Here is a 50,982-nt window from a genome sequence, read left to right as displayed (position 1 = left end):
GCAGGAGCCCTTACAACGGAGCAGTTCGATTATTGGAGGTCTCAGGGAAACAAACAATTCTCCGATTTCATGCAAATGATTTATGATTCTGCTGAAAATATTCATTTATTAGGCTCAGCTTCACATTTGCTTTACATCGGAATTAGAAAATAGCAATAAAAAATTACCAAAATTAGTGTTGTGCACAAAGTTATCCACAAAGAGGCTTCGTTTTGTGGATAAAAGAGTGAAATGCCCGAAAACACTGGATTTACGAAAGATCAATATTGTGAACGGAAAGGGGATATTATTTGCGGTGTATAACTGTGGATAATGTGCATAACGTGGATAAAATAAATAAATGTAAGAAATTGTACCTATAAAACGACGGATTCCGCTAAAATGCTACTCTTATACGTAGGTACTATCGACAGAATTAACTAACAATTTATACAGAACTGTTGATATCTCTGTGGATAATGGTGATTGGTTGTTTATAGCAGCTTTTGGAATCATTAGTAAGCTTCCTATTGTTTTGCGCTAGCATTGCGGTCACGCAAAAAAATTGCGTGAATTACTAGACAGGTTTTCGGTGAAAAAGTTAACGGTATGCGTTATCTTGAAACTATGACGCATACCAAAACATAAATCTCACCTTATAGCTTTTAGTGATAGACAATGCTTAAGTGTGAATGGAGGTTAACCAAGGAATGGATAAGCAAACGATCATTCAGGTAAGCTCGGTCAGCAAGTACTATGGTGCGAATAAGGCAGTGGATCAGGTTTCCTTCAAAGTAAACGAAGGTGAAATATTCGGTATTATCGGTACGCACGGCGCGGGAAAAACGACGTTGCTAGAGATGATAATGGGGATTCGTATGCCCGACCAAGGCAGTATACGGATCTATGGACATGATGTGGTGCTGGATGCAGAAAAATTGAAGGAAGACATCGGAATTCATCTGCAAAGCACAACCTTAGTAGATAAAATGAATGTTCGAGAGGCAATGGAGCTTTTCCAAGGTTTTTATAAACGGAAAAATAATTTGGATCACATTATTGAACAGTTTGGGCTTAGTCCATATTCGGATAAACTAGTTAAACGTTTATCAGGCGGTTGGAGACAACGTACGGCACTAGCTATCGCATTGGTGAACGATCCAAAAATCATATTTTTGGATGAACCCACAACAGGACTGGATCCGCAAGCCAAACGTGATTATTGGTCACTGCTGCAGATTCTTAGACAACAAGGGAAAACAATTATTGTCGCTTCTCATGATATGGAGGAAATTCAGCGCAATTGCGATCGCGTATGCGTGATGCGCAAGGGAGAATTCATTACTTGCGATAACCCGTCTACACTTATTGCACAGCTGCCTGGTGGCGGCATGACAATGGAAGCCGTTTATATGCATCACGCAGTTGAGATGAATGGGAGTGTCAGCATATAAGAAAAACAAAAACTAAAAGTATGTTTATTGCACATGTATTCCTCAAGGAGGGCTTTTTAGTAAATGGATCATCGAGATCGCATCGAAAGTCCGTCAGTCGAGCGCAGAAAACTATTGGAGAAGAGAATGGAGATGATTACAAACTTAATCAATCAAATGAATGAGGGGGAGAGTCAGAAGCAAGAAGATCAAAAGCAAAAAAAACAAAAGCGCAGAGGCGACTGCAACGGCATAAGGACACTACATCGGTTAGGACGATTTGTAACTGTATTTCAGCGTATGTTTATGTAACGATTTAGTAGTATAATATAATGATCTTGATTTGGCGGAGGATCGATTGTGAACGATTGTATTCCACTCATTGGTCAACACATGCGTTTATTGGTTCAGCGTTTCTTTACAGCTGAGCCTCTTGCACGTTATGCAGAGCAGTTTATTGCGGACAAGCTTGAAGAGACGATTCGATTTGGTCAATTGACGGTTATTCATTACCGCATGTTTGGCGGAAAAGGCGAAGACCCCATAAAAGCAGCTGCTGCAGTCGAACTATTTATTTTGGCGTCGGATATATTGGATGATTTGCAGGATCAGGATGTTCCAAGCAAGCCTTGGATGAAAGTCCCAATGCCTATAGCCATTCATGTAGCCTCCTCTCTACTAACCTTGTCGCAGCAAGCAATCTTATGCAGCACTTCTAATCATGAAATACGATTGGCACTCACAGAAATGATGAATGCGCAGCTTCTGAAGGCCGCAAATGGTCAAATGCTTGATATTGTGAATGAAATGAACGACGAGGAATCCTATTTGGATGTCGTAAAACAAAAGTCTGCTACGCTTCTTCAACTAGCGTGTATGGCCGGCGTAATGTTGGCAGGTCGCCCTTGGAATGAAACCGTTGCGGAATATGCGCTAGAAATAGGTATTTCAGCTCAAATTCAGAATGACCTCCGAGATTTGCTGCGATGGGATGAAAAAAGTGATTTTCTTCAACGTAAATGCACTTTGCTTACTCTGTATTTAATAGAAGGAGAAGCAGAAGAGGATCGCTGGATTAAAGAGTATTTTGAGGGTCGGTTAACTTCCGAAGAAATTGCGATGAAAAGAGAGCTTTTTCTTGAAACCTGTGAAAGAACAGGGACTATATTATATGGCTCTGTCATGAGTCGGATGCACTATAATCGCTTTGAGGAATTAGTAGACTCCATACAGGAAATAAGTCCTTGGAAAGTGGAATTTTTGCACATAATAAACTCTAAAAATGCATAACAACAAACCACGCAAAACCTCTTTCGGTAAATACGAATCACTTTTGCGTTTCCTGTCGTATCTATTCCTGTTATAGTAGAGAAGAAGAAAAGATTACTAATATAGTAGTAGAGAAGCGGAGGAGTTAATATGTTAAAAGAAGCTATTCGTCAGTTGGTAAGCAACACTGAAAAAATGTCTATGGCTATGGGTGGACAAATGCAAGTAGCAGGTGTTTCAGTTGCTGAACAACGCGCTCTTCTTGGCGAACTAAAGAACAAAAACGAAAAAAATAGCGGCTACGCATACATGTGGAATTAGCATACTGATTTGTAGGGAAGGAAGAGGAGTGCATGAGACCTAACTTATTTAACCGAATTGTTGCAATCCTCTTCCTGTTTGTCTTGTTAGGTTCTGTTTTATATTTAACCTCGGTAATCGTAAGAATTCCTTCAATCGGTGCTGTACTAGTGGAGGAGCCAGGTAATCGTTATTTTGTTAAGTCGATAGAACCAGCGGGACAAGCGGATGTAAAAGGTATTGAAATAGGCGATCAGATTTTAGAAATAAATGGTAATTCAGTACAGGAGTTTGAGTATGTAAAGAAATATAATTCAATTGAATCCGCAGATTACGTTCTTGTTTTACATAAGGATAAAGTTACACAGAAAATTGAGTTTCCCAAGGGGTGGACAGGCGACCATTCGTTATGGGAGCTGCTGATTCAGTTGTATATCCCTGGTGTTTCACTCATTATTTTTTGTGCATTTTCAGGATTTTTGTATGCAAAACGAAGGAACGATAAGGCTGTAATCATTCTTATTTTGTTTTTTATTTCGATTGGCTTAAGTTACTATAGTTCTGCAGCATCAAGTCGAAGCGATTCTGTAGGGCTTACTATTATTTATTTGGTTCTACCCAACATACCATTGCTGTTTATGAGCTTCATGAACATTTATTTAAAGCGATTCGATGTTCATTTTATTAGTAAATCAATATTGAACACTTTATATGGGATTGTGGGTTTTGTAGGGATCATAAGCTTGATTTATATCTGGACAAATTTGGCGTCAAACAATATCTATACCTATATTCAAATAGCCTATAGCAGTTCTGTGCTGATAGGTAATTTTGTATGCGTTTATATGCTTGTGCGAAAGTTTATAAAGCATCGGCGTACAAAGCTGCATTCTCTGTTCACAATCACGTTGATCTCGCATCTAGTTGCTTTTACTCCGTTTGCATTAATGAACCTGCTTCCTCAAATTATTGGTAAGGACCAAGTTTTTCCAGCCGCTTTTACTGCGCTATTCCTATTCTTATTACCTATCGTTTATTTCTATCTGTCTACCTCAAATCAATTATTTGATATTGACTTTATTCTAACTAGATTTAAATATTATACGGCGCTAGCCTTTATTCCAGCTGTCATTGTGGCGGCACTTGTAGCGTTTGTATTACTAGGAGAGAACAATCCGTCATGGTCCGCGTGGTTTGGCGTATTTTTTGTCATTTACATCGGAATGACGTTGTTTTTATATGGGAAGGAACAAATTGATCAAAGGTTCAGACCTAAGCTCTTTAAGGCGATGTATAGTTATCAGGATAGTCTGGATCGTTTCTCGCGAAAAATCGCTAGAGTAATGAAGCAAAGCGATTTGGAAGCTGTGCTTAAACAAGAGATTAGTGATCTGCTGCCAGTTAGTCGGATTACTTTTTTACTTATTGAGCAATCGGAGAATACCGTATACCCGATGGGCGATCATCCTGAKGAACTTATCACTGCTGAGTTTTTGCTCGGTACTGTAAATTCCTTACAGGTAGGCGAATTAATCGAGCTGCCTTATGGACTCGGTCTCGTAATAGGCAGACAAAGGTCAAGGTACCATATTTTGTGGATCGGCATGAAAACCAATCATACGCGGTTTAATTCGGACGAGCTTCGTTGGCTTAAGACGATGTCCAATTATTCCAGCATCGTATTTGAGAATCTATATTTAATTGAAGGCTTAATCGAGGATTTAGAGTCGGAGGTTCGCAAAGAGCATTCAACTTCACCATGGGTGCTGCGCCTTCTATTCTGTTTGTCTGAGAACGAGAGAAGAAAACTTGCTGCTGACTTGCATGACTCAGCGCTGCAAGATCAGCTGCTTTGGTACCGGAAGCTTGAAGCCATTATGATGGACTATCCGATTTCGAATAGTTTGGGACGCGAGCTGGAGGATATTAAAGAAGGATTGCTCGATGTTATCCATCAAATTCGTGAAACTTGTAATGAACTGCGTCCCCCGCTTTTGAAGGAGATGGGAGTAGTTGAGGCTGTTGAATCGATTATCGAGCATACTCAAATGCGTGTTAACTTTGCAGTGGATTTTCGTGCAAAATCATTTAATCGTCCGCTTAACGAGGAACAAATTACGGCGATTTACCGGATCGTACAGGAATTGCTGCGTAATGCGGACAAACATTCTCAAGCTAAATTAGTTGTTCTTGAGCTTGAGCTGCGCAAAGGAACGATATATTTCCGATATCAAGATGATGGTGTCGGTATGGATGTAAATCAAATGAGTGTTTCTTTTGAACATATGGGCTTGTCAGGCATTAAAGAGCGGGTGACTGGTCTGGAAGGTGACATATCATTTTATTCGGAAAGCGGTAACGGCTTAGAGGTTGTCATCTTGCTGCCAGAGATCATGACAGCCGGTAGATCGGAGAGGGGTATATCGCGTGATTCGTATCTTATTAGTTGATGACCATCCTTCTGTCGGAGAAGGAACCAAAACAATGATTGAACAAGACAGCGAGATGTCGGTATCGGTCGTTTTGTCCGCCATTGAGGCGCTCGATATTGTACAAATCCAGCAATTTGATCTCATTTTATGTGATTTGAATATGCCAGGCATTAGTGGATTGGAATTAACGAAACGTCTTATTCAACAGGATCCGGAGCGCAAGGTTATTATTTACTCGGGCTATGAGATTGGCTCGCATTTTAACTTGCTGATCGAATCAGGCGTCTCTGGTTTTATTTCCAAGACAGTATCAAGAGAGCAGCTGCATAATGCGATTCGATGTGCTATGAGAGGGGACACGGTTATACCGATTACCCTGTTGAAGCAGCTTAGAAGGCATGAAGTAACGATTGGACGGACAGAAGTAGCTGTTGAAGATGTGTCTATTAATGAGAAGGAACAGACCATATTACATGAAGTAGCTACTGGAATTAGCAATAAAGAATTGGCAGCTATGCTTCATGTTAGCCAGCGAAATGTCGAATATCAGCTGTCGCGTATATTTGATAAACTCAACGTGCGGTCCCGCTCGGAAGCAATTAAGGAAGCACAGCGTTTAGGCTTGATCAGCTTAGAACAATACTAGTATTAGGTTAGATAACTCTAGGTTGTTTAGGTGGTTAAGTAGGATAGGAATGAATAAAACCGGCAGCTAAAGGATTATCCTTAAGCTGCCGGTTTTAATTGATTTACGAATTGATTTACGAAACTTACATGTATTGCTCCCATTCCTCATATGCGGTTGATAGTGAGGTTTTAACAGCTTCAATGGCAGCTTGAATTTCTTGAATACGGATGTAATCATTAAAAATCGCAGGATCAGTGAGCTGTAATTCCAAATCGGTTATTTGCTGCTCCAGCGTAGCGATTTCCAGTTCTAATTGTTCAACTTTACGCTGCCGTGTACGTTCTTCACGTTTTGCTTGCTTGTCCGCCTCGTAAGAGTTGGCAGGTGAAATGTCGGATACGGCTGTTGTTTTTGAGTTTGAAGCCTGTTTTGACAGTGCTTCGAGCCGTGCTTCTTCGATTTCACTTTTTTTCTCTATCATTTCGTCATAATTTCCTAGGAAATGATCAGTACCTGACGACTTTAGTTCGACAATTCGTTCAGCCATCTTGTTTAGGAAGTAACGATCATGCGAAATGAAGAGCAAGGTTCCTTCATAGTCAAGCAATGCAGCTTCAAGAACTTCTTTGCTAAATAGATCGAGATGGTTGGTAGGCTCATCCAAAATAAGGACATTGGCCTCTGCAAGCATAAGCTTCGCTAGAGATACACGTGCTTTCTCACCGCCGCTAAGGGAAGAAATTCGCTTGAGTACGTCTTCGCCGCTAAATAAGAAGTTGCCGAGCACCGTACGAATACGTGCCTCCTCCATATGGGAGTAACTGCCCCAAACCTCTTCAAGAACAGTATTTTGACCGTTCAGCCGCGTTTGTTCTTGGTCATAATAGCCGAGTTTGACGTGAGTTCCAAACTTAATTGTACCTGTAGTTGGTTCATTTTGACCGACAATAACCTTTAGCAGTGTGGATTTCCCAATCCCGTTCGGACCAATTAATGCAACGGTTTCACCACGAGTAAGCTGGAAGGATACATTTTTAAAGATAGGTGTGTCCTTACCTGGGAAAACAACGGAAACCTCATTAACAGCAAGTACGTCTTTGCCTGTCGAACGCTCGATTTCAAATGTGAAATGTGCTTTTTTCAAATCACCCTGCGGCTTGTCCAGGCGATCCATTTTGTCCAAAGCTTTCCGTCTGCTTTGTGCACGTTTGGTCGTTGAAGCTCGAACAATATTTCGTTGAACAAATTGCTCCATACGCGAAATTTCGTCCTGCTGTTTTTCGAATTGACGCATATTGATTTCGTACTCGGCAGCTTTCAGCTCCATATAGCGGCTGTAATTTCCAGTATACCGCTTGGAGGTATGACGCTCGATTTCGATAATTGTTTGAGCAAGAGCATCTAGGAAATAACGATCATGGGATACGACCAAGATGGCACCCGAATATCCGCGCAGATAGGACTCTAGCCATGTTAAAGTCTCAATGTCGAGATAGTTGGTAGGCTCATCAAGCATGAGCAGATCTGGTGCCTGAAGCAATATGCGAGCGAGTGCGAGCCGTGTTTTCTGGCCGCCGCTTAATGTTGATATTAAAGTGTCAGCTGGAAATGTTCCGAAACCCATACCGTGAAGAACACTGTTAATACGCGTGTTGACCTCGAAACCGCCTTGCTCGCGGTACCAATCTGAACGCTTGGCATAGCGATCGAGTATGGCTGTATAACGTTTCTCATCCTGATGAAGTTCGGGATCTGCAATTTTGACTTCGAGATCACGAAGCTCTTGTTCTGCTTCAATTAGATGCGAGAAAACGGCAAGCATTTCTTCACCAATCGTTCGATTGGATTGCAATCCGCTATTCTGAGCGAGATAACCAATTTTAGTTTCTTTGGCTTTATGAATAGCGCCAGAATCTGCGGACATTTCGCCTGCAATGATTTTGAGCAGTGTAGACTTGCCTGCACCGTTCACACCTACGAGACCAATACGTTCTCGTTCCAGCACTTGCATCGAAATATTGGATAATACGACATTTACGCCGTAGCTTTTTGTTACGTTAGAAACCTGCAGCAGCATTTTGAAACCTCCAACAAATAAATGGTAAAGAACGAATGCTCATACTACATATTAGTGTACCATAAACGAGCGCTAGCATTGGCGAAAGTTGCACAACAATGTTAAACTACAATTAATGAAAGAAAATGATGGGAACTAGAATAGGTGAATGCTTTTGGTTGAACCAAATCAACGGGGCGATAAGGCTTACATACGAAGTCAGATAACAATAAAACGAAATAAATTACCAGTCGAGCAGCGGCGATTATGGTCAGAAGCAGCTTGCACGAAAGCGATGGCTTTTATCGAAAGCCATTCGGTCGGCGCGTTTATGGTGTACGTGTCTTTTCGGAGCGAGCTTGATTTGTCGGGTCTCATTGAATGGGGCTGGCGAACAGGGCGAGAAGTCATTGCGCCAAGATGCATCGCAGCAGATCGTTCCATGGAGCTCTATACCTTGCGTAGCTGGGATGATCTGATACCTGGTGCATATGGGATTTTGGAGCCGAATCCGAATACAGCGCAGCCTTTTAAGGACAATTGTGAGCTGGGTGTTGTGTTTGTGCCGGGACTAGCCTTTGACCTTCAAGGGGGCCGGCTTGGTTATGGAGGCGGTTATTATGACCGCTTTGCTGAATCATTTCAAAACAATGCTTCTAAGCCGTACTGGCTTGGAATAGCGTTCGAGGCGCAGCTCATTGATGAGGTGCCACTCGAGGGGCATGATTTGAAAATGGATGGCTTGATTACTGAAAAAAACATGTATTTAGTTTAGAGGAAATGCAGCTGAATGATTGCCAAGCGAGCTATGAACGTTAAAGGCGAACCCGTTCATTAGCGCTAGAAGGAGCGTTTGAGGTGGAGTTGACACATTTTAACGAGCAGGGCCGGGCGCGAATGGTAGACATCTCTGACAAGGAAGTCACTTCCCGTACGGCAGTCGCTCAAACCAGGATAACGATGAACCGAGATACATTAGAACAAATTAAGGCTGGCAAGATTGGGAAGGGCGATGTACTGGCTGTGGCTCAGGTTGCTGCAGTTATGGCTGCCAAAAAAACGTCAGATTGGATTCCAATGTGCCATCCGCTACCGCTCACAGGCATCAATGTGGTTTTCAGCGATAACGGAACGGATGAGCTTTACATAGAAGGTACAGTAAAGACAACAGGAAAAACCGGCGTGGAAATGGAAGCACTGACAGCCGTGTCTGCCGCAGCTCTAACGGTCTACGACATGTGCAAAGCGCTGCAAAAGGATATGGTTATCGGTCCTACGCAGCTGGTTTCAAAAACGGGCGGAAAAAGCGGCGATTATCGAATTTCGTCAAACCCATGAGCGAAATAGGAATGGGAGGAATGGTAAATGCGGTGGAAAGTAGCAATTTTGACAGCAAGCGATAAAGGATCACGTGGAGAACGCGAGGATACGAGTGCCCAGGTTATCCGTGAATTAGTTGAGGAAGAGTTGGGTGGAGAAATTATTGATTATCGGATTGTACCGGATGAGCAGGATGAAATAATGGCAGCCATCATAGAAATGACAGAGTACTTCCATGCGGATCTTGTGCTTACGACGGGCGGCACAGGTCTTGCAGAGCGCGATGTTACGCCCGAGGCAACGCTCAAGGTTATTGACCGTGCAGTTCCGGGTATTGCGGAAGCGATGCGTATGGGCGCTCTCCAAAAAACAAGAAGAGCAATGCTCTCAAGAGGCGTCTGCGGCATAAGAGGCAGCTCACTAATCGTTAACTTGCCTGGGAGCCCAAAGGGCGTACATGAGAGCTTAATGGCGATCATGGATCAATTGCCGCATGCTCTGGGCATTTTATCCGGAGAACTGGGGGAACATAGCGTATGAGTCAGCAGCAGCATCATGCAGAGAACGGAACGGAGCAGCATGGATCGACTACGCTAAGAGAAGTTTCCGTATATGATGCGATCGGGCTGCGACTGGCTCATGATTTAACGCGAATTATCCCAGGCCAGTTTAAGGGTCGATTGTTCAAAAGAGGCCATGTCGTGGTAGAAGCGGACATACCTAATCTTCTCGATATTGGCAAGGAGCATATCTATATTATGGAGCTTGGAGAAAACGAGCTTCATGAGGATGATGCAGCCATTCGAATGGCTGAAGCGTTGTATGACGAGAAACTCGTTCTTTCAGAGCCGCATGAGGGCAAGGTGAGCATTAAAGCAAACCAGCTAGGCCTTGCGGAGATTGATAAGGCGTTAGTTGATGCGATTAATGAGCTGGGTGAAATTGCATTAGCAACGATTAAGGCAAAAACAGTCGTTAAGCCGGGACAAGCGCTGGCTGCAACAAGAGCCATTCCGCTTGTCGTACCCAAATCGAAGGTGGAGACGGTGGAGAGGCTTGCAGCCGAATACCGTGAAGCGAATGGCGGAGCTTCACCGCTGCGCGTTCGCCCTTTCCGTAAATTTCGCGTCGGTTTGTTGACGACGGGCGGCGAAGTTTTTAACGGAAGAATTGAAGATAAATTTGGTCCGGCAGTAAGAAGCAAGCTTGAGGAGCTTGGATCAGAAGTGGCAGAGCAGCGATTTGCACCCGATGATCGACAAACAATTGTCAAGGAAATACACTATTTGCTTGCACAACGTTATGATATGATACTAGTGACTGGCGGAATGTCGGTAGATCCCGACGATCGCACTCCTGGAGCCATAAAGGAAACAGGCGCGAATATCGTGAGTTATGGAACTCCGATGCTGCCAGGCTCAATGCTGCTTATTGGTTATTTAAACGGAGTGCCGATATTGGGGCTTCCAGGCTGCGTCATGCATGATCCATATACATCATTCGATGTGCTGCTGCCGCGGATTCTAGCGGGAGATACGATTGTTCGTGAAGATATTGTCAGCATGGGATATGGCGGCTTAAACAGCTGTTAAGTATGAGCTGCTTAATAATGATGCTGCTACATAAAATTACGAGGAGGTTGGCAAATGTCAGGAATTGGTGCAACAGGTGTTATACTGCTTGTGTTGGTTGCTTTGCTACTATTTGGACCAAACAAGCTACCAGAACTTGGACGTGCATTCGGGCGGACATTGCGTGAGTTTAAATCCGGAGCAAGAGAGATCATGGATGATGATGATCGTGACCGTGACCGCAAGGACAAAGATTCGAGCCGTGTTGAAGTGAGTCGCTCGGAAAATAGTGATAAAGACAATAAGCGGCTGCCGGATTAATCGGGCCCGCTTTTTTCTTGAAAAAAAGTTTACCGCTAGGCGAAGGAGGTATCGTGCAGGTGGGATCGGAAGGAAACAGCAAATCGGAGCATAAATCACGTAAAGCGCTTCTTCGAGAAGAAGGGCTGATGCCGCTTTTGGAGCATCTTGGCGAGCTGCGCAAGCGGATCATTTACGTGCTTATTATTTTAACGTTAGGCTTAGTCGTCGGACTTATATTTGCACAGCCTACCTATAACTTTCTAATGAGCCAGAAGCCTGCTAATACAATTTCGTTACATACGTTTTCCCTTTGGGATGGCATTGGCATGTATATGAAATTTGCATTTGTCATCGCTTTAATTATTTCTTTGCCTGTTATTGCATATCAGCTTTGGGCATTCGTAAAGCCGGCTTTGCGCAAGAACGAGCAGCGTTCTACGCTTAAATATGTTCCGTTTGCACTAATCATGTTTTTAATTGGATTGGCGTTTTCTTATTTTGTCGTCTTTCCACTCGCTTTTAATTTTACAAGAACAGTATCACAGCATTTAAATCTTGAAGAGACATATGGCATCGCGCAGTATTTTACGTTTATGTTTAATCTGCTCATTCCGATATCGCTGTTATTCGAACTGCCGCTTGTCATCATGTTTTTGACAGCTATTCGTTTAGTGAATCCACAGCGGCTGCGCAAAATGCGCCGTCTAGCGTATTTCATCATGGTGCTTATCGGAGTTATGATTACACCGCCGGATTTCATATCGGACATATTAGTGGCAATCCCATTACTCGTTCTATATGAGATTAGTGTGTTCTTATCAGGCTCGGTACACAAAAAGCAGCTTGCCGCTGATGCAAAATGGGAAGCGGAGTATGGCGAGTCAATGTCTGAAGCATAGGAAGAAGAAGGGGAATGTCCTCTTCTTCTTTTTTTATATAAGAAGCTTATAAAGGGCTTATAGTTCTCCGTCAAAGCTGCTTTAGCATCCAGAGGACGCCGAAGGCGTTTTTGAGTGGTTGACAAAAACGTCATTTCCGCATAATATTTAAACAGTTGTTTAAAACAATTGTTTAAATAGAGAAAACGGGAGTGGATCATATTGAAAAATGCACTAATTGCTTTTATGAAACGTCCAACGACTATCGTTGGTATATTTACGGCAATCATGTTCCAGGTTATTTTTTCGGTCATTTGGATGACAGGTTATAACGGTGTTACGGACCGCGTACAAAATTTGCGTATTGCTATTGTGAATGAAGATGCACAGATGGGACAGAAGATTGCTGGCAGCCTTGTTCAGAACTTGCCTTTTAACATGAGTGAAATCAGCAGCATTGATGAGGCGAAGCAGCAGTTGAATGAGCGTGAACTGCAGATGGTCGTATGGATACCGGCGGATTTCTCTCAGAAGGCTTCAGCAGCCGACGGTACAGCCTCCATTCAATATGTAATAAACGAATCAAATCCAGCACTGATTAAAAGTATTATGAGTGGTGCAGCCGGGCAAATAACAGCAGAAGTAAATAAACAGGCCGTAACGGGCGGCATTCAAACGGTACTTGGCAACATGCAGCTGCCAGCAGAGCAAGCTGGAGCAGCGGCACAAGGATTGTCAGAGCGTGTTAAATCTGAAATTCAGTCAACGAACGTAATACAAGGAATGAACAATCAAATGGTTCCGATGATGCTGGTGCTTGCTTCTTATGTCGGCGCGATGATCATGGGTATGAATTTTGAGCAATCGTCCCTTTCACTAGGAGCAACAACAAGCAGATGGAAACGTTTCGGCGCAAGAAGCGTAATTAATGTAGGAGCAGGTGTCATTGTTTCGTTAGTAGGTTCTTCCTTGCTTGCTGCATTTGGCGGTCAGATGGAACAAGGATTTCTTCATATTTGGTTGTTCCAGCTGATGTTCGTATTAACATTTATATTCGTTTCGCAAATGTTTATTTACTTGTTTGGTTTAAGCGGCATGCTGTTCAATATTATTTTATTGTCGGCACAGCTTGTTACTTCTGGTGCGATCGTACCGCGTGAATTGTTATCCGACTTTTACGTCAAGCTTGGTGATATTCTTCCAGCGACGTATGCAGTTGAAGGTACGATGAATATTTTGTTCGGCGGCCCAGCGGCTACAGCTGACTCTTTGTCACTTAGCGTTATTGCTGTCGTTGCCTTTGCGGTTAGCGTAGCTGCGGTTGCGCTGAAGCGCCAAGCCGCTCCTGTAGTACAGCCTACAGCAGTTATTGCAGGGCAAAAACGATAATTCAAATGCAGTTTGCTGTTGGCTTAGAAGTGGTTCAAAATAAAAGATATTGTTTTTATGGGGGCCCGTCATGACAACAGGAGATGCGGATATTAAAATTAGAATATTGTCAGCTGCCAAAAAGCTGTTTGCGGAAAATGGCTTCGATAAAACGACCGTTAGGCAAATATGCGAAGAGGCTGGAGCTAACGTTGCGCTTGTCTCGTATCATTTTGGCGGGAAAGAAAATATGTTCTATGCTTTATTTGATTATTATTTTCCAAACAATCAAATTGCCGAGCTAGACCCCATGCAACTAGATCCGGTAGAGGGAGTTAGACTTATTGTTCGCGAGGTAACTAATTTCCGCTACAGCGACTATCAATTAATTAACATTATTCAGCAAGAAGTTATCATGAACACGGATCGAATTGAAAAGATACGCAAGCATGTGATGCCGATGTGGGGAAAGCTCCGCTACTGGCTCAAAGAGGGCAGGGAGCAAGGTTTATTTCAATTCAACTCCTTAGATAACACCTTGTTTTCCATTATCGGTACGTTGCTCTTTCATCGGAATAGCCAATATTGGGCTATCTTGCACGAAGAAGAACGTTCATCAAAGGAAGCGATCGTCGAGGATTTAACCTTATTTATTTTGGGTGGATTGTACTATAGAGGCGAATAGCTGAAAACCATAAAATACCGTGCGCGAGAAATCGCCGTACGGTATTTTTTTTTGTTACAGCCTTCTGCTATTCATAAACTACTGGTACAATTTAGGTGCAACGATTATGAAAGTATGGAGTTTCGCATAATGCCCGTTTAGTATAAAGCCAGCAGCTGCGCAGGCAGAATAGGAGCGAGATTATACAAATGAAACGTGAACGGATACAGGAGATTTTGGAGCAGCATAGGAAAAAAGGGCTGACGCTTCTTGCCTCAGGCGGCGAAACGCAGAAGCCAAGTTCGCAACTGTGGAATCCGTCCATTAATGAACAGCTCCTTGAAGAGATTAAAAGGGAAGCCGATCGCTTCATGCTTACCCCTAATCCCGAGCTCACCTACTCTCTCTTTCGTGTTTATGGAGATACGGGAGAGCGCTTAGCTTATGAACGTGTATATTTTGAAAGGCGAAAAAGACTGAATTCGTATGTCATTATGGCGCTGCAGGAGCCGGGAAATGCAGACTACGAAGTTGCCGCTCTTAATATGATCTGGTCGGTTTGCAATGAATTTACTTGGTGTCTGCCTGCTCATTTTAATGAAGGATCAGACAGGCTGGACATCGATTTATTTTCGGCGGAGACCGGGTTTGCACTAAGTGAGATTAAGTTGTTATTAGGCGACCGCTTGCCGGACTTGCTGCGAAGGCGTATAGAGGCAGAGGTAGAGAATCGCCTATTCCGTCCTTTTTTGGAGCAAGGTCCATACGGTTGGGAGACAGCGGATCACAATTGGGCGGCTGTATGCGCGGGTTCGGTTGGGGCAGCGGCGCTTTATCTCATTGAGGATTCGCATAGGCTGTCGCAAGTGCTGGAACGTGTGCTTCATTCGCTTGATTGTTATTTGAGTGGATTTGGCAATGACGGCGCGTGCGCGGAAGGTTATTTATATTGGCAGTATGGTTTCGGATATTATGTATATTTTGCTCAGATGTTAAAGAGGGCAACAGCTGGGGAAATCAACTTATTTGCAACGAACAAGGTGAAGGAGATTGCACTTTTTCAGCAGAAATGTTTTACGGGAAGCAGCACGGTCGTTAACTTTAGTGATTCGCGTCCTGAAAGCGGTATATTTATGGGGCTCAGCTGTTGTCTGCATCAGGAGTTTGCAGAGGTCATTGTACCGGATGCGAGCCTTAGAGCGGAGTATGCTGCTGATCATTGCGGACGCTGGGCGCCGGCGATTCGTAATTTGATGTGGGTAAAAGAAGAATGGATGGCGGCGACTGAAAGTAAAACGATCTGGCCTGCCGTGTCCTATTACTTATCTAATGTGCAGTGGCTTCTGTCCAGACATGCAAGCGAGAACGGCGGCAACTACAGCTTTGCGGCAAAAGGGGGCCATAATGAGGAGCCTCATAACCACAATGACGTGGGCCATTTCATCTTACATGCGGATGGACAAGCTTATTTAGCGGATTTGGGCAGCGGAAAATATACGGCGAAATATTTTGGCCCGGAACGGTATTCAATTTGGAGCAATGGCTCTCAGGGCCATTCGGTTCCTATTATAGACGGCTCTCATCAGCAAAATGGGGCTGCGTTTCGAGCAGCAGTTATGGAAGCGTCAACAAATGCGAGTACGGATAAGTTTGCGCTGGAAATCAGCTCTGCATATGGCCATTCCATTACAGAACGGTTCATTACGTTTCTAGTTCCCGAGCTGGCGGAGGAAGGCCGAGTGATTTTAACAGGACAACGCCAATTGTTCATTAATTATGATCATCAGGATTGGAAGCCGGTCGTTACCGCAAGGAGCGATATCGATCATTATGGCGTTGAGCGATTCTGGTATACGCTTGATTTTGAATGGAAAGCAGCAGTTGAAGTGCCGTTGATTGCAAATTTTATTTTTCAATTTGAATCATAACTACAATATTCGATGCGAGGAGCGAGTAAGGATATGGAGCAGATCAATTGGGTAAATGAAGCTTGGGCAAATGTACATGAGAAGGTTACGAGAACGAGCAATCGGATTGGTGCAAGATTTCCGCATGCAAGCGTCGATGGAACGTATGTGCTTGAGGCGCCTCAGTGGTGGACAGCTGGTTTCTGGCCGGGCTTGTTATGGCTGCTGTATCGTGATTCAGAGTCGAAGGATGATCGATATAAAGATATTGCCGAGGCATGCGAGCAGCAATTGGATGAAGTATTGTTCGGATATGATCGCTTGGATCACGACATCGGCTTCATGTGGTCGCTAACGAGTGTAGCCCGCTATAAGCTGCTTGGTGAAGAGCAATCCCGTAGACGAGCGTTGTTAGCGGCTAGTGTACTCAGCGGAAGATTTAATGTAAAAGGAAATTATATTAGAGCTTGGAATCCTTGGGGCGAAGGAGACCGCAACGAGGGCTGGGCGATTATTGACTGCATGATGAACCTGCCTTTACTCTACTGGGCAAGCGAGACAACGGGAGATCCAAGATTTAAGCATTTGGCGATGGAGCATGCGGATACGGTGCTGGAGCATTTTATACGGACGGACGGTTCGGTTAATCATATTGTAGTCTTTGACCCGCATACGGGTGAATTTGTAAGTGTGAACGGCGGACAAGGCTTTGCGCCAAACTCAGCGTGGTCGCGCGGAGCATCGTGGGCGATTTACGGAATGGCACTTAGTTATAGGTATACGGGCGAGGCTCGGTACTTGGAGGCGGCGAAGCGGGTTGCTCATTTCTTCCTTGCGAACTTGCCTGAGGATTTCGTTCCGCATTGGGATTTCCGCCTGCCATCAGGTGTAGAACGTTATCGCGACACGTCAGCTGGCGCTTGTGCTGCCTGCGGTCTGCTCGAAATCGCAAGCTCAGTTCCTGCAGAAGAATCGGAGCTATATCAAGCGGCTGGCGAGCGAATATTACGTTCATTGTACGAGAATTACGGCGCATGGGATGATGAGGCGGAGGAAGGCTTGATTTTGCATGGGACAAGCCATTATCCAGAGCGGAGAAACATTGATGTGCCGCTTATTTATGGCGACTATTTCTTCGTAGAAGGTTTAGCGCGATTAAGAGGGGATTCCTCGACATTCTGGTAGAGGAGAGGTAACGAACATGCAAATCGAAAGTGGATCACAGATAAACGAAACGCTTCCTATGCGCAAATACTGGCTGGAGCAGATGCTCGCTATTGGCGAACCTGTGCTTAACGCCCTTGCGGAGCGCCGTCTTAAAGAGACGATGCCTATAGAAATCGCAATAACTGCTGGAGAAGCTGGTGACGAGAAAGCAGCCGCTGAACTTAAAGCTGACCGAGCGAAATTCACGCATTTGGAAGCGTTAGGACGCCTTTTATCCGGCATGGCTCCATGGCTTGAGAATCAGCACATTAATGGACACGAAGAGGAGCTGCGAATTCGTTATGCCGCGCTTGCTCGTGAAGCAGTGGATGCGGGCACTGATCCAGCTTCGCCAGACTATATGAACTTCAGCGATGGATACCAGCCGATTGTCGATGCTGCTTTTTTGGCGCTTGCGATATTGCGTGCTCCGAAAGAGCTTGGTGAAAAGCTGGAGCATCGTGTGAAAGCAAATGTAATTACGGCGCTGAAGCAAACGAGATCGAGAAAGCCTGTCTTCTCGAATTGGCTGCTTTTTGCAGCAACGATTGAAGCGGCGCTGCTTAAGCTTGGCGAGCGTGACTGGGACCCGATGCGGATCGATTACGCGTTGAAGCAGCATGAGCAGTGGTATTTGGGTGACGGCGCATATAGTGATGGTCCGGATTTCCACTGGGATTACTATAACAGCTTCGTTATTCAGCCGATGCTGGTCGATGTGCTTGCCGCAGCAGGTGATGAGCACGAGGAATGGCGAGCCATGCAGGGTGCTGTTGCGAGCCGTTCACGGCGTTATGCAGAAGTGCTTGAGCGGCTAATTGGAACGGATGGAACATACCCGCCAATTGGACGTTCGCTTGCCTATCGTTTCGGAGCCTTTCAAAGCCTAGCTCAGCATGCCCTAAATGATGATTTGCCGGCGTCCGTCACAGCATCTCAGGTACGCTGTGCGCTTACCGCAGCGATTCGTAGAACACTTGAAGTGCCAGGCAATTTTACAGCGGATGGATGGCTTACAATCGGCTTCTGCGGACATCAGCGAGATGTTGGCGAGCGATACATATCAACGGGAAGCCTCTATTTATGCGCTGCGGTGTTCTTGCCGCTTGGCCTTGCAAGCGAGCATCCATTTTGGAGTGGAGCGGACGAGGCTTGGACTTCTAAAAAGGCGTGGTCAGGACAGGCTTTTGGCATCGATGCGGCTTTGAAGTGAATTTTTACTGATCCTGAGGTCGTTTTAAAAAGATATTTCTGTAGGGAAACGATCTGAACATTATCGTATTCTCAAGATATAGTTGGCGCATAATAATAGCTTGAGCGAATGACTATGGACGTGCCAATCTGCACAAAAAAGATTTAGTTCCTTCTGCCTAGTGTAAATAAACGGAAAAATGAAACCAAGCACTTGAAATTAATAACGAAAATGAGTATGATAAAAATAGTTGTTAGCACTTGAAGGTTTCGAGTGCTAACGAGAATATAAGCAGCGACAAATTTTGAAGGAGGCTATTTTCAATGATCAGACCTTTGGGTGAACGCGTATTGATCGAAGCAATCGCGAAAGAAGAAACAACCGCTAGCGGTATCGTATTGCCGGATTCGGCGAAAGAAAAGCCGCAAGAAGGCAAAGTGATTGCAGTTGGAAGCGGCACGCTGAAAGATGGTGTTCGTATTGCTCTTGAAGTCAAAGAAGGCGACCGCGTTCTTTTCTCCAAGTATGCAGGCACTGAAATCAAATACGATGGCAAAGAGTATTTGATTATGAAAGAAAGCGAAATTCACGCGATTTTTGAATAACAACCCGCTTAGGGTCACATAGAAGGCAACACATAAACTAAGCAGTTCTACTTAAACTATTTTGGGAGGTTTCTGTTAATGGCTAAGGAAATTAAATTTAGCGAAGACGCTCGTCGCGCAATGCTGCGCGGTGTTGATGCACTTGCAAATGCAGTTAAAGTAACACTAGGTCCAAAAGGCCGCAACGTGGTACTTGAGAAAAAATTCGGAAGCCCGCTTATCACAAATGATGGTGTTTCCATTGCAAAAGAAATCGAGCTTGAAGATGCTTTTGAAAACATGGGCGCTCAACTTGTTAAAGAAGTAGCTACAAAAACAAATGACGTAGCTGGTGACGGTACAACTACGGCAACTGTTCTTGCACAAGCGATGATTCGCGAAGGCTTGAAAAACGTTACAGCTGGCGCTAACCCTATGGTTATCCGCAAAGGCATCGAGAAAGCTGTTAAAGCTGCTGTTGAAGAGCTTAAGGCAATCTCGAAACCAATCGAAGGCAAACAATCGATCGCACAAGTTGCTTCGATCTCATCTGCTGACGATGAAGTAGGCCAACTTATTGCTGAAGCTATGGAAAAAGTCGGCAACGACGGCGTTATCACTGTAGAAGAGTCGAAAGGCTTTGTTACAGAGCTAGAAGTTGTTGAAGGTATGCAATTTGACCGTGGTTATGTATCTCCATACATGATTACTGACACTGATAAAATGGAAGCTGTCCTAGACAACCCTTACATTCTTATCACTGACAAAAAAATTACGAGCATTCAAGAGATCCTTCCGGTTCTTGAGAAAGTCGTACAATCCGGCAAGCAATTGCTAATCATCGCTGAAGACGTAGAAGGCGAAGCTCAAGCTACTCTAGTAGTGAACAAACTTCGTGGAACATTCACTTGCGTAGCTGTTAAAGCTCCAGGCTTCGGTGACCGTCGTAAAGCTATGCTTCAAGATATCGCTGCTCTAACAGGCGGCCAAGTGATTACAGAAGAGCTAGGCCTTGAGCTTAAATCAACTGGCGTTGAATCACTAGGTTCTGCTCGTCAGATCCGCATCACTAAAGAAACAACAATCATCGTTGACGGCAGCGGCAACTCCGCTGACATCGTTGCTCGCGTGAACCAAATCCGCGCTCAACTGGAAGAAACAACTTCCGACTTTGACCGTGAGAAGCTTCAAGAGCGTCTTGCAAAATTGTCTGGCGGCGTTGCAGTTATCAAAGTTGGCGCAGCTACAGAAACAGAATTGAAAGAGCGCAAACTACGCATCGAAGATGCCCTCAACTCCACTCGTGCAGCGGTTGAAGAAGGTATCGTATCGGGCGGCGGTACTGCCCTCATTAACGTATACAACGCTGTTGCTGCTGTTAAAGCAGAAGGCGACGAGCAAACAGGCGTTAACATCGTTCTTCGTTCCCTTGAAGAGCCGCTTCGCACAATCGCTGCGAACGCTGGTCAAGAAGGTTCGGTTATCGTTGAGCGTCTGAAAAACGAAAAAATCGGCGTAGGCTACAACGCAGCTACTGGAACATGGGTTAACATGTTCGAAGCGGGTATCGTTGACCCTGCTAAAGTAACTCGTTCAGCTCTACAAAACGCAGCATCCGTTGCAGCTATGTTCTTGACAACTGAAGCGGTTGTTGCTGACAAACCTGAACCTAAGGGTGCAGGCGCTGGCATGCCAGATATGGGCGGCATGGGCGGTATGGGCGGCATGATGTAATAAGGGGTTAAATCCCTTATACATCAAGGGTTTTCGTCAGTGAAAATCCTGTTTATCATTATCGTATAACTTTGAGACCTTCCAGATTATTCTGGGAGGTCTTTTTGCGTTTATCGAAATACAACGTGAATAAGGATATTGGAGAAGAGGGAGGTAATCGCTGCCAACGGGGGCAACTGCCTATGTGAATAGTAAAGCCAATTTACAAAATGACAATAATGTAACATAGGAACCCTTAATTGTTAGGGGAATCGATGGTCGTTTGCCTATCTGTCTTTTAAGATATAAGAGGCAGAGGAGCTGGTGTGAAATGAATTTTTTAGAGGAAAATATTAATTTATTTAGAATGGTAAATGACCTAGGGAAACAATATCCATACTTAAACCCTGCTATGGTTTTCATTGCGGAGTTTACGGTGTATTTCTTGGTTTTAGGTGTTGTCTTCATTTGGTTTACTCGAAATAAACAGAGTAGAATGATGATTGTGTGTGCAACCATTGCTTTTGTATTTGCTGAAATTATTGGGAAAATAGCAGGCAAATTTCATTCGAATAATCAACCATTTGCTGAGTTGGCAAATGTTAATAAATTAATTGAAAAAGCCGTTGATAATTCTTTTCCAAGCGATCATACCATATTGTTCTTTTCATTTTGTGTTTCCTTTTGGTTATTCAGAAAAGGCTGGTGGTTTTTATGGGTTATACTAGCTTCCCTTGTTGGTATTTCTCGTATTTGGGTCGGTGTCCACTATCCAGCAGATGTCCTAGTAGGAGCTATGATAAGCATCATTTCAAGCTCAATTGTTTACCTTGTTGTTCCTAAGTTAAGCTTGACTCAGCAATTGCTAGGGGGCTATGCGAAATGCGAAAAATTGCTTCTATCTCCATTAACGAAATCGAAAGGGAATAGATCAAAGGAGTATTAAGAGGAAATTATGCACATAGAAAAAGATAATAGATCCAGTCGGTTATCAGGCTGAGAAGCCTATAGGAAAAAATAAAGCCAAAGATAGAACTGTCGTTCTATCTTTGAATCTATATTGAACAGAATTATTCTAAAATGTCTCTGCGTTTCAGTACATTCTCGACTTTATGCAAATGAGCTTGAATGAGCTGGCTGGCCAGCTCGCTGTTTTGAGCTAATATTGCATTATATATGGATTGATGCTCTTTTAAGAGAAGTGTGGAAGAGGACTTGTCTTCGAAAAACCACAGCTGACGAGTTTTTCCCATTGTTTCGGTTAGCTTAGAAGTAAGTGAACTCATTAATGTATTAAGCAGCTTATTATGTGAGGCAGCCGCTATAGCTAGATGAAATTCGATATCCGCATGTTCACTCATTTGTGTATTATTCATTTCCAACGCTTGCTCCATTTGTTCAATAATCTGCTTTAAGTTCTCTAGATCCCTATCATTTCGACGCTCGGCAGCGAATGCAGCACTGCCGCTTTCAAGCCAAATACGAACTTCCAGTATCTCTTTTACACTTTCCGATTCCTCGAATGGATCTCGCGAGTTGCTCTGCAAGGTAGGCAATACTTTATTGACAAAGGTACCTCCGCCATGCTTTACATCTATCCAGCCTGTTGCCTTTAATGCGCTCAATGCTTCACGAATTGTGGAGCGGCCTACTCCAAAGGAGGTACTCAAGTCAACTACGGACGGTAGTTTTTGACCAGGTTGTAAGAGACCTTCCTCAATTTGTGAGTGAATGGCTCTTCGCACAAGCTCATGTCCTTTTTCAGTTTCTACCTTTATCGGCTGCATAGAGCTTTAAACCTCCCGAAAATAAAACTATAGACTATACTGTACAACTTTATTACACTATAATCAACACAAAGTCATCAGATGACCTGCTCAATTTGATTATGGAGGAATTGTTCATGTTGAATGAAGCTGTAGTAAGACCATTACGAGATATTGTAGGAGAAAAATTTTTTCGGACAGATCAGGAGGCGTTAATCGCACATTCCTATGATGGAACGCCGATGTTGCAGGCTTTGCCGGATGCAGTTATTTATCCAGAATCAACAGAGCAAGTTTCAGAAATTATGAAAATAGCTAACAGCAATCTTATTCCGATTGTAACAAGAGGCTCGGGTTCGAATCTTTGCGGTGGTACAGTACCATTGCAAGGCGGAATTGTGATGGTTATGCATCGCATGAATAAAATTATTGAAGTGGATATGGAAAACTTAACGGCTATTGTCCAGCCTGGCCTAATTACTGGACAATTCATTTCACATGTTGAAGGGCTAGGACTATTCTATCCACCAGATCCAAGCAGTATGAAAATATCTACAATAGGCGGCAATATCGCTGAATGCTCAGGCGGTCTAAGAGGCTTAAAGTACGGAACCACAAAAGATTATGTACTCGGCTTAACTGCTGTGCTGGCAAATGGCTCAATCATCCGTACTGGCGGGAAATTGACTAAAGATGTCGCTGGGTACGATTTGACGAAACTATTAGTAGGCTCTGAAGGAACTCTTGCTGTTATTACAGAGGCGATTCTTAAGCTTGTGCCACTGCCAAAAACAAAGAAAACGATGGTTGCGATGTATAAGGATATTTATGGTGCAGCACGTACGGTATCAAAAATTATTAAAAATCAAATTATTCCAGCAACTTTGGAAATATTGGATAATCCGACTATTCGGGTTGTTGATGATTTCGCGAAAATCGGTTTGCCACTAGATATGGCCGCGATCCTCATTATTGAGCAGGATGGTGAACCAGAAATGGTTGAACGCGATATTGAAAAAATACAGCTTATTTGCAAGGAAGAGAAGGCGGATCGCATTGAGGTAGCAGCGGATCGTGAAGAAGCAGAAAAGCTTCTGACAGCTAGACGCAGCGCATTTACCGCACTCGCTCGCCTGCGCCCGACGACGATACTTGAGGATGCTACTGTACCTCGTTCTAAAATTGCGGAAATGATATTGCGTACAAATGCAATCGCCCAAAAATATAATGTGAATATAGCGACCTTTGGGCATGCAGGTGATGGAAACCTGCATCCAACCGCAACGACTGACGCACGTGACCACGAAGAAGTGCATCGTGTTGAGGAGGCATTTGCTGAAATTTTTGAAGCTGCAATCGAACTCGGAGGCACGATTACTGGTGAGCATGGGGTCGGCGTTGTGAAAGCCCCTTATTTGGAATGGAAGGTTGGAGAAGCGGGAATTGAAGTAATGAAAGGAATCAAAGGCGCTTTCGATCCATTGAATATTTTGAATCCTAGTAAGATGTTTGCTAAGGAAGCGAAGAAACGGGTGGTGGTGCAGCATGGCTAGTACTACAGGAAAACCGATTATCGAGCATGCTAATCCTCTTGCTCGTACTTTATTAGAGAAGCTTGACTACGATCAATTAACAAATTGTATGCGATGCGGCTTCTGCTTGCCTGCTTGTCCGACATTCCATGAAACAGGTATGGAGCCTGCCTCTCCACGTGGACGCATTGCGATGATGAAGGCAGCTGTTGATGGACTAATGGTTCCAGACCAGCAGTTCCAAGATCAAATGAACTTATGCTTAGGCTGTCGTGCTTGTGAACCAGCTTGTCCGGCAGATGTAAAGTATGGTCAATTAATTGAACAGACGAAAGAAGCGATCGAGGAGCACGCAACGCATTCATTGCCGGTTAAAATTATTCGCAAGACGGTTTTTAAACATTTATTTCCGAAACGCAGCAGCTTGAAGCTGCTGGGAGGCTCGCTTGCGGTCTATCAAAAATCCGGCTTGCAAAAAGTAGTGCAATCAACCGGTGTAATGAAGCTGTTTCCTAAACAATTATCTGAGATGGAGTCTATCTTGCCATCTGCCAGTCCAAAGGGTGTAGTTGAGCGTCTGGGCACTTTTTATCCTGCGAAGGGTGAACGAATCGCCAAAGTTGCGATGTTCCGCGGTTGTATCATGGATGTTATGTTCGCAGATACGAATGTAAATACAGTTGAGCTGCTGTCTGCTGCGGGCTTTGACGTATATATTCCTGAAAGTCAGGTCTGCTGTGGTGCGCTGCATGCTCATAGTGGAGAAATGAATGACGCTCGCGAACTGGCAGCTGTAAATATCGATATATTCAAACAGCTCGATGTCGACTTCATTGTATCCAATGCAGGCGGTTGTGGTGCGCTGCTCGTTGAATATGACCATCTTATGCAGGAAAATAAAAAGTACAGCGAGCCAGCAAAATGGTTTGCTTCAAGAGTGATTGATGTCAGTACATTGATTGTAGAAAAGGGACGTGTACCGAAATTTTTACAAAAAGCAAGTTCTCAAGATGCCCGAAAAATCAAAGTGACGTATCAGGATTCCTGTCATCTGCGCAATGTGATGAAAGGCTCGAGCGCCCCCCGTAAATTAATGAGGGAAGTAGTTAACGCTGAATATGTTGAAATGGGCGAGTCTGATCGCTGCTGCGGCTCTGCTGGCATATACAATGTCGTACAGCCTGAGATGGCAGGTGCCATCCTTGAGCACAAAATGGTACATGCGAATAACACACAAGCAAGCTATATGCTAACGAGTAATCCAGGCTGTCTGCTTCAAATGAAGCTTGGAATAGAAAAGCATAAGCCTGATCAGACGATGAAGGCGATGCACATCGTTGATTTTTTGCATGAACGGATGATTGTATCAGAGTAACAACTATTAATTTTAAGTTTGTCAAAATGTATTTTGCTATTGTATTAGGTTGTCTAAATTGTTTATGATATTATTTAAGGTGTTAATTAAATCTTGAGTAGGTAGATTATGAGTTTAAATGACAACATATTAATTAAGATTCGTGAAATGAGAGAAAGCTTTACTCCAGTTGAACGATTGGTTGGAGATTACATTTTAGAAAATAAAGAAGAAATCCCTCATTTATCGATTAAGGAATTAGCTCAATCTAGTAAAACAAGCGATGCATCTGTCCTTCGTTTCTGCAAGACGATGGGGTACAGTGGATACCGCAATTTTATTGTGAGTATCTCCGCTTCTTTGGGCTCTCGTGATGAGGATCCGAAGGCTCAATATACAGATATTCAGCCGGGCGATGATCTCTCGACAATTATTTCAAATATTTCTTTGAATAATTGCAAGTCCATTGAGGATACGCTTAGTGTCATCGACCGAAAAGAAATTGCAAGAGCTGTAGAATTATTATGCCATAGCAAGCGAATTGTTTTCTTTGGAATAGGTGCCTCAGGAATCGTTTGTATGGACGGGGAACAGAAGTTCTCACGAATTAATAAGATGTGCCATGCCTATACGGATGGTCATAGTCAGCTCACAGCAGCAACGTTACTTGAGAAAGATGATGTTGCCATTTTCATTTCCAACTCTGGCGCAACTAGTGATATTATTGATGCACTGATCATTGCTCAAAGGAACAAAGCGAAATGTATTGCGATTACGAAGTACAATAAAAGTGAGCTTGCCGTGCGAGCGGATATTGTTCTTAGTATATCTACACCTGAAATTACAATTCGCAGTGGTGCTATGGGCTCGCGTATTGCTATGCTTACGATTATCGACATCTTATTTGCTGGTGTCGCAAGTGCAGAATATGAGGAAGTAAAAACCTACTTGACAAAAACACATAATATAGTGAAGAAAAAACTGAGATATTAGGTTCTTCTTTAATGAATGGGGAAGAAAGCATTGATCATTGATCAATGCTTTCTTTGTGTATTTCATGCATTTATTTTTATACCTAACATAATACTCACTCAATGGATGTTAGATTAGCTACGTAACAAATGCGTTTAATCCAACCATATAATGATTAGTTTAATTCGACAATTAAGAGCTTTGCACGCTATTTTAATGTAGAAAATGAATAAAAATTGTAGGCAAAACGTCTACTGGTTGATTAGAGATAGTGTGATTTCATGCTTCAATTGAATTGGAAATAAGCGCATATGACAGCGATTTCTTTTTTTAGGAATGCTGTAACGATAGTACTGTAAGCGTTTAATGAAAATTAAAAAAGTACCTTGTAAGCGGTTTGTAAATGTGATATAACAGTGTGTATAGAGATTGAAATAAAAAAACAGAATATTATTTCTTTATGAAATAATATTTCAAAATCTATTGACGGATTGAGGGCAGTGTATTAATATAAAAAAATAATTCATGTTAATTAACCTCACTTATTTAGTAATTTATATGTGAAATATTGTTAACAAGACGGAGGATGACTATGAATGACTACCTTGCGGGTTTAACAACAGAGGCTGTGAATCCAGACACATTAATGATTGATGAATGTACGACGGAGCAAATGGTCCAGTTAATGAATCAACAAGATGCTCTGGTCTCAGTAGCTATAGCTGAGGAAATTCCGCAGATTGCAAAGGCGGTAGATGTTCTACATCATAGGTTGTCTAATGGTGGAAGAATGTTTTATATAGGAGCTGGCACATCAGGAAGATTAGGTGTTTTGGATGCTTCAGAATGTCCTCCTACCTTTGGTACAGATCCTTCCTTGGTACAGGGCTATATCGCTGGTGGCGATATTGCTTTGCGTAGTGCGGTTGAAGGCTGTGAAGACGATGTTGATGAAGGGACCGCAATAATCGAAAGCATCGGTGTAACAAACAAAGATGTGCTAATTGGGATTTCGGCAAGCGGCAGTGCAAACTATGTTATTGCAGCTTTAACGAAAGCAAAGGAGCTTGGAGCAGCCACTATCGGTGTTTGTAACAACAAAGGCTCAAAGTTTGAACCCATTGTAGATGTTTGTATTTCACCTGTTGTAGGGCCGGAGGTCATTAGCGGCTCGACTCGATTAAAGGCGGGAACTGCTCAAAAGCTGGTGCTTAATATGCTGACAACATGCACAATGGTCAAGTTAGGGAAAACGTATAACAACTTAATGGTTGATCTAAAGGCAAGTAATTTTAAGCTGGTAGATCGCTCAGTCCGTATTATTATGAATACGACTGGTGTAGACACATCAACCGCCGCAGAAACACTTGAAAGAGCATCTATGAATTGTAAGCTGGCAATAATGATGATTAAAACGGGGTTGGATGCAAAGGAAGCAGAACAAGCACTTAACGCAAATGGAGGACGGTTGAAACAAGCGATCTCATCATTGGCTTAGGTGGAAAAGAAATGGAGTAACGGGATTGATGCTTTTAAAAATTGAGGAGGCTGTTATCGATGAAAAAAAGATCATTTGTATTAACTCTATTTTTGTCAGTAATCATGATGTTATCACTATTAACCGCTTGTGCAGGAAACGGGAAAAACGCTCCAGACGCTACAAATTCCGGAAACAAAGGCAGCAGCAACAGTGGTTCTGAGCTAAAAAAAGATACGATTACTGCATTATTACCTCCAGTATCGGCTAACTACCAAGCGCGTTTTACTGACATGGAAAAAGAATTTAATGAATTGTATCCACACCTAACTTTGAAAATCGAGCCAGCGAGCTGGGAAGATATGACACAAAAGCTTGATACCCAAGTAAATGCGGGTTCTCCTCCAGATATCGCTTGGGTTGGTTCTACAGGAATCTCCAAATATGCAGCACTAAACGTTCTAATTGACCTTAATGCTGCGCTTTCAGATGAAGTTAAAGCGGATTATGATGAAGTTGCAATGAAATACTTCCAATTGGGCGATTCTCAATATGGTTTGCCAGCTTACTTGGCCATTCATTCTATCGGTGGCAACAAACAGTTCTTAGAGAAAGCGGGTATCGACTGGAAAAATGTTCAACAAAACGGTTGGACATATGACCAATTCCGCGATGCAATTAGTAAAGGCGTTGTTAAAAACGCTAAAGGCGAAACCACTCAGTATGGTTTTGTTTTCGCAACATCTGGTGTTACATCTAAGGATTATCTTAGTATTATGGCTAAATCTGCCGGTTTGCCAGACTACTTTGACCAAAACCTTAAGTTCTCCTACACAAGCAAAAACTTCTTAGGTCTGCTTGAAGCTATCCGTCAAATGATCGATGATGGCTCAATGCCTAAAGAGCTAAGCTCTATCGATGCAGGCAAGCGCTGGAATATGTTCTTAACTGGTCAAACCATGATTACTGGTAAAGGCCTAGCGAGCTTTGAAAACTCTGCTCGTCTAAACAATGAAAAAATTAAAGCGAATGATGGTTCTGCAGTAGCGGATTCAATCGAAGCTGAATACATTGCGCTTCCTACACCTACATTTAACGGCGCTGATTACATTCCTACAGCTGTTGTTGATGGTTACATTGCGCTTCGCGGCAAAAAGGATCCTTCTGAAGAGCATGTTAAAAATATTGGTTTAGCCATTAATTTCCTATCTTCGGGAACCATTGCAGCTAACTACAGTAATGAGCTGTTCTTGTCACCAATTACAAAATCTGCACGCAATGCTGCAGTGCTTGAACAATATCCTCGCAATGAAGAGAACGTTAAAGCAGACCAAATCATGATGTCCAAAGCGGTTCCGGCGCGTACAGATATCCCAACTGATCTAGCCGCAGAAGCACTTAAAATTGAAACGGAAGTCATCGTTCCTAAGCTGCAAGCATTACTTGCAAATGAGATCAGTCCACAAAAAATGTATGATGCAGTTAAAGCAGCAGCAATTAAAGCCTTCGGTGAAGATGGTATTGTAGTTGACTAGTCTGTCATAACCTAGCATGTGAAAGCTGTACGTAGCTACAACGTACAGCTTTCCTTCTAAATTAGACTAGAGCTTTTACTTTTTTGAGAAGAGAGGTGCGACCCAATGAATCAAACGTTGACTAAAAGAAAAAAATTGAAACTCGAAAGTGACTTAGGTTGGGGATACGCGTTTATCGCAGTAGCACTTATTGCGTTTTCTTTATTTACCGCATATCCAGTAATCAATGCTTTTATAATCAGCTTGCAAGAATATCGTCCATTAGGGTCCACATATGTCGGCCTGGAAAACTTCGTTAACTCATTTTCAGATGAGCTTTTCTGGAAAGCATTGAAAAACACATTAGTATATACGTTATTAACGGTTCCATTTAATATTTTTCTATCCTTCTTAATTGCAATTTTGATTATACCTTTCAAGAAAAGAACACAAACAATCTTTAAAGCAGTATATTACTTGCCAGCTGTAGCATCAGGTGTAGCGCTTGCTGTTGTATGGCTGTGGATCTTTGATCCGTTAAAATCAGGTATTGCCAATCAGGTTGTGTCGTTTTTTGGGATTACTAATCAAAACTGGCTTGGTTCCAGTGCAACTGCCATGTTTTCACTTGTATTAATGTCATGGCTATCAAGTCATGGTACAGCGATTATTATTTATTTAGCTGCATTGCTCGGTATTGATAACAGCTATTATGAAGCAGCTGATATTGATGGCGCGACTTTCTTGCAAAAGCTTTGGTTTATCGTCGTTCCTTTTCTTAAGCCAACCACGCTATTCCTACTTGTTACAGGTGTCATTGGTTCCTTCCAAGTATTCCAAAACGCTTATCTTATGACAGGCGGTGGACCAGACCATGCAACAACAATGGTAGGTTTGTTGATTTTTAACAATGCGTTCACATATTTTGAGTTTGGTGAGGCAGCAGCACAATCATTACTTCTAGCAGCGATTATCGCAATTATTTCATACCTTCAATTTAAGTTTTTGGGCAAAGAAATAGAATACTAGGATAGGGGCAGGATACTATGGGTTTGTTCAACAATAACATCAGAAGCAAAGGGTATCTGTTCGTCCGTAATGGTCTAATTATTACGTTCCTTATCCTATTTGCCGCAGCTACCATTTTCCCGATTTACTTTATGATTATTTCCTCGTTCGGTGATCCGGTAGAAGCTGGCGCAATGAGCTATTCGATCATCCCGTCGAAGATTTCATTTGAATCATATAAATTCTTCTTTAACTTCAGCCCGCATTCATGGGATTGGCTAATGAACTCTTTTATTGTGGCAGCTTGTATCACGGTATCTAATGTGTTTTTTGCTACACTTGCAGGATATTCTTTTGCGAAAATGAGATTTAAAGGAAGAAACATTTTGTTTGCTATTTTGCTAGGATCGATGATGATTCCTGGTCAAGTCACACAGGTTCCACTATATATATTAATCGTAAATATTTTTGAATTACAAAATACGTATACAGCTTTGATTATGCCAAGCATCGTAACGGTGTATAACATTTTCTTGGTTAAGCAGTTCATGTCTTCCATTCCAGTTGAAATTATTGAAGCTGCAAAAATCGAAGGTTGTTCTCAGCCTAAAATCTTCTGGCATATTATTATGCCTCTATCAAAAACAGTTATGGCAGTACTGGCAATCCTAACGTTCATGGCAGCATGGAATGATTTCTTCTGGCCATTCCTAGTAACGAATACGATGGATATGCAAACGATTCAGGTCGGCTTGAAAAACTTCCGCTTTGCGAATACAACTTACTTTGCTCCAATGATGGCAGGTGCAACAATTTCAGCAGTTCCAATGTTTATTTTGTTCTTCAGTTTACAAAAATACTTCCTTGAAGGAGTAACAGTTGGAGCGGTGAAGGGCTGATGGACAAACAATCAAAAGTTGAAGCAACATACTTAGTTGGCTTGATGTCTGGTACATCAGTAGATGGTATTGATGCAGCGGTAATTAAGCTTTCTCCAATGCCGGATAAAGAGCAAGGAGTAGAGATTGAGCTGCTGGCTTTTGAGAACACAGCTTTTCCGAAGCAAGTTAGAAATGCAATATTTAAGCTTTTTGATCGGGCTAACGCTACGATTGATAAAGTTGGCGCAATGAATATGTGGCTTGGTGAATTATACGCCCAAGCCACATTGTCCGTTATAGGGAAATGCGGGCTAGAGCCATCACAAATATTTGCCGTTGGATCACATGGTCAAACGATCTATCATGCTCCGGAAGAAAATGTTATGGACGGCTATAACCTGCATTGTACAGTTCAAATTGGCGATGGTGCTGTAATTGCGAATCGCACAGCAATTCCTTGCGTATCAGACTTTCGAGTCGCTGACATGGCAATGGGCGGACAAGGAGCGCCGTTAGTACCATTTACTGAATATTTATTGTCTAACAATCCAGAGAAAACACTTCTTCTGCAAAACATTGGAGGAATAGGGAATGTGACTGTTCTTCCTGCAAATGCCTCGCCGGAACAGGTATTTGCATTTGATACTGGCCCTGGAAATATGATTATCGATGGGCTTGTATCGCAATTATTTGCGCCAATGACGATGGATGTTGGCGGTGGAATTGCTGCGAGCGGTCAAGTGATTGATGAGCTTTTGAAATGGATGCAGCAGGATGATTATTATAGGATGCCTTTACCGAAATCGACAGGCAGAGAACGATTTGGTCAACCATACGTTGCACAAATTATTGAATCGATGGAGGCTAATAACTGGAAAGCTGAAGATGTTATTGCAACAGCTACACACTTAACAGCATGGAGCATCGTCGATAGCTATGAACGGTATATTGCGCCACAGCATCAAGCCCAGCAATTGTTAATTGGTGGCGGTGGCAGCTATAACCTGACGTTAGTGCGTGATTTGCAGCAATTATTTGCACCATATAAGGTGCAGGTGCTGACGCAGGAGGATATCGGTGGCAATAGTGATGCTAAGGAAGCCATTGCATTTGCTGTGCTGGCGTATTATACGATGAAGCGCTTGCCAAACAATATTCCACTAGTAACTGGAGCTTCTCAGCCAGTAGTCATGGGCAAAATTTCTTGGCCTTATCTTGGACGTTCACAGGAGGTTTGAAGATGCAAATCAGACCCTTTTCAATTGAAGATCTTTCTGAAGTTGTGGAGCTTTGGAATCGAGAGGCTACAAAATATGATTACAAATCATTTACAGAGCGAGAGTTTCAAAATAAATTCATTGATCATCATTATTTCGATGCAGAGTGTATATGGGTAGGCTGCAATGAAAAAGGTATTGTTGGTTTTGCAGCCGGTTGCAGCGGTGACGACCTCCCGCTTGGAGATGTAGCCGGCTATATTACGAGTGTTATTATTGATGCCGAAGACGCTGCTCTAGAGTATTACGATGCTTTTCTTTTAGGTATAGAAAAAAGATTCCAAGTGCTTGGAAAAAGACAGGCGGAAGTATTGTTTTTCAACCCTATTAAGCTGATATGGAATATTCCAAGTGCGCGGCAGCATGAGCACAACAATGCCCCAGGCATCAGTAAGGACCAGCCATTATACGACGCTTTAATCGCTAGAGGGTACGTGGATCGGGCGACGCAATGCGGCATGTACTTAAGACTCGGAAACTTTAGTGTTCCTGAAGATATGATAAGCAAAGAAGTTAAAGCAAACAGTAAAGGCTATTATGTTACTCCTTATGCCCCTGCTTTGCATAATGGTCTTGAAGCAACGCTTGCTGCCTTGCAAAATCCGCAGTGGGAAAAAGATGTTGTATCGTATGTGAAGGATGGCGCACCTCTTATAGCAGCTGTGCATGGCAACGAGGTTGTTGGCTTTGCAGGTCCTATTATTTCAGAACCGAATGGTCGAGCATTTTTTTGCGGTATCGGTGTTCACCCAGAGCATGAGGGTCATGGTCTCGGCAGTGTATTATTTTTCCGAATGGTAGAGGCTTTTCAACATGTGGGCTGTCAATATATTTCATTATTCACTGGAAGCAATAATCCGGCTCTTCGAATCTATCAAAAAGCAGGATTTAGTATTGAAAAACAATTTTCTATACTGCGGAGGGAACTATAAAGATGAGTGAAAAATTAACAGTATTGGCCATTGGAGCACATGTTGGCGATGTGGAACTAGCATCCGGTGGTGTACTAGCTAGTCATAGTGTAAAGGGAGACCGCATTGTGACACTAGCATTAACTGCAGGTGAAAGAGGTGTGCCAGCAGGAGGGGATATGAAGGAGTACCGTCAGCAAAAAGTGAAAGAGGCGGAAGTATTTGCTGATATGCTTGGCGGTGAAGCTATTGTATTTGATTATTGTGACGGAGAGCTGCCTGACAATCAACAAGTTCGTATGGAGGTTTGTGATGTTATTCGCCGTGTAAAGCCAAATATTATTATTACACATTGGAAAAACAGTATGCATAAGGATCATGCGCTAACGCATCATATCGTAAATGATGCTCGTTTCTTCGCAAGCCTGTCATCCTTTGAACGAGATCTTCCTGCTCACTTTGCAGCAAGACTATATTATTCCGAAAACTGGGAAGATGCTGTTGATTATGTCCCTTACCTATACGTGGATTTCGATCAGGCGGCATATGATCTATGGATTGATGCTTTAAGCAAACATTGGTTTGTGACGAATAGCAAATCATTCAAATATATGGATTACTATAAAGCATTAGCAGTTGTTCGCGGCTGTGAAGCAAGAAAAACATATGCAGAAGCCTTTATGRTGCCTGCTGAAACGATGAAGGTTAGGCAATCTAGTCTTTGGTAACAGTTCAGTAAGGAGGCAACTTTATATGGTGTTGAATGGGATTGATTCGATTATGAATTATCGTCAATGGTTTGAAGGCAAGCGCGTAGGATTAATTACAGCACCGACAGGGCTTACAAAAAAATTTGAATCAACGATTTCCATTTTGCATGAAAATTTTAATCTTACTGCGATGTTTTCACCTGAGCATGGTGTTCGCGGAGATTTGGATGCAGGGGCATTAGTAGAGACGTATATGGATCCTTTGACGAATGTTCCGGTCTATAGTTTATACCGTAAAGACTCCAAGCGTTTAACAAAGGAAATGCTGGATGAAGTAGATATCGTTGTGTACGATATTCAAGATGTTGGTGTACGGTATTACACATATATATATACGATGCTGTATGCACTTGAAGATTGTGCTAAGGCAGGCGTAGAATTTGTTGTTCTTGATCGTGTTAATCCGCTTAATGGGGTAAACGTGGAAGGGAATATTTTAAAGCCTAGCTTCAAATCATTTGTTGGAAATTACGAGCTCGCTGTTCGATATGGCCTAACAGCAGGTGAAGTGGCAATGATGGCAAATGATCAAATGAATTGGAAAGCTTCGCTTCATGTCGTTCGTTTGGAAGGCTGGGAACGGAGCATGTCCTTCCCGGATACAAAATTAACTTGGGTTCATCCTTCACTTGGGATACCTCGATATGAAACAGCGTTATTATATACAGGTACATGCTTATTTGAAGGTACAAACTGCTCCGAAGGACGCGGTACAACGTTCCCCTTTGAAATGATTGGCGCTCCCTTCATTCAAGCGGAGCAATTGGCAGATGAGATGAACGCCAAACGAATGCCAGGTGTACATTTCCGACCTGTTCATTTCAAGCCGGCCTCATCTAAGCATGTTGGCGAACGATGTGGCGGAGTACAAATATATATTACAGACATCCAAGTGATGAAGCCGTTGGATGTTGGCGTAACCTTATTATTTGCGATAAGAGATTTGTATGAGCAATTTTCGTTCCTGCCTCCTGTGAAGGAGGGCTCACGCCCATTTATCGATTTGCTGGGCGGGGACAGCATGTATCGTACGGAAAATATTCGAGCAAAGCAGCTGCTTGAACAGTTCGCAGAGGAAAGCAAGCAATTTGCAGAAATGAAGCAGCAATATCATTTATATCGTTAGTGGATGGTGAGCAATTGATGAAAACAATAAAACAAATGAGCTTGCGTGAAAAGATCGGGCAAATGTTCGTCACAGGCTTCCCGTCAACTGAGATATCTCCTGAGCTGAAGGAAGTAATCGAGCAGTATAAAGTCGGCAATATTATTTTATTTTCACATAATATCGAAGATAAATATCAATTAGGCGGGCTTGTAGCTGAGTTGCAGCAATGGTTCACGACACATACAGGTTTCCCAGGCTTTATTACGATTGACCAAGAAGGCGGTCGTGTGACTCGAATGCCCAAGGACGCGACAAATGTTGCTGGGGCAATGGCAATTGCTTCGTCAGGCCGACCTGAAAATGCATATGCAGCAGGCAGAATGACTGCCAGAGAATTGAAAGCATTAGGTATTAATTTCAATCTTGCGCCAGTGATGGACATTAACAATAATGCCTTGAACCCCGTTATCAACGTTCGTTCTTATGGAGATTCAGCCGAGAAGGTATCACAATATGGGATTGAGATGATGAAGGGATTGCAGGGTGGAGGCGTAATGTCCTCGCTTAAGCATTTTCCAGGTCATGGTGATACAAATGTCGATTCGCATATTGGCTTGCCTACGATTGAAAAAACGGTAGAGGAATTAGAGCAGCTTGAACTGCTGCCGTTTAAGGCTGCAATTGAGCAAGGTGCTCAAGCTATTATGAGCGCACATATTTTATTTCCGCAAATCGATAAGTCCGGACTGCTGGGAACGATGTCTTATACGATTATTACAGAGCTATTAAAAGAAAAATTAGGTTTTAAAGGTTTAGTTGTATCGGATTGTTTGGAAATGGATGCAATTAAACGTTATTATGGTACTGCAAAAGGAGCGTTAGGGGCCGTTAAAGCAGGTATTGATTTGGTATTTATTAGTCATACGCCTAAAACGGTTAAAGAAGCGATTCATTTAATAGAAGAAGCTGTAGCAATCGGTGATTTGGATGAAGCGGTTATTGATGCAGCTGTTACAAAAATTTTAGCTTATAAAGCCCAATATGCAGTTATTGAGGAGCTGGATTACGAAATAGTTGGCTGCGATGTACATCGCCGTGCGAATGATCTGATACGAACGGAAACGATCTGCCGCATTAACGGTGAGATTGATCCCATTCGAACAGGTGATGAGCAAGTATTATTTATGGGCTCCTATTCCTATCGCACCGATCTTGCATCCAGCAGTGTCAATCAAGATCTGAGCTTCCCGCAATATATGGGTGAGCATTTTCATGCAGCGTATGAGATTATCAGCATTGATCCGAGCGAGGGGCAAATCAATGCTGCGCTGCAAAAGGCTGAAGGCTGCAAGCATGTTGTAATCGGCTTGTTCAATGCGCGTGAAAACAAAGGCCAACTTGCGCTTGTACAGAAGCTGTTGGCAGCAGATTGCAAAGTAACGGCCATTACATTAGGCCGACCATATGATTTAACATTAATCGATGGTGAGTTTTGCGGAATTGCAGCATTTGAGTATTCATTAAATGCATTTAAATCACTTATTCCAATCCTAAATGGTGAGCTTACACCAACTGCCAACATTACGATTCAGCTTTAGGGGGATATGAGTATGGCATATATCGTTGGAATTGATGGAGGCGGCACCAAGACAGCTGTCACAATTATCCATGACCAGGAAGATGCTTTATTAACCTTTACTGTAGGGCCAATTAATTATAACGGCGGGGATGCTGATGCGATTGCCGCCGCCTTTGAGGAAATTTTTAATCGAACGAAGGTCTACTGCAGCAATTTAGAGGAAGTTACTCATATCTGTATAGGAGCAGCAGGCGTAAGCAATCCGTCAGTCGTCCATTTTTTGGAGAAGCATGTGAGAGATAATGGTTACATAGGGCCGTTAACGATTACAGGTGATCAAGAAACCGCATTATACGGAGCACAAAATGCGATGCAAGGCATTATTCTCATTGCCGGTACAGGGTCGATTTGCTTCGGTGTGAATGAAAAGGGAGAGCAGCATCGCACAGGAGGCTTTGGCCATCTCATTGATGACGAGGGAAGCGGCTATTGCATTGGACGTAATCTCTTGTCCATTTTAGTTCAAGCAGAGGACGGAAGAATGAAGGATACGATCATTCCAGCGCTAGTATACGAGCAGCTTGGGCTAAGCACTGTGAAAGAAATTATTGGCTTTGTTTATCATAAAAATACAACAAAAAAAGATATTGCGAAGCTCGCACCGATTATGACGACAGCATGCGAAAGAGGGGATGCGCAGGCGCTTGAGCTAGCGGAGCAAAGTGCAGCCAGTCTATTTGAGCTTGTGGTGCCTGTTATTGAGCGACTAGAGTTATATGAAAGTTCGATTGCTGTTGCAGGAAGTGTGCTGCAAAAATCTCGTTTTGTAAAAGATGCGTTGGAACGAAAGCTTGCACGAGCCTACCCGCAAACAAAGCTTATCTTGCCGATTAGGGATGCAGCCTATGGTGCTGTTTTGTTAGGAAGATCAAAAATGAAAAACGATTAGTAGTTAGCGTTATGCGAAAATAGGGTGTGTCATAAGTCCGAGCAGTTCTGGACTTGCGACACACCCTTTTTTATAAGCTATTAAGCAACATCAGTTGAAGGAAAATGAATTAAAATTTGTCGGTCAAATAAAACACGGCCTGCTGTTTCGGAAATAGGGCTTGCAAAATGGCTGCCTGTTCAGCACTATCCTTTGCTCTGCCTGCCGCATTATAGCCGAACATCAAATATGTTATGAGATTGCGTTCATCCGCTTCTACCTCGACATAGGACTCAGCATGACTAACATTGGAAACGGAAAGCCGCTTCTGCTTGTAATCAAGGTATATATGATCCTCTCCGCATTGAAGCGCTATGTACAGTTCTTGATCTGCCATCAAGCTATTAGCGTTAAGACGATGTTCCAATTCAGGCTGAAGCTTTTCGAATGTAGAATGTAGATTGATCATTTTCCACATCGCCTGATTAATTGGAATGGATTGCGCTTGATGTTGTTGATAAAAGGAATATAGCTTATGATCCTCTGGCAGCATCGCTAATATTTGCTTTGCACTTGGGCGCAGCTGACATAAGGCATGAAATAAATGTTCAACACCGTCCACTGCCTCGTTCAAATACATGAATTCATTAATAAATACTTGTTCAGTATCCTTCTTTTCAATCATGCCATAAGCTACAATTTTTTTATTTCTGCGGAGCAGCAGACAGTCTGCTTTTTTCCATTCCGGCCAGTTTATTAGATCATTCCAGTATGCTTCATTACGGACTACAGTATAGGTGCGATTCTGATTGAACTGTTCGTATATGAAACGGATATCATCAAGATAACGAGGTTCAAACGGAACGATGTCATAGCTGCTTTGCTGCTCAAAGCTTGCTTGCTTTTCAATAGCGTAAGCAGTCTCGGGAATAAGTTCCCAGCCAACCTTTTCATAAAACGCATGCTTACTAGCCAGAAGTAAACTTATATCATAATTGGTTTCTTTCATGTAGTCTGTTTGTGCATGAAGAATTTTGTGCGTAAGGCCCATTCCGCGATAATTTGGAGCTGTACCGACGCTGCCCATTGCACCAGTTTTCAAGATCGCTTGACCGACTCTAATAGAAAGAGGGAAAATTTGCACATTAGCAGCAATCTCACCGTCGACCATTGCGAACCATGTTGTCTCTGGATCATATGTGCTATCGAGATCCAGTCTTTCTTGGAAAAAAACTCGGCCTACTGAAAAGCATTCATCTAAAATATCGTAAATCTTTTCAAGCTGTTCTCTTGTTGGCTGGTTCGTTACGATGATGTTTTTGTCAGGTGCCGTCGTCATCTTTCATTTCCTCCTGCTTCGCAATGTTAGGATAAATTTAAATAGACTGAAAAAATGGACTAATGATATTAGAAATTATTATCTTAATAAAAATATTAATATCTATAATAAATTTCGTCAATAAAGGAGCGTGAACACCGTATGACAACGCTTCATGCGGTAATCTGGCTGAGAAGTCTCTGAGGCCACATCGTATAAAAATGAGAGACCTTTCAAGAGTTCATTGAACTTTTGGGAGGTCTCTCATTATTTTTATAAAATTGGCTTTCAAAGCAAGTCTTTTTTATCATGCACAGGTGGTTACGCTTCAATCAATACTTGGTCTARAAAAGGTTTTACTAAACGACGTACTTCATCTGTTGACGTCGTATCCATCAATTGAGTTCTTAGTTCGCTTGCGCCTCTAAATCCACGAACATAGATTTTGAAAAAGCGAAGAAGTGGTTTAAATGGACGTGGTTCGTTTTCTTTTGAATATTTATCGTGAAGATCTAGCTGTAAAAGCAGTAAGTTGAGAAAATCCTTCGCGCTATGTTCTTTAGGTTCTTTTTCAAAAGCAAACGGATTGGTGAAAATGCCGCGGCCAATCATGACACCATCAACGCCGTATTGTTCCACTAATTTGAGTCCCGTTGCGCGGTCAGGAATATCTCCATTAATGGTTAACAACGTATTTGGTGCAATTTCATCGCGTAATTTTTTAATTTCAGGAATAAGCTCCCAGTGCGCCTCTACTTTACTCATCTCTTTTTTTGTACGAAGGTGAATGGAAAGATTCGCAATATCTTGTTTCAATATATGCCCTAACCAATCGCGCCACTCGTCAATTTCAAAGTACCCTAATCTTGTTTTAACACTAACCGGCAATCCACCTGCTTTTGCTGCTTGAATAATTTCGGCTGCAAGTTCAGGGTGCTGGATTAGTCCAGAACCCTTTCCATTGGATGCGACGTTTTGGACGGGGCATCCCATGTTTAAATCGATACCACGAAAGCCTTGTTTTTTCATATCAATACTCATCTGTTCAAAAAATGCAGGTTTATTGCCCCAAATGTGAGCGACGATTGGCTGCTCATCTTCTGTGAACGTTAACCGGCTACGAGTACTGGCTCTTCCTGCAGGGCTGCAATAACTATCTGTACTTGTGAATTCTGTGAAAAATACGTCGGGTTTTGCAGCTGTACTAACGACGTGACGAAATACAACATCTGTGACATCTTCCATTGGCGCTAATATAAAAAACGGCTTTGGTAAATCAAGCCAAAAGTTGTGTTCATTACTCATAATATCTCCTCTTGTTGCAATATATAAAAATCGATAAAAGCCGTAGTAAAGTCTTTTACCCAACCTACATAATATCATTTTTTTTCGTTTGATGCACAGAATCGATTGTATGAGCGACAGACATATATTTGGTAACGGTCAACTATCGCACATCAAAATTCTGAAATAATAAATGAGATGTAACAGATTCGCTCAATTACATTGCTTTAATGATTGCTTACACGTAGGACACGGGCAGCAGTTCATTATCTCTTGTTTTTATGCTCAAGACAATGATAAAATATTATGGGAACGTATGTTTGTTTTTGTTGGTGTTCTAACAGATCGGGGGAACAGGCGTGGTTGAAATTGTTGAAAAAGAGCAATTTTCGGTGATTGGAAAATTAGGAAAACTCGCCATCCATCATCAGGTGCAAGCAGCTTCCGTTTGTTTCGATAAGGAGCTGATGCGTACATGATTCAATTGACGAACCGCCAGGCACGGCAGTTTCTGTTATTGAAGCACGGGCTGTTGGGCGAATATCAATTTGCTGGAAAGCAGGGAGTATTGGATTTTGTGCGGCAGGTCGGTTGTATTCAATACGATCCCATCGATGTTTGCGGAAAAAACGCCGAACTGGTGTTGCAGTCGCGTATCAGAGGATTTACCAAGAACATGCTCGACGAGTTGCTGTATAAAGATAGATTCCTGGTAGATTATCCCGACAAAAATTTGGCTATTATCCCTGTCGAGAACTGGCCGTACTTTGAGCGGTACAGGCAGGCTGCAAGGCAGCATGCTAAGCGCTATCCCGAAATGGAAGCGTTGGTAGAACAAGTTCTGGCTCACATCCAAAATCACGGTGTGCTAAGTTCGAATGATCTAAAATTGGAAGGAAATTTCACTTGGCAATCGGTCATCCACTGGAGCAGCGGAAACAATTCATCCCGGTCGGTTCTGGAGCAGATGTACTCGACAGGCGATTTGATTATCCATCACAAAAAAGGAACGCGTAAATATTACGATATCGCCGGTAAGTACATACAGCCAAATCTGCTGAATGCGCCGGAGCCGTTGAAGGGCGAGCTTGAGCATCATAAGTGGCGGGTACTGCGTCGAATCGGAGCTGTTGGCCTTTTATGGAATCGCGCATCCGATGCCTGGCTGAACATATGGGGATTGAAAGCGGAGCAGCGCAACGAGGTTTTCCGCCAGCTGTTGCACGAAGCTCGCATTGTTGCTGTTGCCGTGGAACAAATGAAGGATACACTGTACTGCTGTGCGGAGGATTTACCGCTTATTGCAGCCGTCCTGCAAAATCCGACGCCGAAATTGCGCTGCGAGCTGATTGCCCCACTAGATAATTTCATATGGGACAGAAAACTGATCAAAGAATTATTTGGGTTCGATTACACTTGGGAGATTTATACGCCTGCAATCAAACGGAAATTCGGCTATTATGTGCTGCCTCTATTATACGGAGAAAGCTTCATCGGACGAGCCGAGGTAATCGCGGAGCGAAAAGCCGGGACGCTTGTTGTTAAAAATATATGGTACGAGGACGGCATAAAGCCAACAAAGCAATTGCGAACAGCCTTAAATAATTGTTTCCAAAATTTCGCATTATTCAACGGATGCAAGACAATTTCGACAGAGTCTTTGAACTGATATTTTCAGTTGCCTGGTACCATTTGCCGACGAGTTTCCGCGTAATACGAAGTTGAGAAGATTGTGGTGTCAGAGGATAGCACAATTAAGTTATTTTATCGTTTTGCAGGTACGTCAGAAATTCTCGAACGGCTCGCTTGATGGTCATTCATGTAAAGTTATGCCGACCGCTTGGCGGTTTTATATCTGGGAAATTGTGCAACGCTCAGCAGTCCTTACATGTTGAGTATGTGGCTTGGTTGGAACTGGAAATGTAGATCTACAATATAGTCTATTGAAGAGAGGGAGGTTAGACTCCTCTCACCCCCATTTGAGAAGCACGTCAATCAAGGGACATCCTGGATTCATATGTTCCCGCATGCGGGCATGTAGAACTTGTTTGTACGCCTTCACACACGCGCCTTGCATGGAACGAAAATTTAGAAAAATTTGCTTTCCTCAGAGTTCTCAGACACGCCTTAGTAGAAAGATAGAAAACCTATGATAAGACCTAAAACACACAAAAAACTCACCTTATATCATGGGCGGAATGATGAAAGGCTTTCAAGCCTTTCATCGTGAACTCAGTTTGTGACGAATTGACTGTTACAAATAAAGTGAAAATAGGACTGTTCCAAAAGTAGATTTATCTACGATTGGAGCAGCTCCTATTTTTTTTGATGATGCTTAGGCAGAACGATGTCCTCCCCTTATCAAACCTATCGCTTACGAACCCAGGAGATCTTATTTAAACCGTTTCTAATGGATTAAAATTGTAACGAACCCCAGAATCGTTAATTCGAGCAAAGTAGCTCATGACACCCTGTAAATCATGATATAACGTTAATCAGATTCGTTAAAATGAAAACAAATCAGTTTTCAACATAATAAGCACTCTACAGTTCGTAAGATAAATGATCATGGAAGGTTATGCGCACTATTGATTTTTGAAAGTATAGTTAAACGTAATTTTTCAAAATCAATATTTTGAAAATTGGACATAACGATACTTATTGAATAGTCCCTGCCCAAAATTCGGTTTGTAATTTCCCAAAATGAACGACCTCCTCGTTCACTAGCCCAAATTCCAAGTTTATTGACTCCACTTTCGGAAAAGCACTCTACTCTGTATATATCGTTCATTAGGATAACTTTGTGTCCAAATAACCATTTATAATCGATAGATTCATTGGTGATTTTTAAATAAGGTTTGTTAAATAAAGCCATAGCAAGCCATATGTATCCGAAAAAAATGGCGAACGCTAGAAACAAAATGTTTACTATGGTTTTTTCTTGACCATCTCCGGGTATCATGATGAAGCTAATAAACAAGACAATTATAAAGCTATATAGAATGTGGAGCGACCACTTCAGTTTAGACTCTTGGTGCAGAGGTAAGGAATATAGGCCGTTTTTCTTAAATAATGAACCCTCCACATTACTTTCCTCCCGCTTCCGTTATTAAGATTAGTCTAATCATTTTTGTAATTGACTTCAATAACATAATGAATGTTGCAATTGTATCCTGTTTGCCAAAGCTTGGCAGCCTCTATAATAAGAACACAACGTTTGAAAGCGCATACATTAAATTTCGATGCTTCAACATTCAGGTGAAGGAGGAGAATGTATGAAACGAATGTTTTACAGTTTGATGCTTGTTGCGGCATTGTTAATGACTATTTATGGAGTGAATGGGGGATCTGTGCCGCAGGTCAGCGCAGCACCTGCATTTGCGAAAGGTGCGGACATTAGCTGGGTAGCCGGCATGGAGGCGCAAGGGTATACGTGGAAGGACAAAAACGGCGTAACTAGGGACATCATTCAAATTTTGAAGCAGGATTACCAAATCAACTCCGTACGTATTCGAGTATTCGTCAATCCTTCTTCGAACTATGGCAACGGGTATATGAATAAGGATCGTGCTGCAACCCTGGCGAAGCGGGCGAAGGATGCCGGGATGAGCGTCATGCTTACATTGCACTACAGCGATTCGTGGGCGGATCCCGGAAAACAGAATAAGCCAGCTGCTTGGGCAAGCTATTCGTTCCAGCAGCTGATGGATGCTGTTTGGAATCATACGCGTGAGGTTATGACTGCTATGCAAAGCAAGGGAGTCACACCTGATTGGGTGCAAATCGGCAACGAAACAAACGATGGCATGCTCTGGAATGACGGCAAAGCATCCTTAAACATGCAAAACTACGCTTGGCTTATTAATACAGGCAACAATGCGGTCAAGTCTATTAGTACAGCTACAAAAACGATTGTCCACTTGTCCAACGGCTATGACAACAGTTTATTTGTTTGGAATATCGGCGGACTGATCGCGAACGGAGCGACCTTTGATATTATCGGGATGTCTCTGTATCCTACCAGTGCAGACTGGTCGTCTAAGGTTACGCAAACGGTCAGCAACTCGAACAATATGATATCGCGTTATGGCAAGCCGGTTATGATTACCGAAATTGGTATGGATTATAATCAGCCTGCTGCTGCCAAAAGCTTCGTCGCTGATATAAAGACAAAAATACGCAATATTGCAGGCGGAAAAGGGCTTGGCGTGTTTTATTGGGAACCGGAAGCGACCCCTGGTTATAACGGAGGTTATAATAAGGGCGCTTGGCAGGCGGACGGCAAACCGACGATTGCGCTTGACGGTTTCTTGAATTAATGAGTACGACCTATCCTAGTTCATTAGAGCTGGCGATAGGTCTTTTTTCTATAGCTATAATCTTCGAGAAATAACTTTATGTTTTCGTTATTTCGCAATGTTTCGTATTCATGCTACAATAATGGAGAAATTTAGTTGCAAGCTAGCTAAGCTGGCTTGAGGGGAGAGATGAAAATGGAGAAATTAACTATTATTGAAGGTGCGGCAGTCGGGGTCACAGGAATCCTCCTTTCAAGCGAACAATAATTTCGTTTCCCAGATGAGGATTCAACTGTGACTGGTTTTGGCGTTAGCCATATGAATAACCAATTACAGGGGGAATCCGCAGTGAATCAACAAACAACGAATACGGTATTACAAACATTAGGTTGGAATGAGTATTTTTCTAATCATTTTGCCGCTTATGCCAAACAAGGGTATAGTGCTGGGCGAATTATATTGGAGCATAAAAACATGTACCGTCTATTGAGTGAGCATGGCGAGCTCATGGGCGAGGTAACGGGCAAGCTGCGTTTTGAAGCAACAGGCCGAGAGGATTTTCCAGCAGTCGGTGACTGGGTAGTTATAAAACCGAGGCTGGAGGAACAGAAAGCTTCGATTCATGCGCTGCTGCCACGCAAGAGCAAATTTTCCCGTAAAGTGGCTGGAGACACGGTAGAAGAACAGATTGTAGCCGCTAACGTTGATACTGTTTTTTTAGTGAATGCCTTAAATAATGACTTTAATATACGCAGGATGGAACGTTATTTGATCCTCGCATGGGAAAGCGGCGCTGCGCCGGTCATCGTGCTGAGCAAAGCAGATTTATGCGACGATTTGGATGCGCGCATCGCAGAGGTAGAGTCCATTGCGATTGCTGTCCCTATTCACGTAGTCAGTGCTTCGCAGGGAGAAGGGTTAGATCAGCTCGAACCTTATTTGGGTGTAGGCAACACGATTGCGCTGATAGGTTCTTCGGGTGTAGGCAAGTCTACACTGATTAACAAATTGAGCGGTGTTGATCTGCAACGAGTCAATGATGTGCGTGGCGGGGATGACCGCGGTCGTCATACGACGACGCATCGCGARCTTGTTCAATTGCCGAGTGGAGCACTGATGATTGATACACCTGGTATGAGGGAGCTTCAGCTATGGGAGGCCGATGAGGGGTTCCGTGGTGCATTTGATGACGTAGATTCAATTGCAAATACTTGCAGGTTTAATGACTGCAAGCATGAGCAAGAGCCCGGCTGTTCTGTCCGAAAGGCAATAGCTGATGGATCTTTGGAGCAAGCTCGTTTTGAAAGCTATCTCAAACTCCAACGTGAGCTGGCGTATCTAGCACGCAAGGAAGATGCGCGATTGGCAGCCTCTGAAAAAGCAAAATGGAAAAAGATTAGCACAGATATGAAACAAAGAAAAGTAAAAAGATAAGTCATGCGACAGAGCCTTTGAAAAATTAGGGCTCTTTTTTTTATGACTTCAGCATAGATGCTAACTTGAGGGATTAAGCTGTAAAGTTGTGAAATATTCAACGGAATTCATGAAGCAAAGAAGTTGAATGTTCATTTCGTTAGTGTCATAATTTAGGTTATTGACAATGAGGACAAATGTTCGGTATATTTTGTAAGTAATGCGGACAATTGTCCGAAAAGAGAAGAGAAAATTGGAGGAGGAGTATTCTTGAACGGCCCTACTATGGAGGTTAACTCCAACCTGGATTTGAGCAAAATCAAGAAAGGACCGATCGTTGCCGCACTCATTATTGGCGCATTTGTATCGATTCTGAATGAAACCTTGCTGAACATTGCTTTCCCAGAGCTCATGAGATATTTCAGCATCACGGAAACGACTGTACAATGGCTGGCTACAGCCTATATGCTTGTAGTCGGTATTCTTGTCCCTATAACAGCACTTTTGCAACAATGGTTTAGCACACGTCAAATGTTTCTTGGGGCAATGATTTTATTCCTTGCGGGTACGGTAATATGTGCGACAGCACCAATATTTGAGTTTCTGCTTGTCGGACGTGTTGTTCAAGCTTTGGGAACAGGATTAATGATACCTGTATTGATGAATACGATTCTTATCATTTTCCCTCCAGAGAAGAGGGGCGGCGCAATGGGATTGATCGGTTTGGTCATGATGTCCGCTCCGGCTATTGGGCCTACTTTATCTGGTCTTATCGTTGACTCGCTTAACTGGAGATGGCTCTTCTATCTGGTCATTCCTTTGGCGGTCGTTTCTATCGTCTATGCAGCGATTTATTTGAAAAATGTAAGCGAATTGACGAAACCAAAGGTCGACATTATTTCTATCCTGCTCTMCTCCATCGGTTTTGGGGGCATCGTCTATGGCTTTAGCAGCGCAGGAGAAGGCTCGTGGTCAGATCCTAAAGTTGTCTGGTGCCTGATTGTAGGCGGAATCAGCTTGATTTCATTTGTATGGCGTCAACTTGCGGTGAAGGAACCGATGCTCGATATGCGTGTTTTCCGTTACCCCATGTTTTCGCTCGTTACAGTGCTAATGCTTGTACTTATGATGGCTATGTTCTCTACAATGATCATGCTTCCGCTATTTTTGCAAAATGTTATGATGCTTACTGCACTTAGCGCTGGTCTTGTTATGATGCCCGGCAGTATCTTGAATGGTATTATGGCACCGGTCTCCGGTATTTTGTTTGACAAATTTGGACCAAGGGTGCTCGTTATACCTGGTCTTATCTTGATGAGTGTATCCATCTGGCTGTTTTCTGGAATTGATGCAGCATGGACGAGCGGATATGTTGTATTCCTGCATATCTTGATGATGATTGGTATCTCACTAGTGATGATGCCTGCGCAGACGACAGGGCTTAATCAGCTGCCGCGCAGATTGTACGCGCATGGTACGGCGGTTATGAGCACGCTGCAGCAAGTGGCAGGTGCGGTTGGTGTGGCATTGTTCGTCAGCATAATGTCGTCAGGCATGAGAGATTATATGTCTACATCCCCGGATCCGACCAACCCTGCTGAAGGAATACCTGCAATGGTAGCTGGTCTTCACAGTGCGTTTATCGTCGGCGGAATTCTCTCAGTCCTCGCAATTCTTATCGGTCTCTTCATTCGCAAAACGAAGGCACCACTAGAGGATGAGCAGAAGCAGACTGCTTAATCAGATTTGTTCGAGTCACTTGGACAAAATACATCTTACTAAAAGTTAGAGGCAGCCAATAAGTTCAATGAACTTATTGGCTGCCTTTTTTAATTTTAAAAACACTTTACTATCGCAATCTTCGCTTAACAATTAACTGGCTGAGTGCACCTGCATTTACAAGGACGGTTCCACCAATAATCGTAATGATACCAAGAAGTGTAATCCAAGAGATTGTCTCATCATAAAAGAGTACGCCGACTCCTACAGCAATCGGGGGAGAGATATAGAGCCATGTAGATGGGAAAACGGGATTCGTCTTTGCTACGAGCCAGTAGAATAAGGTATGCCCAACCATGGAACCAATCACAATCAGATAAATTAATGAGCCTGCCGTCTGAAATGATGCAAAGGATTCAAGTTGCACCTCTTCGGTGAACAAAGATAAAATGAACATCATCGCTCCGCCAACCATCATTTGTGCCGCGTTCATGGCTATCGGTGAAACATCGGACATGCGGTTGATTACTTTTTTGGAATATAGCGCTCCTATTGCATAGCAGCATTCTCCTATCAGTATGGCCCCGCAGCCGACAAGCCACAAGGGTGAGACATCCACCGAAAGATTGGGCAAAACTAACAGCAGTACGCCGATGCAGCCAATAATGCAGCCGTATAGCGAGTGTTTGGGAGATTTTTGCCGAAGAATAGCCGTTTGCAGCAACAAAATCATGATGGGTCCCGTAGCCGATAACACAGCCGCGAGTCCAGAAGATACATATTGCTCCGCCCAGTACAGAGTAGAAAAGGTTCCAAACGTCAGCGTAGCCCCAGTGAACAGCATCTCTTTACGCAGCAGCAGGGAGAAGCTAGCCTTGTGTTTCCAAACCATCCAAAGAAACAGAATAGCGCCAGCCAGAAAAAAGCGAAGCCCTGCCGAGAAGAATGGGGGAGCACCGGCGTCTACTCCGATTTTAATAGCCAGAAAGGTTGTGCCAAATATAAGACATACGAGCGCATAAGCCAAAAAAATCATGTTCATTTCCCCTTTAGATGTCGGTTCGAAATTGTATTTTGTTAATCATATAGGGAGTAAGGCAGAACAGATTGTATGGAACAGAACAGAAGGATAAATATATCGTGTACAATAATGGAAATAGGCAGCCGCGAAGAGGTGTTATGAACAGATGAAAAAAGTGACGGGAGCGAAGCAAGCCCAACCGTTATTCCGGCAGGTGTATGATTATATCTTGAACCGTGTAGAGCGTGGGGAATGGATCGCCCATCAAAAATTACCGTCGATACGCTTGCTTGCTGAAGAAATCGATGTGCACCGGCTGACGGTATTTAAAGCCTATAGATTGCTAGCTGAGGACGGTAAAGTGTATGTAAAAGACAAATCGGGCTATTACGTATCGGAGAACGATACTCTTTCTGAAGGGTTGGAAGAGAGCGCCGTCGTTACCTCTTATGCAGTGAATAACTCGTTATCTGATATTCATCGAATTCCAGCTAAGTATCAGTTCTCTCAAGCACTGATTGATCCTAATTTGCTGCCGAATTTGTTCTTATCGGACTATGTGAAAAAAGTGTTTGATCTCTATCCTAAGGTTATGGGGACTTATGCCAATGTGCAGGGGGATGAAGAGCTTCGCGAGTCGCTGAGCCAGCATTTCAGAGAGCATCATCGATTGCAGCTGTCACCTAAGGAATTGTTAATCACATCAGGTGCGCAGCAGGCCATAAATTTGATTGCTCAGATAATGCTTGGGCCGATGGATGCGGTGTTGATTGAGCGACCGACCTACGGCGTAGCGATGGATATTTTTCGCAGGCAAGGCGCGCGGCTTATTCCTGTTGCGATCACACCGGAAGGTTATGACTTGGCAGAAGTAGAAGTCTTGATGCGCAAGCATAAGCCGCGTATGTTCTATATGAATCCAACCCACCAAAATCCGACCGGTTATACTGTTCCAGCTTGGCAGCGCAAATTGCTGGTGGAATTGGCAGAGCGTTACCGCTGCCTTATCGTGGAGGATGATCCGTTCCGAGATATGTATTTTGTTGAGCCGCCCCCGCTTCCCTTATTCGCATATGACACGGAGGGCTGGGTCATCTATATTAGCAGCTTCAGCAAATATATTGCGCCCGGTCTGCGGATTTGTGCTGCAGCCTGCCGCTATCCATTCATGGAGCAGTTAATCAAAGCCAAGGCGCTTGCGGATAACGGCACTCCGCAGCTTAATCAGAAAATATTTTTGCATTATTTCGCCTCACCGAGGCTGCAGCAGCATGTGGAAAAGCTTCGTATTGCGCTGCAGGTTCATAAAGAGATCATGGAAGAGGAGCTTGCCATAGCAGGCTGGGAATGGACGGCACCACAGGGCGGGCTTAATTTATGGGTTGAACTTCCAAGCGATATATCAGGAGAAGCTCTTCTTAAAAAAAGCAGGGAGCAATCCATTTCCTTCGTTCCCGGAGAAATATTTGATCCGCTCGGCGAGCTGAAATCGTGGATCCGGCTTAGTTATTCTTTTGCGAGTGAGGCATTATTGCGGGAAGGAATGCAGCGCTTAACGGCTTTATCGCGGACTTTATGATTGAAAGAAATATTTAGTTGCTTGAACATATTTTTTGTAACATTGGCGTAACACCCCTGATGTAGTCTGATTCAGGAGGTGCGAGAAATGAAAAAAATAATAGCCATCATCATGCTGGCTGCAATCACAGCAAGTGTTCTTGCGGGGTGCAAGGACGAAAATAATACGCGAGGAGGAGAAGTAAATGCACAAATAGAAGATGTGGATTTTAGCTTTAACGTAGATCCAGAAACCTTCGCGCTTGAGGTCGTGTCGGGTGGAATGACTGAAAAAGCATCAGAACCACTGGACAAAATGAAAGTTTCAAATGTAAAAAACAGCGGAGACCAGATTAGCTGGACCTATCCAGAGAAACAAATGGACGTTGAAATTGAAAAAAAAGCGAAATATGTGGATGTAACGATCAAATCCAGCAAGGCGGAGGAAAATAGCTTTGCATGGCCAATCGTAACGGGTGATGGGTATATGCT

44 protein-coding genes and 1 pseudogene are annotated in these 50,982 nt (G+C 43.0%); 39 read left to right on the top strand and 6 right to left on the bottom strand.

Features of this window, described 5'->3' with window-relative positions:
- Positions 1 to 689 precede the first annotated feature (689 nt).
- The 6 genes from AB4Z17_RS14250 to AB4Z17_RS14225 all read left to right on the top strand — a co-directional run bounded on the left by AB4Z17_RS14250 (position 690) and on the right by AB4Z17_RS14225 (position 6,059).
- Positions 690 to 1,433, top strand: a complete 744-nt coding sequence (locus AB4Z17_RS14250; RefSeq protein WP_441911671.1) for an ABC transporter ATP-binding protein — start codon at positions 690 to 692, stop codon at positions 1,431 to 1,433.
- A 63-nt stretch (positions 1,434 to 1,496) separates the two neighbouring features.
- Positions 1,497 to 1,724 (top strand): hypothetical protein, encoded by a 228-nt coding sequence (locus AB4Z17_RS14245; RefSeq protein WP_441911670.1) that lies wholly within the window; start codon positions 1,497 to 1,499, stop codon positions 1,722 to 1,724.
- 48 nt (positions 1,725 to 1,772) lie between these two features.
- Positions 1,773 to 2,702 (top strand): polyprenyl synthetase family protein, encoded by a 930-nt coding sequence (locus tag AB4Z17_RS14240; RefSeq protein WP_441960390.1) that lies wholly within the window; start codon positions 1,773 to 1,775, stop codon positions 2,700 to 2,702.
- A 129-nt stretch (positions 2,703 to 2,831) separates the two neighbouring features.
- The gene (locus AB4Z17_RS14235) at positions 2,832 to 3,002 is read left to right on the top strand and encodes a competence pheromone ComX (protein WP_339207229.1); all 171 of its coding nucleotides are present in this window, start codon (positions 2,832 to 2,834) and stop codon (positions 3,000 to 3,002) included.
- Between the two features lie 32 nt (positions 3,003 to 3,034).
- Positions 3,035 to 5,431 (top strand): ATP-binding protein, encoded by a 2,397-nt coding sequence (locus AB4Z17_RS14230; RefSeq protein ID WP_441960388.1) that lies wholly within the window; start codon positions 3,035 to 3,037, stop codon positions 5,429 to 5,431.
- The gene (locus tag AB4Z17_RS14225) at positions 5,409 to 6,059 is read left to right on the top strand and encodes a response regulator transcription factor (RefSeq protein WP_076269667.1); all 651 of its coding nucleotides are present in this window, start codon (positions 5,409 to 5,411) and stop codon (positions 6,057 to 6,059) included. Before AB4Z17_RS14230 ends, AB4Z17_RS14225 begins: the two co-directional genes overlap by 23 nt.
- Before the next feature lie 124 nt (positions 6,060 to 6,183).
- On the opposite strand, the gene AB4Z17_RS14220 is transcribed toward AB4Z17_RS14225, so the two are convergent.
- Entirely contained in the window at positions 6,184 to 8,118 is a 1,935-nt protein-coding gene (locus AB4Z17_RS14220; RefSeq protein WP_339207234.1) for an ABC-F family ATP-binding cassette domain-containing protein, read from the bottom strand.
- Between the two features lie 148 nt (positions 8,119 to 8,266).
- On the opposite strand from AB4Z17_RS14220, the gene AB4Z17_RS14215 reads away from it, so the two are divergent.
- The 14 genes from AB4Z17_RS14215 to AB4Z17_RS14150 all read left to right on the top strand — a co-directional run bounded on the left by AB4Z17_RS14215 (position 8,267) and on the right by AB4Z17_RS14150 (position 21,749).
- Positions 8,267 to 8,872 (top strand): 5-formyltetrahydrofolate cyclo-ligase, encoded by a 606-nt coding sequence (locus tag AB4Z17_RS14215; protein WP_441960386.1) that lies wholly within the window; start codon positions 8,267 to 8,269, stop codon positions 8,870 to 8,872.
- A gap of 83 nt (positions 8,873 to 8,955) precedes the next feature.
- A complete protein-coding gene (gene moaC / locus AB4Z17_RS14210) occupies positions 8,956 to 9,435 on the top strand; it encodes a cyclic pyranopterin monophosphate synthase MoaC (protein WP_339207238.1) in 480 nt (159 codons plus the stop codon).
- A gap of 27 nt (positions 9,436 to 9,462) precedes the next feature.
- Positions 9,463 to 9,957: a MogA/MoaB family molybdenum cofactor biosynthesis protein gene (locus AB4Z17_RS14205; protein ID WP_054026672.1), complete on the top strand. Its 495-nt coding sequence runs from the start codon at positions 9,463 to 9,465 to the stop codon at positions 9,955 to 9,957.
- On the top strand, positions 9,954 to 11,009 hold the full coding sequence (locus AB4Z17_RS14200; RefSeq protein ID WP_441911661.1) for a molybdopterin-binding protein: 1,056 nt from the start codon (positions 9,954 to 9,956) through the stop codon (positions 11,007 to 11,009). Before AB4Z17_RS14205 ends, AB4Z17_RS14200 begins: the two co-directional genes overlap by 4 nt.
- A gap of 54 nt (positions 11,010 to 11,063) precedes the next feature.
- The gene (tatA, locus tag AB4Z17_RS14195; RefSeq protein WP_076269672.1) at positions 11,064 to 11,309 is read left to right on the top strand and encodes a twin-arginine translocase TatA/TatE family subunit; all 246 of its coding nucleotides are present in this window, start codon (positions 11,064 to 11,066) and stop codon (positions 11,307 to 11,309) included.
- 128 nt (positions 11,310 to 11,437) lie between these two features.
- Complete coding sequence (gene tatC, locus AB4Z17_RS14190) at positions 11,438 to 12,190, top strand: twin-arginine translocase subunit TatC (RefSeq protein WP_076269790.1); 753 nt, start codon at positions 11,438 to 11,440, stop codon at positions 12,188 to 12,190.
- Positions 12,191 to 12,391: 201 nt separating this feature from the next.
- Positions 12,392 to 13,558, top strand: a complete 1,167-nt coding sequence (locus AB4Z17_RS14185) for a YhgE/Pip domain-containing protein (protein ID WP_441960384.1) — start codon at positions 12,392 to 12,394, stop codon at positions 13,556 to 13,558.
- A gap of 70 nt (positions 13,559 to 13,628) precedes the next feature.
- On the top strand, positions 13,629 to 14,222 hold the full coding sequence (locus AB4Z17_RS14180; protein ID WP_441960382.1) for a TetR/AcrR family transcriptional regulator: 594 nt from the start codon (positions 13,629 to 13,631) through the stop codon (positions 14,220 to 14,222).
- Positions 14,223 to 14,410: 188 nt separating this feature from the next.
- On the top strand, positions 14,411 to 16,129 hold the full coding sequence (locus AB4Z17_RS14175; RefSeq protein ID WP_441960381.1) for a hypothetical protein: 1,719 nt from the start codon (positions 14,411 to 14,413) through the stop codon (positions 16,127 to 16,129).
- A 33-nt stretch (positions 16,130 to 16,162) separates the two neighbouring features.
- Positions 16,163 to 17,293 carry a glycoside hydrolase family 88 protein gene (locus AB4Z17_RS14170; RefSeq protein ID WP_441960379.1) on the top strand — a complete coding sequence of 377 codons (1,131 nt, stop codon included), beginning with the start codon at positions 16,163 to 16,165 and terminating at the stop codon, positions 17,291 to 17,293.
- Between the two features lie 16 nt (positions 17,294 to 17,309).
- On the top strand, positions 17,310 to 18,527 hold the full coding sequence (locus tag AB4Z17_RS14165) for a DUF2264 domain-containing protein (RefSeq protein WP_441960377.1): 1,218 nt from the start codon (positions 17,310 to 17,312) through the stop codon (positions 18,525 to 18,527).
- 302 nt (positions 18,528 to 18,829) lie between these two features.
- A complete protein-coding gene (groES, locus tag AB4Z17_RS14160; RefSeq protein WP_441911650.1) occupies positions 18,830 to 19,111 on the top strand; it encodes a co-chaperone GroES in 282 nt (93 codons plus the stop codon).
- Positions 19,112 to 19,189: 78 nt separating this feature from the next.
- Positions 19,190 to 20,824 carry a chaperonin GroEL gene (gene groL / locus AB4Z17_RS14155; RefSeq protein ID WP_076269676.1) on the top strand — a complete coding sequence of 545 codons (1,635 nt, stop codon included), beginning with the start codon at positions 19,190 to 19,192 and terminating at the stop codon, positions 20,822 to 20,824.
- Positions 20,825 to 21,134: 310 nt separating this feature from the next.
- A complete protein-coding gene (locus AB4Z17_RS14150) occupies positions 21,135 to 21,749 on the top strand; it encodes an undecaprenyl-diphosphatase (protein WP_441960375.1) in 615 nt (204 codons plus the stop codon).
- Positions 21,750 to 21,873: 124 nt separating this feature from the next.
- Here AB4Z17_RS14150 and AB4Z17_RS14145 read toward each other — a convergent pair whose 3' ends face one another.
- Positions 21,874 to 22,590, bottom strand: a complete 717-nt coding sequence (locus AB4Z17_RS14145) for a FadR/GntR family transcriptional regulator (protein ID WP_441960373.1) — start codon at positions 22,588 to 22,590, stop codon at positions 21,874 to 21,876.
- A gap of 116 nt (positions 22,591 to 22,706) precedes the next feature.
- On the opposite strand from AB4Z17_RS14145, the gene AB4Z17_RS14140 reads away from it, so the two are divergent.
- The 13 genes from AB4Z17_RS14140 to AB4Z17_RS14080 all read left to right on the top strand — a co-directional run bounded on the left by AB4Z17_RS14140 (position 22,707) and on the right by AB4Z17_RS14080 (position 37,901).
- The gene (locus AB4Z17_RS14140; protein ID WP_441960372.1) at positions 22,707 to 24,122 is read left to right on the top strand and encodes an FAD-binding oxidoreductase; all 1,416 of its coding nucleotides are present in this window, start codon (positions 22,707 to 22,709) and stop codon (positions 24,120 to 24,122) included.
- Positions 24,115 to 25,476, top strand: a complete 1,362-nt coding sequence (locus tag AB4Z17_RS14135; RefSeq protein WP_441960370.1) for a (Fe-S)-binding protein — start codon at positions 24,115 to 24,117, stop codon at positions 25,474 to 25,476. Before AB4Z17_RS14140 ends, AB4Z17_RS14135 begins: the two co-directional genes overlap by 8 nt.
- A 108-nt stretch (positions 25,477 to 25,584) precedes the next feature.
- The gene (locus AB4Z17_RS14130) at positions 25,585 to 26,448 is read left to right on the top strand and encodes a MurR/RpiR family transcriptional regulator (protein ID WP_441960368.1); all 864 of its coding nucleotides are present in this window, start codon (positions 25,585 to 25,587) and stop codon (positions 26,446 to 26,448) included.
- Positions 26,449 to 27,019: 571 nt separating this feature from the next.
- Positions 27,020 to 27,925, top strand: a complete 906-nt coding sequence (gene murQ / locus AB4Z17_RS14125; protein ID WP_441910650.1) for an N-acetylmuramic acid 6-phosphate etherase — start codon at positions 27,020 to 27,022, stop codon at positions 27,923 to 27,925.
- A gap of 59 nt (positions 27,926 to 27,984) precedes the next feature.
- Entirely contained in the window at positions 27,985 to 29,439 is a 1,455-nt protein-coding gene (locus AB4Z17_RS14120; protein WP_441910652.1) for an ABC transporter substrate-binding protein, read from the top strand.
- Between the two features lie 105 nt (positions 29,440 to 29,544).
- Positions 29,545 to 30,447 carry a carbohydrate ABC transporter permease gene (locus AB4Z17_RS14115; protein WP_441960366.1) on the top strand — a complete coding sequence of 301 codons (903 nt, stop codon included), beginning with the start codon at positions 29,545 to 29,547 and terminating at the stop codon, positions 30,445 to 30,447.
- A gap of 17 nt (positions 30,448 to 30,464) precedes the next feature.
- Positions 30,465 to 31,325 carry a carbohydrate ABC transporter permease gene (locus AB4Z17_RS14110; protein WP_441910654.1) on the top strand — a complete coding sequence of 287 codons (861 nt, stop codon included), beginning with the start codon at positions 30,465 to 30,467 and terminating at the stop codon, positions 31,323 to 31,325.
- The gene (locus tag AB4Z17_RS14105) at positions 31,325 to 32,545 is read left to right on the top strand and encodes an anhydro-N-acetylmuramic acid kinase (protein ID WP_441960365.1); all 1,221 of its coding nucleotides are present in this window, start codon (positions 31,325 to 31,327) and stop codon (positions 32,543 to 32,545) included. Before AB4Z17_RS14110 ends, AB4Z17_RS14105 begins: the two co-directional genes overlap by 1 nt.
- 2 nt (positions 32,546 to 32,547) lie before the next feature.
- Entirely contained in the window at positions 32,548 to 33,516 is a 969-nt protein-coding gene (locus AB4Z17_RS14100; protein ID WP_441960364.1) for a GNAT family N-acetyltransferase, read from the top strand.
- 2 nt (positions 33,517 to 33,518) lie between these two features.
- A complete protein-coding gene (locus tag AB4Z17_RS14095; protein WP_441960363.1) occupies positions 33,519 to 34,223 on the top strand; it encodes a PIG-L deacetylase family protein in 705 nt (234 codons plus the stop codon).
- A 25-nt stretch (positions 34,224 to 34,248) separates the two neighbouring features.
- The gene (locus AB4Z17_RS14090) at positions 34,249 to 35,391 is read left to right on the top strand and encodes an exo-beta-N-acetylmuramidase NamZ family protein (RefSeq protein ID WP_441960361.1); all 1,143 of its coding nucleotides are present in this window, start codon (positions 34,249 to 34,251) and stop codon (positions 35,389 to 35,391) included.
- A gap of 17 nt (positions 35,392 to 35,408) precedes the next feature.
- Positions 35,409 to 36,971 carry a glycoside hydrolase family 3 protein gene (locus tag AB4Z17_RS14085; RefSeq protein ID WP_441960359.1) on the top strand — a complete coding sequence of 521 codons (1,563 nt, stop codon included), beginning with the start codon at positions 35,409 to 35,411 and terminating at the stop codon, positions 36,969 to 36,971.
- A 12-nt stretch (positions 36,972 to 36,983) separates the two neighbouring features.
- On the top strand, positions 36,984 to 37,901 hold the full coding sequence (locus AB4Z17_RS14080) for an N-acetylglucosamine kinase (protein WP_441960357.1): 918 nt from the start codon (positions 36,984 to 36,986) through the stop codon (positions 37,899 to 37,901).
- Between the two features lie 109 nt (positions 37,902 to 38,010).
- Here AB4Z17_RS14080 and AB4Z17_RS14075 read toward each other — a convergent pair whose 3' ends face one another.
- Both AB4Z17_RS14075 and AB4Z17_RS14070 read right to left on the bottom strand, forming a co-directional pair.
- Positions 38,011 to 39,219, bottom strand: coding sequence for a GNAT family N-acetyltransferase (locus AB4Z17_RS14075; protein WP_441960355.1), 1,209 nt, complete (start codon positions 39,217 to 39,219; stop codon positions 38,011 to 38,013).
- A 300-nt stretch (positions 39,220 to 39,519) separates the two neighbouring features.
- Positions 39,520 to 40,503 (bottom strand): tRNA dihydrouridine synthase, encoded by a 984-nt coding sequence (locus AB4Z17_RS14070; RefSeq protein ID WP_441960354.1) that lies wholly within the window; start codon positions 40,501 to 40,503, stop codon positions 39,520 to 39,522.
- 454 nt (positions 40,504 to 40,957) lie between these two features.
- Between AB4Z17_RS14070 and AB4Z17_RS14065 the strand changes: the two genes are divergently transcribed.
- Positions 40,958 to 42,151 (top strand): winged helix-turn-helix domain-containing protein, encoded by a 1,194-nt coding sequence (locus tag AB4Z17_RS14065; protein ID WP_441960353.1) that lies wholly within the window; start codon positions 40,958 to 40,960, stop codon positions 42,149 to 42,151.
- Between the two features lie 897 nt (positions 42,152 to 43,048).
- Here the strand turns inward: AB4Z17_RS14065 and AB4Z17_RS14060 are convergent.
- The gene (locus AB4Z17_RS14060; protein WP_441960351.1) at positions 43,049 to 43,567 is read right to left on the bottom strand and encodes a hypothetical protein; all 519 of its coding nucleotides are present in this window, start codon (positions 43,565 to 43,567) and stop codon (positions 43,049 to 43,051) included.
- A 235-nt stretch (positions 43,568 to 43,802) separates the two neighbouring features.
- Between AB4Z17_RS14060 and AB4Z17_RS14055 the strand changes: the two genes are divergently transcribed.
- From AB4Z17_RS14055 to AB4Z17_RS14045, 3 genes are all read left to right on the top strand, one after another.
- Entirely contained in the window at positions 43,803 to 44,801 is a 999-nt protein-coding gene (locus AB4Z17_RS14055; RefSeq protein ID WP_441960393.1) for a glycoside hydrolase family 53 protein, read from the top strand.
- A gap of 327 nt (positions 44,802 to 45,128) precedes the next feature.
- Entirely contained in the window at positions 45,129 to 46,214 is a 1,086-nt protein-coding gene (gene rsgA, locus AB4Z17_RS14050) for a ribosome small subunit-dependent GTPase A (protein WP_441960349.1), read from the top strand.
- Between the two features lie 264 nt (positions 46,215 to 46,478).
- A complete protein-coding gene (locus AB4Z17_RS14045; RefSeq protein WP_441960392.1) occupies positions 46,479 to 47,933 on the top strand; it encodes a DHA2 family efflux MFS transporter permease subunit in 1,455 nt (484 codons plus the stop codon).
- A gap of 109 nt (positions 47,934 to 48,042) precedes the next feature.
- Here AB4Z17_RS14045 and AB4Z17_RS14040 read toward each other — a convergent pair whose 3' ends face one another.
- The gene (locus AB4Z17_RS14040; protein ID WP_441960347.1) at positions 48,043 to 48,948 is read right to left on the bottom strand and encodes a DMT family transporter; all 906 of its coding nucleotides are present in this window, start codon (positions 48,946 to 48,948) and stop codon (positions 48,043 to 48,045) included.
- Positions 48,949 to 49,099: 151 nt separating this feature from the next.
- On the opposite strand from AB4Z17_RS14040, the gene AB4Z17_RS14035 reads away from it, so the two are divergent.
- Together AB4Z17_RS14035 and AB4Z17_RS14030 are read left to right on the top strand one after the other, a co-directional pair.
- Positions 49,100 to 50,512: an aminotransferase-like domain-containing protein gene (locus AB4Z17_RS14035; RefSeq protein WP_441960345.1), complete on the top strand. Its 1,413-nt coding sequence runs from the start codon at positions 49,100 to 49,102 to the stop codon at positions 50,510 to 50,512.
- An 87-nt stretch (positions 50,513 to 50,599) separates the two neighbouring features.
- A pseudogene (locus AB4Z17_RS14030) lies at positions 50,600 to 50,982 on the top strand (glycoside hydrolase); the annotation flags it as partial.

Source organism: Paenibacillus sp. TAF43_2 (assembly GCF_052113545.1).
Classification (GTDB): domain Bacteria; phylum Bacillota; class Bacilli; order Paenibacillales; family Paenibacillaceae; genus Pristimantibacillus.
This window is presented reverse-complemented; position numbering and strand designations above follow the sequence as displayed.

Coding starts and splice junctions, on each gene's coding strand:
- AB4Z17_RS14250 (WP_441911671.1), top strand. CDS start 690: ATGGATAAGCAAACGATCATTCAGGTAAGCTCGGTCAGCAAGTACTAT.
- AB4Z17_RS14245 (WP_441911670.1), top strand. CDS start 1,497: ATGGATCATCGAGATCGCATCGAAAGTCCGTCAGTCGAGCGCAGAAAA.
- AB4Z17_RS14235 (WP_339207229.1), top strand. CDS start 2,832: ATGTTAAAAGAAGCTATTCGTCAGTTGGTAAGCAACACTGAAAAAATG.
- AB4Z17_RS14220 (WP_339207234.1), bottom strand. CDS start 8,118: ATGCTGCTGCAGGTTTCTAACGTAACAAAAAGCTACGGCGTAAATGTC.
- AB4Z17_RS14215 (WP_441960386.1), top strand. CDS start 8,267: ATGCTTTTGGTTGAACCAAATCAACGGGGCGATAAGGCTTACATACGA.
- AB4Z17_RS14205 (WP_054026672.1), top strand. CDS start 9,463: ATGCGGTGGAAAGTAGCAATTTTGACAGCAAGCGATAAAGGATCACGT.
- AB4Z17_RS14200 (WP_441911661.1), top strand. CDS start 9,954: ATGAGTCAGCAGCAGCATCATGCAGAGAACGGAACGGAGCAGCATGGA.
- tatA (WP_076269672.1), top strand. CDS start 11,064: ATGTCAGGAATTGGTGCAACAGGTGTTATACTGCTTGTGTTGGTTGCT.
- tatC (WP_076269790.1), top strand. CDS start 11,438: ATGCCGCTTTTGGAGCATCTTGGCGAGCTGCGCAAGCGGATCATTTAC.
- AB4Z17_RS14180 (WP_441960382.1), top strand. CDS start 13,629: ATGACAACAGGAGATGCGGATATTAAAATTAGAATATTGTCAGCTGCC.
- AB4Z17_RS14175 (WP_441960381.1), top strand. CDS start 14,411: ATGAAACGTGAACGGATACAGGAGATTTTGGAGCAGCATAGGAAAAAA.
- AB4Z17_RS14170 (WP_441960379.1), top strand. CDS start 16,163: ATGGAGCAGATCAATTGGGTAAATGAAGCTTGGGCAAATGTACATGAG.
- AB4Z17_RS14165 (WP_441960377.1), top strand. CDS start 17,310: ATGCAAATCGAAAGTGGATCACAGATAAACGAAACGCTTCCTATGCGC.
- groES (WP_441911650.1), top strand. CDS start 18,830: ATGATCAGACCTTTGGGTGAACGCGTATTGATCGAAGCAATCGCGAAA.
- groL (WP_076269676.1), top strand. CDS start 19,190: ATGGCTAAGGAAATTAAATTTAGCGAAGACGCTCGTCGCGCAATGCTG.
- AB4Z17_RS14150 (WP_441960375.1), top strand. CDS start 21,135: ATGAATTTTTTAGAGGAAAATATTAATTTATTTAGAATGGTAAATGAC.
- AB4Z17_RS14145 (WP_441960373.1), bottom strand. CDS start 22,590: ATGCAGCCGATAAAGGTAGAAACTGAAAAAGGACATGAGCTTGTGCGA.
- AB4Z17_RS14140 (WP_441960372.1), top strand. CDS start 22,707: ATGTTGAATGAAGCTGTAGTAAGACCATTACGAGATATTGTAGGAGAA.
- AB4Z17_RS14135 (WP_441960370.1), top strand. CDS start 24,115: ATGGCTAGTACTACAGGAAAACCGATTATCGAGCATGCTAATCCTCTT.
- AB4Z17_RS14130 (WP_441960368.1), top strand. CDS start 25,585: ATGAGTTTAAATGACAACATATTAATTAAGATTCGTGAAATGAGAGAA.
- murQ (WP_441910650.1), top strand. CDS start 27,020: ATGAATGACTACCTTGCGGGTTTAACAACAGAGGCTGTGAATCCAGAC.
- AB4Z17_RS14120 (WP_441910652.1), top strand. CDS start 27,985: ATGAAAAAAAGATCATTTGTATTAACTCTATTTTTGTCAGTAATCATG.
- AB4Z17_RS14115 (WP_441960366.1), top strand. CDS start 29,545: ATGAATCAAACGTTGACTAAAAGAAAAAAATTGAAACTCGAAAGTGAC.
- AB4Z17_RS14110 (WP_441910654.1), top strand. CDS start 30,465: ATGGGTTTGTTCAACAATAACATCAGAAGCAAAGGGTATCTGTTCGTC.
- AB4Z17_RS14105 (WP_441960365.1), top strand. CDS start 31,325: ATGGACAAACAATCAAAAGTTGAAGCAACATACTTAGTTGGCTTGATG.
- AB4Z17_RS14100 (WP_441960364.1), top strand. CDS start 32,548: ATGCAAATCAGACCCTTTTCAATTGAAGATCTTTCTGAAGTTGTGGAG.
- AB4Z17_RS14090 (WP_441960361.1), top strand. CDS start 34,249: ATGGTGTTGAATGGGATTGATTCGATTATGAATTATCGTCAATGGTTT.
- AB4Z17_RS14085 (WP_441960359.1), top strand. CDS start 35,409: ATGAAAACAATAAAACAAATGAGCTTGCGTGAAAAGATCGGGCAAATG.
- AB4Z17_RS14080 (WP_441960357.1), top strand. CDS start 36,984: ATGGCATATATCGTTGGAATTGATGGAGGCGGCACCAAGACAGCTGTC.
- AB4Z17_RS14075 (WP_441960355.1), bottom strand. CDS start 39,219: ATGACGACGGCACCTGACAAAAACATCATCGTAACGAACCAGCCAACA.
- AB4Z17_RS14065 (WP_441960353.1), top strand. CDS start 40,958: ATGATTCAATTGACGAACCGCCAGGCACGGCAGTTTCTGTTATTGAAG.
- AB4Z17_RS14055 (WP_441960393.1), top strand. CDS start 43,803: ATGACTATTTATGGAGTGAATGGGGGATCTGTGCCGCAGGTCAGCGCA.
- AB4Z17_RS14040 (WP_441960347.1), bottom strand. CDS start 48,948: ATGATTTTTTTGGCTTATGCGCTCGTATGTCTTATATTTGGCACAACC.
- AB4Z17_RS14035 (WP_441960345.1), top strand. CDS start 49,100: ATGAAAAAAGTGACGGGAGCGAAGCAAGCCCAACCGTTATTCCGGCAG.